This is a genomic window from Mycobacterium sp. C31M, from assembly GCF_053345865.1.
Genome location: NZ_JBKFAX010000030.1, coordinates 1 through 44230, shown reverse-complemented (window position 1 = coordinate 44230; position 44230 = coordinate 1). Strand labels below are relative to the sequence as shown.

The following is a 44230-nucleotide window of genomic DNA, read 5'->3' as shown; positions in this document are numbered from 1 at the left end:
CCGGACCGGCCCAGCCCGTCGCCGCGGGCAGCCCGGCCGTGCCGCCGGCCGCCGCCCCCGCGGGCGCACCCCTGCTCGGCGCCGCCACCACGACCGCCGCCGCCCCCCGCCCCGTCTCGGTACCGCTGTCCCCGAACCCCGCCGGCACCATCCGCGACTACCTGGCCTCGCAGAGCGTCGCGATGGAAGCGCAGACCCCCGCCGGATTCACCGCGCTGAACATCGTGCTGCCGCGCCCCACCGGCTGGACCCAGGTTCCCGACCCCAATGTGCCCGACGCCTTCGCCGTCATCGCCGACCGCGTCGGCGGGGACGGCCTGTACACCAACAACGCCCAGGTCGTGGTCTACAAGCTGGTCGGCGCCTTCGACCATCGCGAGGCGATCCGGCACGGCTTCGTCGACAGCCAGCAACTGACCGCGTGGCGCGCCACGGGCGGTTCGATCGCCGAGGTCAACGGCGTGCCGACCTCGATCATCGAGGGCACCTACCGCGAGAACAACATGACCCTGAACACCTCTCGCCGCCATATCATCGCGACCTCGGGCACCGACCGGTACCTGGTCTCACTGTCGGTGACCACGGCGGAGTCACAGTCGGTGGCCGCCGCCGATGCGACCGACGCGATCGTCAACGGCTTCCGGGTCTCCGCACCCGCACCGGTGGCCCCGGCTCCGGCTCCGGTGGCCGCGCCGGCACCGGCCGCCGCCGCTCCCGCACCCGCCGCACCCGCCGCTGTCCCGGTGAGCGTCGGGCTCCCCGGCTGACATCTACGGCCGCTGAGTCCGTATCCTGAACGGCATGCTTGTCGCCGCCGTCCTGTGCCTGTTGGTGGCCGTCGCCACGACCGGTGCGGCGATCTGGTCGCTGAAGCAGCCCTATGCCGAGGATCCGGTGCGGCAGGTGTTGCGTGCGGTGGCCCCGACGCAGTTCGCCGCGGCCGCGATGCTGGCCGCCGGTGGTGCCGTCGCCTTCGCCGCCCCCGCCCAGATGGGGCTGGTCGTGTTGATCGTCTGCATCATCGGCGCCATCGGAACGGTGGCCGCGGGCTGTTGGCAGGGCGCCAAGATGGTGGCCCACAAGGAAGCTGTCCAGGCTGCCGCACGCGAGTCCGGCGGCGGAGGCTGCGCCGGTTCCTGCGCCTCGTGCACGCTCTCGTGCTAGTTGCGGCTCACGTCGATCGGGTGGGTCGCCAGCATCGCCAGCGGTAGCGGTTGACGCCGCAGCACCCGAGACCACAGATCGATCCGTGGTTCGGCCAACACGTCCGACGGCAGCGCGGACAACACGATCCAGTCGTCGCGCTCGATCTCGCCCTCGAGCTGCCCGAGCGTCCAGCCCGAGTACCCCGCGAAGATCCGCACGCCCTCGACCACCGGGGCGAGCGTCTCCGGGTCGGAATCCAGATCGACCATGCACACCCGGCCCTGCACGTGCCGCAACCCCGGCACCCCGGTGATGTCGACACCGACCCGCACGGTCGCCAGACACAACGCCGAATCCCGCTTCACCGGACCGCCGATGAACATCGTCTTCGGCTTGATCGCGAGCTTGGCCCATTGCGGCAACACGTTGTAGACGGCGGTCTCGCTCGGCCGGTTCAAGACGACACCGAGGGTGCCGCCCTCGTTGTGTTCGACGATGTAGATGACGGTGCGCCGGAACGTCGGCTCGAACAGGTCCGTCTCGGCCAGCAGCAACGTGCCCGCCCGCACCCGCGGTGCCGTTCCCGCCGCGTAGTCCTCCGGTTCGTCCTGCCCTGCCACCGGTCCATCATGTCACCAGCGACCCGCGCCGGGCGCCATTGCGCTCCGGCCCGCCGGGATATTTGTAGGGTGGATTCGGGTCCGAATCGCCGGCCCGGACAGGACCCCATCTGATGACTGACACCGGAACCCCCGGGGGCACATGGCAATCGGTGCGCCGACTGCCCGAGTTCCGGCGACTGCTCGAACTACGCGCGGTCAGCCAGTTCAGTGACGGGCTGTTCCAGGCCGGGCTGGCCGGCGCGCTGTTGTTCAATCCCGAGCGCGCGGTTGATCCGTGGGAGATCGCGATCGCGTTCGCCGTCCTGTACCTGCCCTACTCAGCCATGGGTCCGTTCGCCGGTGCGTTGTTGGATCGCTGGGATCGCCGCAAGGTGCTGATCGGTGCCAACGCGGGGCGTTTGGTGCTGATGCTCGCCGTCGGTGCCGCGCTGGCGGTCAGCGCGCACAACCTGGTGCTGTTGTTCGGCGCTCTGGTCGTCAACGGATTCACGCGCTTCGTATCCTCCGGATTGTCCGCGGCCCTGCCCCACGTTGTGCCTCGACAGCAGCTACTGACCATGAACTCGGTGGCCACCGGGACCTCCGCCGTGGCCACCTCGGCAGGCGCCGGCTTCATGCTGGTACTGCGCTGGCTGATCGGAGCCGACGATTTCGGTGGTGCCGTCGTGATCCTCCTGGCCGCGGCGGGGGTGGCGGTCGCGCTGGTGCTGTCGGTGCGGTTCTCCCCGCATGTGCTCGGTCCCGACGACAGCGCCCGCGGCGTGCACGGGTCGGTGGCGTATGTGGTCTCCACCGGATGGGTGCACGGCGTCCGGACGGCGGCCTCGGTGCGGTCGGTTGCCGCGACGCTGAGCGGGCTGGCCGCACACCGGATGGTGTTCGGCATCAACACGCTGCTGGTGCTGGTGATAGTCCGTCATCACGGCGACCAGGAGGTCGCCGGGCTGGGGTTGGGCACCGCGGCGCTGTTCGTGTTGATCACCGGCATCGGCATCTTCGGAGCCATCGTGTGTACGCCCGCCATCGTCGCGCGCTGGGGGAGATATCGGACCGCCAACGGCGCGCTGGTGGTGTCGGCCGTGGTGCAGTCCTGCGCGGCATGGCTACACATGCCGGTGATGATCGGCTGTGGCTTCGTGCTCGGCGCCGCCGGGCAGGTGGTCAAGCTGTGCGTCGACAACGCCATGCAGGTCGATGTCGACGATGCCCTGCGTGGCCACGTGTTCACGGTTCAGGATGCGGTGTTCTGGTTCGCTTTCGTCGCGGCCGTTGCGGGTGCGGCGGCGGTCATCCCAGTGGACGGCCGGTCGGTGCCGCTCGTGCTCGCCGGTTCGGTGCTGTATCTGGCTGGGCTGGCCGCACACGCCCGGCTCGGCCGGCCGGATTAGAGTTCTGCCATGGCCGGTGCCGGGCCCATGGTGGCTGATCTGCGGGCGGAGAGCGACGATCTTGATGCGTTGATCGCGGCGTTACCCGACGAGGGTTGGCGCGCGGTCACCCCGGCGCCCGGCTGGACCATCGCACATCAGATCGCACACCTGTGGTGGACGGATCGGGTGGCGCTGCTGTCGGCGACCGACGAGGCTGGTTTCACGCGGGTGCTCGGCGAGGCCGCCCAGGATCCGCTGGGCTTCGTCGACGCCGCCGCCGAGGAACTGGCGCCGACCCCTCCCGCCCAGCTGTTGGCGCAGTGGCGGGCCGACCGCGCCCGGTTGCATGACGCGCTGCTCACCGTCGACGAGGGCCGCAAGCTCCCGTGGTTCGGACCGCCGATGAGCGCGCCCTCGATGGCCACCGCCCGGCTGATGGAGACCTGGGCCCACGGCCTGGATGTCGCCGACGCGCTGGGGGTGCGCCGGCCCGCAACCGGTCGGCTGCGATCGATCGCCCACATCGGGGTGCGCACCCGGGATTTCGCGTTCACCGTGCACGGCCTGACCCCGCCGAGCGAACCGTTTCACGTGAAACTACATGCGCCCGATGGTGATTCATGGTCATGGGGACCCGAGAACGCCGCCCAGACGGTAACCGGGTCCGCCGAGGATTTCTGCATGCTGGTGACCCAGCGGCGCGCACCTCGCGATCTCGACGTGGTGGCCGTCGGCGCAGATGCCCAACACTGGCTGACCATCGCACAGGCCTTCGCCGGCCCGCCCGGCCAGGGCCGCTGACAGGTACCCTGACATCGGGCACGCAGGATGCCCGACGTCCGCTCGAAGAGGCTCAGCCTCCCTGCCGCAGTTGCCGATCGATGACCTCTTCTCGGCCCGGTTCGCGGACGACGGGCTTTTCGAGAGGAGGCCGTCATGGCCAGTTCCCTGCCCGAAAATCCATCCCTCGCGCGCCTGCGTGACCTCGCCCGGACACTGCAGCGCGGTGTCCTTGCCGCCGATCCGGACGCCGTCGAGCTCGTCAGGCATCACCACCCGAAACCCGATACCGCATTGTCCGGTCCCCGTTTCGCCTTACACGACGCCCAGCTGGTCACGGCCCGCCGGTACGGATTCAGCGGCTGGCCAACGCTGGTGCACCACATCGAGGACACCGCGGCACTGTGTGTGGACCCGTCCCGGGTGGAGGATGCCACGCTCGGCACCGCCGATCGATTCTGTGCCCTGGCCTGCCTGCGTTACGACGACAGCGACGCGCCGCCCCGGTGGGCGGCCGCCGCCGCGGTCCGCGGCGAGCATCCCGGGCTGACCGACGGGCACGTCTGGGCCGCCGCCGCAGCCGCCGATGTGCCGGCACTACGCAGGCTGCTTGGAGATGATCCGCGGTCGGCCTCGGCGATCGGCGGACCGTACGGCTGGCCACCGCTGCTGTACCTGGCCTACTCCCGGGTCCCGGGCAGCCACGACGGGGCCGTCGCCGCGGCGACCCTGCTGCTCGACGCCGGCGCCGATCCGGATGCCGGCTATCTGTGGCGCGGCATGGCGACACCGTTCACGGTGCTGACCGGGGTGTTCGGCGAGGGCGAGCAGGGTCCGCGCCGGCAGCCGCGGCACCCGCACGCCGGGGCGTTGGCCGCACTACTGTTGGGTCGCGGCGCGCACCCCGCCGATCAGCAGACGCTCTACAACCGGATGTTCACCCCGGATGACACACACCTGGACCTGCTGTTCGCGCACGGTCTGGCCGAGGCCGGCCCGAGTCCGTGGGAGCGGCGCCTCGGCGAGGCGATGGAGACCCGCGCCCAGATGTGGCAGCGCCAACTCGACTGGGCCGGCGAGCACGGTTTCACCGATCGGCTGGCCTTGCTGCAGCGGCACGGGATCGACACCTCCGGTGTGCGGACCACGACGCCGCGGATGCCCTCTGATCCGAACGAGATCGACGACGAGGGCGCCACCGCGCTGCATCACGCCGCATGGGCCGGCGACCTCGAGCTGATCGGTCGGCTGCTCGCCGCCGGCGCCGACCCGACGATCACCGATCGCCGGTTCGGGGCGACCCCACTGGGCTGGGCCGAGCATGCCTATCAGACCGAGGCGGCCGAGCTGCTCCGGCTCAACTCAGCTCGGTAGCCGAATCCGCGGTGCCGTCACCATCGGTATCGGTGAACCGGACATCCCAGCGGCCGTCGGCATCCCGGTCGGCATAAGCCTCGGCGCCGGCGAGCACCCGGTCGGCCACCCCGTCGGCGTCGGTATCGAGCAGTCGCTCCCCCGCCGTCCCGTCACCGTCGAAATCGACCATCGGACCGCCGACCGACTCGACACCGTCCAGGCCGAACCAACGCAGTTGCCCGGCCCGGTCGATGGCCACCGCCCAGGTGCCCGATCCGTCATCGGTGAAATACGCCGGCGCCGGGCCGTCGCGACCGTGCACCGCGTGATCGGCCAACCCGCTCCCGTCCAGATCGGCCAGGGCGTCGTCGGCGTGGCCGTCGACGTCGAGGTCGAGCGGGAAAGCGTCCAGCACACCGTCATCGTCGATATCGAGGGTCGGCTCGGCCGACCAGATGTCCGCGCCGCCGGCGCCGTCGGACAGGCAGTAATCCATACCTGTTCAGACGCATCAGGACGGCTGCGCGTTCCACCAATTTTTGAGTTCGGCGACGGCCTCGTCATGCTCGAGCGGCCCGCGCTCCAGCCGGAGGTCCTTGAGGAATTGCCACGCCTTGCCGACCTGCGGCCCGGCCGGGATTCCCAGGATCGCCATGATCTCGTTGCCGTCCAGATCGGGCCGGACCCGCTGCAGATCCTCCTTGGCGGCGATCTCGGCGATCCGGTTTTCCAGATCGTCGTAGTTGCCCCGCAGCCGTGCCGCACGACGCTTGTTGCGGGTCGTGCAGTCGGCGCGGACCAGCTTGTGCAGCCGCTCCAACAGTGGGCCGGCGTCGGTGACGTACCGGCGCACCGCCGAGTCGGTCCACCGACCGTCGCCGTATCCGTGGAATCGCAGGTGCAGGTACACCAGCTGCGAGACGTCATCGATCATCTGCTTGGAGTACTTGAGCGCGCGCATCCGCTTCCGCACCATCTTGGCGCCGACCACCTCGTGGTGGTGGAAGCTCACCCCGCCGTCGGCCTCGTGTTTACGGGTCGCCGGCTTGCCGATGTCGTGCAGCAGCGCCGCCCAGCGCAGCACCAGATCCGGGCCTTCGGGTTCGAGATCGATGGCCTGCTGCAGCACCGTCAGCGAATGCCAGTACACATCCTTGTGCTGATGGTGCTCGTCGATCGCCATCCGCATCTCGCCGACCTCGGGCAACACCACATCGCCCAGGCCGGTCTGCACCATCAGGTCGATCCCGGCGACCGGGTCGGCTCCCAGGATCAGCTTGTCCAACTCGGCGGCGACCCGCTCCACGGTGATCCGGCCCAGCTGCGGTGCCATCTCGATGAGCGCCTCGGTCACCCGCGGCGCCACCGCGAACCGCAGTTGCGACACGAAACGCGCCGCCCGCAACATCCGCAGCGGATCGTCACCGAAGGAGATCTGGGGTTCGGTCGGGGTGTCGAGCACCCGGTCGCGCAGCGCAGTCAGGCCACCCAGCGGGTCGAGGAACTCGGCGGGCCCGGACCCGGTGATCCGCACCGCCATCGCGTTGACGGTGAAATCCCGGCGCACCAGGTCATCTTCCAGCCGATCCCCGAAGCGCACCTCCGGATTGCGGGACACCTGGTCGTAGGTGTCGGCCCGGAACGTGGTGATCTCCAGGCGGTGCCCGTCCTTGCCGACGCCGAGCGTGCCGAATTCGATCCCGGTGTCCCACAGGGCGTCGGCCCATCCGCGCAACAGCTTCTGCATCTGCGCCGGCCGGGCATCGGTGGTGAAGTCCAGATCGGTGCCGAGGCGCCCCAGCAGGGCGTCCCGCACACTGCCGCCGACCAGGTAGAGCTCGTGACCAGCCGCGGCGAAGACCGCGCCCAGGTCGGAAAGCACCGAACCGTAACGGCTGAGCGCCACCCAAGCACCCGCCAGCAGTTCGGCGTCGGCGGCGTCGGGGGTCAGGTCGTACGGCACGTTCGGGAAGTCTAATGAGGTCCCGCCGGGGCTCCCAGCGCGGTAACGACCCGGCGTCAGCCCGGCCACGACCGGCGCGTGTGGCGATCAGGTAAACCCGCGGCAACTATTATCGCTTGGGTGTCGGACGGCGAGCAGGCCAAACCGCGACGGCGCCGAGGGCGCCGCCGCGGTCGCCGGGCTGCCGGTCCGCCCGCAGCCGACGCCCAGAACGGCACGTCGGCATCCGGTGACGCCACCACCTCCCCCGCCGCCGAGGGCGGCCAGCAGGCCAAGCCCGGCCAGAACCGCAAACCCCGCCAGGACCGCCGCAACCCCGACCGGTTGCGCACCGTGCACGAGACCTCGGCCGGCGGGCTGGTCATCGACGGGATCGACGGGCCCAAGGAAACTCAGGTCGCCGCGCTGATCGGCCGGGTGGACCGACGCGGCCGGATGCTGTGGTCGCTGCCCAAGGGACATATCGAGGTCGGTGAGACGGCCGAACAGACCGCTGTGCGCGAGGTCGCCGAGGAGACCGGCGTCCAGGGCAGCGTGCTCGCCGCACTCGGCAGCATCGACTACTGGTTCGTGACCGAGGGACGCCGTGTCCACAAGACCGTGCACCATTACCTGATGCGGTTTCTCGGCGGTGACCTCTCGGATGAGGACATGGAGGTCACCGAGGTGGCCTGGGTCCCGTTGCGTGATCTGCCTGCCCGGCTGGCCTACGCCGACGAGCGCCGGCTCGCCGTCGTCGCCGGTGAGCTGATCGACAAGCTGCACACCGACGGCCCCGGCGCGCTGCCGCCGCTACCGCACAGCTCGCCACGGCGACGCCCACAGACGCATTCGCACACCCGCAACCGTCGCCCGGAGGAGTCGCCGCCCCGGCGGGCGAATGGCTGCGGGCAAGGCCCGTGAAGTCGGCCGCGATACCCGTGCGATCGCTTTTCCGACTGCTGACCGTCATCGCGCTGCTGTTGTTGTTCACGACCCCGCTGCCGCATCCTGCGGCGGCCGAACCGGGCACGACCACGTTCCTGAAGCTGCGCATCGACCGGGTCACCCCGGACATCGTCACCACCACCAGCGGCTCGGTGGTGAGCATCGCCGGCACCGTCATCAATATCGGCGACCGGCCGGTGCGCGATGTGGTGGTCCGACTCGAACATGCCCCCGCCGTCACCGGATCGGCCGGGCTGCGCACCAACCTGGCCGGAAACCTCGATCAGTACACCGCCGTCGCCCCGTTCATCACGGTCTCCGGCGATCTGCAGCGCGGTCAGGAGGTGCCCTTCACGCTGGCCTACCCGTTGCGCGGCGGGGAGGAGCCGACCCTGCAGATCGACGAACCGGGGGTCTACCCGCTGCTGGTCAACGTCAATGGGACACCCGACTACGGGGCGCCCGCCCGCCTCGACGACGCCCGCTTCCTGTTGCCCGTTCTCGGGGTGCCCGCGGACCCGGCCACCGGCGATGCGGAGGGCCTGTCGGCGGTGGTGGCCCCGGACACCTCCGGGCCGGTCGCGACGACGATGCTGTGGCCGTTGGCCGACCGGCCGCGGCTGGCCGCCGGGATCCCGGGCGGCACAACACCGGTGCGGTTGCTCGACGATGATCTGGCCACCTCGCTGGCCGCCGGCGGCCGGTTGGACACCTTGCTGTCGGCGGCCGAATTCGCCACCGGACCCACCGTCGACAACGACGGCGCGATGCGTGCCACGCTGTGCCTGGCCGTCGACCCCGACCTGCTGATCACCGTCAACGCCATGACGGGCGGTTACGTGGTGAGCAACGATCCCGGCGGCGGACTGAATGCGCCCACCCGGCCGGGCACCGGCCAGGAGGCGGCGATCAACTGGCTGAGCCGGCTCAAGACACTCTCGCAGCGCCTCTGCGTGACACCGACGGTGTACGCACAGGCCGACCTGGACGCGCTGCGTCGAGTGGGCGACGCCGGACTCAACGCGGTCGCCACCGGTGCGGCCGCCGATATCGTCGACCAGATCCTGGGGGCGCGGTCGGTGCGCGGCGCCACCCTGATCGGCGACGGGCCGTTGACCGAGGCCGCGGTGGCGCTGCTGGCCGGGCAGGCCCCCACGGTCGCCGTCGCCGCCGCACCGCTGACGGCCACCGACTCCGAGGCCGCCGACGTGGCACCGCAGCGCTATGCACCGCAGGTGGTCAGCGCGCCGTTCGATCCCGCCCTGGGCGCCGCCCTGGCCGGGCTGGGCGCGGCCCCGAGCACACCGACCTACCTGGCCACCGACCTGCATATCCCGGTGCAGCAGGACTCCCGGGTGGCCCGCCTGCAGGACGCCATCGGCTCACTGCTGTGGCGGGGCCTGCAGCCCGACACCGAGCCGCGGACCCAGCTGGTCCTGCCGCCGCTGACCTGGGACCTCAATCCCGACGAGGCGCAGACCGTGCTGACCACCGTGGCCACCGCGATCCGGGCCGGTCTCGCGACACCCCGGCCGTTCCCCGTCGCCGTCGCGCAGACCGCACCGGCCGCTCCACCGGAGGCCGCCACTCCCCCACCCCCGCCGGGTGACCCGGCGGCCCGTTTCGACAGCGGGGTGACATCGGGCATCGGCGCCATCACCGGCCGGTTGTGGGGTCTGACGGCGGCCCTGACCACCGATGAGCGCACCGGTCTGACCGGAACCCAGTACACCGCGCCGCTGCGCGAGGACATGCTGCGCGCGCTGAGCCAGTCGATCCCGGCCCAGTCACGCAACGGGGCCGCCCAGCAACGGCTTTCGACGGTCAGCCGGACCGTTGCCGATCTGTTCGGTGCGGTCACGGTGGTCAACCCGGGCGGCTCGTACACACTGGCCACCGAGCGCAGCCCGCTGCCGCTGGCCCTGCGCAACGATCTGCCGGTGCCCATCCGGGTGCGGCTGCACATCGACGCGCCACCGGGCATGAAGGTCGAAGACCCCGGCATCATCGAACTCCCCCCGGGGTTCCTGCCGGTGCGCGTGCCCATCGAGGTGCACTTCACCCAGCGGTTCGCCGTCGACGTCGCACTGTCCACCGCCGACGGGATGGCCATCGGCGACCCGGTGCGGTTGTCGGTGCATTCCAACGCCTACGGCAAGGTGCTGTTCTTCATCAGCCTGACCGGCGGTCTCATCCTGGCACTGCTGGTCGGCCGACGGCTGTGGCACCGGTTCCGCGGTCAGCCCGACCGGGCCGATCTGGTGCCGCCCACCCGGGAACCGCACCGGCCGGATCCGTTGGACACCGCGTTGGCGCACACCGGCGACGAGCCACCTGGGGGTTCCCGATGAGCGCCGTGCGCGGACGCGCCGAACTGTCCGATTCGGCGGTGGTGTCCCGGTCTTGGGCAATGGCCCTGGCGACACTGATCAGCCGACTCACCGGATTCGCCCGAATGGTGCTGCTGGCCATCATCCTGGGCGGTCCGCTGCTCAGCGCCTTCTCGGTGGCCAACCAGCTGCCCAACCTGATCGCCGCACTGGTGCTGGAAGCGACGTTCACGGCGATCTTCGTACCGGTGCTGGCCCGCGCCGAACGTGAGGACGCCGACGGTGGCGCCGCGTTCATCCGCAAGCTGCTGACGCTGGCCACCGTGCTGCTGTTACTCGCGACCATCGCCTCGACGGTGGCCGCCCCGCTGTTGACCGATCTGATGCTCGGATCGGATCCGCTGGTCAACCGGTCACTGACCACGGCGTTCGCGTATCTGCTGCTGCCGCAGATCATCTTCTACGGACTGTCCTCGGTGTTCATGGCAATCCTGAACACCCGTAACATCTTCGGTCCGCCTGCCTGGGCGCCGGTGGTCAACAACGTGGTCGCGATCGCCACCATCGGTCTGTATCTGATTGTCCCCGGCGAACTGTCGGTGAACCCGGTCGAGATGGGCAATGCCAAACTGCTGGTCCTGGGTATCGGCACCACCCTCGGTGTCATCGCCCAGGCGGCGGTGGTGTTCGTCGCACTGCGCGCCGAGCGGGTGAGCATGAAACCGCTGTGGGGCATCGACGACCGCATCAAGACCTTCGGCATGATGGCAATGGCGATGGTGCTGTATGTGCTGATCAGCCAGGTCGGGCTGATCGTCGGCAACCAGATCGCCAGCGCCGCATCGGCATCCGGACCGGCCATCTACAACTACACCTGGCTGGTGCTGCAGCTGCCGTTCGGCATCATCGGCGTGACGGTGCTGACCGTGGTGATGCCGCGACTGTCGCGGAATGCCGCCGCAGATGACGGCCCGGCCGTACTGGCCGACCTGAACCTGGCCACCAGACTGACCATGCTGACATTGATCCCGGTGGTGGCCGTGATGACGGTCGGCGGCCCGGCGATCGGCAGCGCGCTGTTCTCCTACGGCAACTTCGGTGACACCGATGCGCGCTACCTCGGGATGGCGATCACCCTTTCGGCGTTCACCCTGATCCCGTACTCGCTCGTGCTGCTGCAATTACGGGTGTTCTACGCGCGCCAGCAACCGTGGACACCGATCGTGCTCATCCTGGTGATCACCGCGGTCAAGATCGCCGCATCGGTGGCGGTACCGCATCTGGTCTCCGACCCCGGCATGGTGGCCGGTTATCTGGGACTGGCCAACGGCCTGGGATTCCTGGCCGGCGCGACCGTCGGGTACATCGTGCTGCGATCCACCCTGCTGCCCCGCGGCGGACCCGACACATCCCCGTCGCTGCGTTCGCCCCGCCGCGGCGGCCGGATGATCAGCGTCGACGTGGTGCACGCCGTACTGGTCACCATCGCCGCGTCGATGGTCGCCGGGCTGGCCGCGCACATCGTCGACCAGCTGATCGGGCTGGAGGCCCTCACCGAACACGGCGGCGGCGCCGGTTCGCTGCTGCGGTTGTTCGTCATCGGCGTGATCATGGCCCCCATCATCGGTGCCGTGCTGTGGTTCGCGAAGGTCCCCGACGCGGTCTCGGCGGTCACCGCGGTGCGCCGCCGGCTGGGCCGCGGCCGGACCGCCGCACCCGGTCCGCAGGCGGCCCGGACCACTGCCGACTCACGCCGGCCCGCGCGGCCGGTCACGTACCCTGATCACAGCAATTCGCATCCGATGCGACCCCCACGTCGCCCGGCGGCCCGCCGGTACGCACCGCAGGCAGGGATTGCCGGCAGTCACCCTCGGAAAGGACCATCGGTGAGCGATACACCCGGGAGCGGGTCGACTCCGGAACCCGGTAAGGGCCCCGAGTCCGACTCGGGCGCGACCACCCGGATTCCGTTGCCCGGCAACGCCGAACCCGATGCGCAGCCCACCGCGGAAGCCGATTCGCGGTTCACCGCAGAAGCCGATTCGCAAGGCACCACCGAGCTCGACGCGGGGCTGGATTCGCGGCTCGCCGCGGCAGACTTCCAGCCCGACACCGGTGGCTTCACCAATCGCCCCCCCGCCGACTACGGAGGTGACCCGACGCGCGAACCGTTGGCCTTCGATCCACCGCGAGAAGGTCCCGCCGAGGCGGCGCTCGGCGACGACCTGCACCTGATCCCCGGCGCCACCATTTCCGGCGGCCGCTACCGACTGCTGGTATCGCACGGCGGCCAGGGCACACTGCGCTTCTGGCATGCCCTGGACACCGCGCTCGACCGGCAGGTCGCACTGACGTTCGTCGACCCCGACGGTGTGCTGCCCGACGGCGAGTTGAAGGACATCCTGGCCCGGACCCAGCGGCTGTCCAAGATCGACAGTCCCGGCCTGGCCCGCATCCTCGACGTCACTCGCACGGGCAAGGGCGGCCTGGTGGTCTCGGAGTGGATCCGCGGCGGCTCCCTGGCCGAGGTTGCCGAGACCTCGCCCTCGCCGATCGGCGGCGCCCGGGCCATCCAGTCGCTGGCCGGGGCCGCCGAGATCGCGCATCGCTCCGGGGTCGCGCTGTCCGTCGACGACCCCAGCCGCATCCGGGTCAGCATCGAAGGCGATGTCGCCCTGGCGTTCCCCGCCACGCTGCCCGACGCCACCCCCGAGGACGACATCCGCGGGGTCGGTGCCGCGCTGTATGCCCTGCTGATCAACCGCTGGCCGCTGCCGGGTGCCGGCGCCGGTCTGGAGCCTGCCGCCCTGGACGCCGCCGGTCAGCCGGTCGAGCCCCAGTCGGTCGACCCCCAGATCCCATTCCAGATCTCCGCTGCGGCCGCACGCGCCGTGCAGGAGGGTGGCGGCATCCGCAGCGCACCCACCCTGCTCAACCTCCTGCAGCAGGCCACCGCCGTCGCCGACCGCACCGAGTACATCGCCCCGCTGGACGAGTCGCCCGTCGCATCGCCGGCCCGCCCCCGCGGCGATGCCGACCCCGAGGCGACCGCTCGGCGCCGCAAGGGCCTCATCATCGGCCTCAGCATCGGCGCCGTCGTGGTCGTGGTCGCCTTCATCGTGCTGGCCAACGTCCTGAGCCGCATCTTCGGTGATGTCGGCGGCGGACTTGACCGTGATCAGCTGGGTCTGAACAACCCGACCAGCACCGAGGCCCAGGCCGGCGGCGGCACGGTCAAACCGGTGCGGGCCACCGTCTACTCCCCCGAGGGTGAGGCCGACGCGCCCGCCGATGCCGGGCTGGCGATCGACGGCAACCCCGCCACCGTGTGGCCGACGGACACCTACTCCGACCCGGCGCCGTTCCCCGGTTTCAAGAACGGTGTCGGCCTGATGCTGCAGTTGCCGCGACCCACCGAGCTGGGCTCGGTGACCCTCAACGTCTCCAGCGTCGGCACCTCGGTGCAGATCCGCGGCGCCGACACCGCCAACCCGGCCTCCCTGGAGGACACCACCGAGTTGACCCCACCCACCCCGCTCAGGACCGGCTCCAACACCATCAACATTCCCGAGGCACAGTCGACGTCCTATGTGTTGGTGTGGATCTCGACGCTGGGCACGGTGGACGGCAAGAGCCGCTCCGATATCTCCGAGATCACCCTCAAGACCCGGTCCTGACGAAGTTATCCCCAGGCTCACCGCTGGATCAGCGCAGCTCAGCACGTCGGGAGCAAAGAGGTGCCGAAGGTGGCCCGCCGCCGTCCTTAGTGTTCGGCTGTGGGGGATTTCGACGCACCGCGACGCACCGATGAGCAGCTGTTGAGTGCGCATGTCGCCGGTGACCCGGTCGCCTTCGCAGAGCTGTTCGGCCGCTATCGACCCCAGCTGTTCCGGCTGGCCCGGTCCAGGACCAACTGCTCCGACGACGCCCACGACGTCCTGCAGGACGCCATGCTGTCGGCGCACTGCGGCGCCGCGCAGTTCCGCCATGACTGCTCGGTCCGCAGCTGGCTGTACCGCATCGTGCTGAATGCCTGCCGCGACCGGTTGCGCCGCCACCGGGCACACCCGACTTTGCCACTGGACCCGTCCGCGCCGGTGCACACCGGGGACCCGACACCGCGCATCGACACCGCGATCGTGGTGGAGCGCGCCCTCATGCGACTGCCACTGGACCAACGGGCCGCCGTGGTAGCCGTCGACATGCAGGGCTTCTCGGTGGCCGAGGCCGCCGAGCTGCTGGGGGTCCCCGAGGGCACGGTCAAGAGCCGGCGGGCCCGTGCCCGCAGCAAGCTGGCCGGCCCGCTGGGCTCACTGTGGTGCCCGTCCGCGTCGGCAGGCCGCGTTGCCCGCACGCGATGATGGAGCGGTGCCCGAACCGCCCGGAGATGCCGGCCCTTCCCACCGTGTGCTGCCGGTCGCCGGTGCACGCGACCGGCACGCCGCCCGGCCACAGCCCGGTCGCCGGGTCGCCGCGATCATCGGGGCCGTCGCAGCGCTCGTCGCGGCGGGGCTGGGGGCGTTCGCGTGGACCGGGCAGCCACCGGCCGCGACGCCGACGTGGCGCACCGACGGCCCGACCGCGGCCCACATCACCGTGCCCGGTTCCGAGCTGCCACTGCCGGTCCCGGCCATCCACGCACTGCTTATCCGGCCACCCGACTTCGGCTCACTGGGCAATCCTCCGGGCTGCCTGACCAGCCTGGACTACCCGGCCGACAGCGAAGTCCTGGGCGCACAACCGGTGCCCGACGGCGTGTTGTTGGTCCTGCCCGGGCCGGATGCCGACACGTTGTCCGCTGTGGTGGTCCCCACACCGTGTCCGGGCGCCGGCCCGGCGATACTGGCACGCACGGTGCTACCCCGCCCCTAAGACGTCGGCCGGGAACAGCCCGGCCTACCCTGATGTTTGAACTCACGCCGCCTTTGCGGCAGAAAGGCTGGGATATCCACGATGTCCACCACTTCAGAGGACACGTCCCCCATCCACGACGTGATCATCATCGGTTCCGGCCCGGCCGGGTACACCGCCGCGGTGTACACCGCGCGGGCACAGCTCAAGCCGCTGGTGTTCGAAGGTATCTCCTTCGGTGGTGCGCTGATGACCACCACCGAGGTCGAGAACTACCCGGGCTTCCGCGAGGGCATCACCGGTCCCAGTCTGATGGAGGAGATGCGCGAGCAGGCGTTGCGCTTCGGTGCCGACCTGCGCATGGAAGACGTCGACTCGGTCGACCTGTCCGGCCCGATCAAGACCGTCACCGTCGGTGACGAGACGCACCGCGCCAAGGCCGTCATCCTCGCCATGGGTGCCGCCGCCCGCCAACTCGGCGCGCCCGGGGAGATGGAGCGCATCGGCATGGGTGTGAGCACCTGCGCCACCTGTGACGGGTTCTTCTTCCGCGAGCAGGACATCGCGGTGATCGGCGGCGGCGACTCCGCGATGGAGGAGGCCATCTTCCTGACCAAGTTCGCGCGCAGCGTCACGCTGATCCACCGCCGCGAGGAGTTCCGCGCCTCCAAGATCATGCTGGAACGTGCACAGGCCAACGAGAAGATCACCATCCTGACCAACACCGCCGTCACCGAGATCGAAGGTGATCCCAAGGTCACCGGAATTCGCCTGCGCAACACCGTAACCGGGGAAGAGTCCAAGCTCGAGGTCACCGGTGTGTTCGTCGCCATCGGCCACATCCCACGCTCGGATCTGGTCAAGGGCCAGATCGAACTCGACGACGAGGGCTACGTGCAGGTGATCGGTCGCAGCACCGCCACCGGTGTCGAAGGTGTCTTTGCCGCAGGCGATCTGGTGGACCACACCTACCGGCAGGCCATCACCGCCGCCGGGTCCGGCTGTTCGGCGGCCATCGACGCCGAGCGCTGGCTCTCCGAAAACTAATCTCCCCCAACAAGATAGGAAGATCATGGCTGAGAATTCCGCTACCGTAGCCGTCACCGACGACTCGTTCAACCAGGATGTGCTGTCCAGCTCCACCCCGGTGCTGGTCGATTTCTGGGCCACCTGGTGCGGTCCGTGCAAGATGGTCGCCCCGGTGCTGGAGGAGATCGCCACCGAGAAGGCCGGCGATCTGAAGGTGGCCAAGATCGACGTCGACGCCAATCCGGGAACGGCCCGGGACTTCCAGGTGGTGTCGATTCCGACGTTGATCCTGTTCAAGGACGGTCAGCCGGTCAAGCGCATCGTCGGCGCCAAGGGCAAGGCCGCCCTGCTGCGTGAGATCGCCGACGATCTCGCCTGATCGCACCTGTTCGGGGCCGTTACACGCCCGAGCACACGCCGGAGTTTTCCGGAATCTCGCCCGCATCTGAGACAATGCTGTCTGTGCGGACCGTGCATGCTGCCGTCCGGGCGGGGGTGCAATGTGTCTGAAAGGCCAGGTATGTCGATTCTGCGTCGCGGCGACCGCGGAAGTGCGGTCGTCGAGATCAGGGCCGCATTGGCTGGTCTGGGCATGATCAACAGCCCCGACGCCGACCCGACCACCGGCCGGCACGTCGCTCTCGACGTGTTCGACGATGAGCTCGACCACGCCGTCCGTGCCTTCCAGCAGCACCGGGGGCTGCTGGTGGACGGCATGGTCGGTGAGGCGACGGCTCGGGCACTGCGCGAGGCCTCCTATCAGCTCGGCGCGCGCACATTGTCGCACCAGTTCGGCGCGCCGATGTACGGCGACGATGTGGCGACGCTGCAGGCCCGACTGCAGGACCTCGGTTTCTATACCGGCCTGGTGGACGGACACTTCGGGCTGCAGACCCACAACGGGTTGATGTTCTTCCAACGCGAGTACGGGCTGTTCCCGGACGGCATCTGCGGTCCGGAGACCCTGCGCTCGCTGTATTTCCTGGGTTCACGCGTCACCGGTGGGTCACCGCATGCCATCCGTGAGGAGGAGCTGGTCCGCCGCTCCGGCCCGCGGCTGTCGGGTAAGCGGGTCATCATCGATCCGGGCCGCGGCGGGGAGGATCTGGGCGCCATCATCACCGGCCCCGAAGGTCCGCTCAGCGAAGCAGACATCCTGTGGGACTTGGCGAGTCGGCTGGAAGGCCGGATGACGGCCATCGGCATGGACACCTTCCTGTCGCGTCCGGTGAACCGCAGCCCGTCGGATGCCGAGCGCGCGGCGACCGCGAACACCGTCGGTGCCGATCTGATGATCAGCCTGCGCTGCACCAGCCATGTCAGCCCCACCGCCAGCGGTGTCGCGTCCTTTCACTTCGGCAACTCGCACGGGTCGGTGTCCACCATCGGACGTAACCTCGCCGATTTCATCCAGCGAGAATTGGTCGCCCGCACCGGATCCCGTGATTGCCGGGTCCACGGCCGTACCTGGGATCTGCTGCGGCTGACCCGAATGCCCACGGTCCAAGTCGATTTGGGTTATATCACCAACCAGGCAGATCGCGGTCTGCTCGCCACGGCGGCATCGCGTGATGCAATCGCCGAGGGCATGCTGGCCGCGGTCAAGCGGCTGTACCTGCTCGGTAAGAACGACCGCCCCACCGGCACATTCACCTTCGCCGAATTGCTTGCCCACGAACTGTCGGTCGAACAGGCCGGCCGGGTGTCGCCCAGCTAGTTGTTCACCCCGGGTCGTTCACCCCGGTGGTTCAGCCCAGTGCCACGGCGCCGACCGGTGCCTGCAGTCGGGCACTTTCCAGCAGTCGCTCCAGCGCTGCCTCGACATCGGCCTTCCAGCCCAGTCCCTGTTCCAGCTCGAGACGCAGTCGCGGGAAATACGGGTGCGCGGCCACAACCTCGAATCCCATCTCGCCGAGGAACTCGGCCGACACCATGCACTGTCCGGCTGAGCAATCTCCCAACGCCTCGATGACCATCTCGATCTCGGCGGTCGAGGTCTCGGCACACAGATCGTCAACCAGTGCGGTTCGTCCGAAGGCCTCCAGGGCACGCACGCCGCGTCGCACCAGATCCCCCACCACGGCGGTGATCAATCCGTGCGACAGTCGGTCGCTGTCGTCGGCGGCGTCAACACCGAGCGAGGTCAACAACACGGCATCGGCACTGACGGGCCCGGTCGGGAATCGGCGGGCCCGTGGCACCGCACCGGGCGGCGCGTAGAACGCGTACCCGAGACACGGCGCATCGCTGAAAACCTCGGGCCGATCCGGATCCTGTTCGCCCGGAGCGGCAGCCTCGTGCAGTGCGACCTGGGCGCACGAACCCCATTCGAGCATGACCATGGACAGCCACGCTTCCTTCTCGAATTCGGGGTCGGCGAGATGGTCCTCCCCCTGCACGATCGTGGGGTCGACTTCCCAGAACACACATCGCCGCGCGTGCTTCGGCAACTGCTCGAAGGCTTCAAGCCGAAGCGGGCTGATTCGCGCTGACACTTACGATTCCTCAACCTTCAGATCCGGAACGCACCGACCTCCAGGATAGGAGACCGGCCGCGGAACGGCCCTACCCGGCATGCTGAGTCCACCGATTCGGCGTCCGAGGCCAAACATGTTGTTACACATGCCATCTCCGATATCCATCGCCGATCATCCGGTTCATCGTCGCCCAAGTGTCACAGTGACGTAATTCCCCCGTGTCGTCGGTCATGGAAAAACACGGAGAATCGGCGCCATTCATGGCGTGGTGGAGTTCATCAACTCGACGATGCGCTGCAGATCGTCCACGGAGCCGAACTCGACGACGATCTTGCCCTTGCGCTTGCCCAGGCTCACGGTCACCTTGGTGTCGAAGGCCGTCGACAGTTGTTCGGCGACATCTTGCAGCCCCGGCATCTGAATCGGCTTGCGCCGTGGCGCCGGTGGCTCTGCCGGTCCGGCCCGATTGGCCAGGGTGACGGCTTCCTCGGTGGCCCGCACCGACAGTCCCTCGGCAACGATCCGTGCCGCGAGCTCTTCCTGCTTTTCCGGACCGCCCTCCAGCGACAGCAAGGCACGGGCGTGACCCGCCGACAGCACCCCGGCGGCCACCCGTCGCTGTACCGCAATGGGCAGCCGGAGCAGCCGGATCATGTTCGAGATCAGTGGCCGCGACCGTCCGATACGCGATGCCAGTTCATCGTGGGTGACCCCGAACTCGTCGAGCAGCTGCTGATAGGCGGCCGCCTCTTCCAGGGGATTCAGCTGTGCGCGGTGAATGTTCTCCAACAGTGCGTCGCGCAGCATGCTGTCATCGGCCGTTTCCCGGACGATGGCCGGGAGAGCGGTCAGGCCGGCCTCCTGCGAAGCACGCCATCGCCGCTCCCCCATCACCAGCTGATAGCGGGTCGCACCGTCGTCGGCGGGCATCGCACGCACGACGATCGGCTGCATCACGCCGAATTCCTTGATGGAGTGCACCAGCTCGGACAGCGCCTCTTCGTCGAACACCTGGCGCGGCTGGCGCGGATTCGGGTCGATCAGCGATGGGTCGATCTCCCGGTACACCGCACCGAACTCCGCGACGGCGGCGCTCTCGGCCGCAGATGGTTGCACCGGTTTCGGCGCCCCACCCATCAGCACATCGGCCGCGCTGTCCCCGATCCGCGGTGCTCCGAGCGCCTCACCCTCGGCCGGCCCGGTCGGGATCAACGACGCCAACCCGCGGCCGAGTCCGCTGCGCTTCTTCGCTTGGCTCATCGCCCGCTCCTCCTGATGTGCTGCTGTCCTACTCGTATCACTTGGCCTGCTGTCCGCGTTCGGCGATCTCACGACTGGCATCCAGGTAGCTCATCGCCCCACGCGATCCGGGGTCGTAATCCAGTATCGTCATGCCGTAGCCGGGTGCCTCGGAGACCTTCACACTGCGTGGGATGACGGTCCGCAGGACCTTGCTCCCGAAGTGGGCGCGGACATCCTCGGCCACCTGATCCGCCAGTCTGGTGCGGCCGTCGTACATGGTGAGGACGACGGTGGTGACGTCGAGTTCGGGATTGAGATGCGACTTGACCATCTCGATATTGCGGAGCAACTGACCCACACCCTCCAACGCGTAGTACTCGCACTGGATCGGGATGAGCACCTCCGGCGCGGCGACGAGTGCGTTGATGGTCAGTAGCCCGAGCGAGGGTGGGCAGTCGATGAAGACGTAGTCGAAGTTGTGCTCCCGCAGTCCCGCCAATGCCGTGCGCAACCGACCCTCCCGGGCGACCATGCTCACCAACTCGATCTCAGCACCGGCCAGGTCGATGGTGGCCGGCACACAGTACAGCCGGTCGTTGTGCGGGCTGCGCTGCAACGCCTCGGCCAACGGGATCTCGCCGATCAGTACCTCGTACGAAGATGGGGTTCCCTGTCGGTGTTCGATGCCCAATGCCGTACTCGCATTACCCTGTGGGTCCAGATCGATCACCAGCACCTGCAGCCCCTGGCGCGCGAGCGCCGCCGCGACATTCACCGCCGTCGTGGTTTTGCCGACGCCACCCTTCTGGTTGGCAATGGTGAAGACCCGCTGGCGCGCCGGGCGAGGCAGACCGCCCGTCCGATTGTGCAGCAGCCTGCTGGCCCGTTCCGCCTCCGCAGCGATCGGGGTATCGGCGCCCCTCCAACCGTCGCTCTCGGGCGTCCATGTTTCACGTGAAACATCGCGCTGCCCGGTCATCGCTTCCTCCTGCCGGGTCGCCCCGTCCGATTGTCCACCGCTCCGCGCCGTGCGACGACCACGGTGGCGGGCGGATTCAAAAACTCCACGCCACATCTCACCACCCTCACCTCTGTCACACCAAGCGAAGCCAACGTTCGCCGATGTTCCTCGACCTCATCCACGGCTCGCTCCCCCTTCAGAGCCAGCATCCGACCCCCCGTCCGCAGCAGCGGGATACTCCAACGCGACAATTTGTCCAATGGCGCAACGGCCCGCGACACCACAGCATCCATCTCCCCCGCCTCCGCCCGGACGGAACGGTCCTCGGCACGACCGCGTATCACCGCGACATCCAGTCCGAGTTCCTCGATCGTCTCGCGAAGGAACTCACTGCGTCGTAACAGTGGTTCGATCAACGTCACCCGAAGCTCGGGTCGTGCCATCGCCAACGGTATGCCCGGCAGGCCGGCGCCACTACCAATATCGGCGACCCGCTCGTCCGACTCGAACAACTCAGCCATCGCGGCACTGTTCAGGATGTGACGCTCCCAGAGCCGGTCGACCTCCGAGGGCCCGATCAGCCCGCGCTCGATCCCAGCCCCGGCGAGAATCTCGCCGTACCTCTGTGCGACTGACACCCTGTCGCCAAAGCAAAGGGCCGCCGCCTGGGGCGCCGGACTCAAGTTGCCATGTTTCACGTGAAACATCCTCCGGTTGCGCTCCAGGCCGACGGCCCTGAACTTTTCTAGCTTGAACTACATACGTGTAACTCGCTTACGCCGGGAGCACCACAACACGGCGGGATGGCTCGGCGCCCTCACTCTCGCTGCGCACACCGTCGATCGCAGCCACCGCATCGTGGACGATCTTGCGCTCGAACGGGGTCATCGGTGAGAGCTCCTCGCGCTCGCCGGACTCCAGCACCTTGCGGGCGATCTTGTCGCCCAACGCCGCCAGCTCGTCCCGACGACGACGACGCCAGCGCGCGATGTCCAGCATCAGGCGGCTGCGTTCACCGGTCTTCTGGTGCACGGCCAGCCGGGTCAACTCCTGCAGCGCGTCGAGTACCTCACCCTTGCGACCGACCAACTTGTTCAGGTCGTTGCCGCCATCGATGCTCACCACCGCACGGTCACCTTCGACATCCAGGTCGATGTCTCCGTCGAAATCGAGAAGATCCAACAGCTCCTCGAGGTAGTCACCGGCGATCTCGCCCTCGGCGACCAGACGGTCCTCCAGATCCTCCTCGCCGGCCTCGGAACCGGCCTGGTCCTCCAGCTCGGCATCCCCGGGCGCCGCGTCGGTGCGATCGGTGATTTCGGCGTCAGTCATATCGGTGTTCTCCTTACTTCGCCACGTCCGCCCCCGGTCTGGTGCCGGGTCGATCGGCTCTCGGCTTGGCTTCTAACGCTTGCGTTTGTTCGGACGACTGCCCGGCCGCGGGGTGTTGCCCGGGGCGCGCTGAGCGTTCTGATTCTTGGCGGCACTCTGGCTCTTGCCCGTGCCCTGACTCTTACCCGTGCTCGAGGACTCCTCGGCGGTCTCGGGTTCGGTGAGTTCCTTGGCCGAGGACTCCGTACCGTCGGAGGACCTGTCGCCAGTGGAATCCTTCGCAGGCCGGCGAGCCTTGTTGGGCTTCTTGCCCGGCGCCGGCGCATTGGCCGACCGGCGCTCCAACGCTTCGGCCTTCTTGGCCTCTTCTTCTTTTTCGATCTTGCCGAAGACGATGTGCTGCTGACCGAAGGTCCAGATGTTGTTCGCGAACCAGTACAGAATCACGGCGAGCGGCAGGAACGGTCCACCGACCACAACACCCAGCGGGAACACGTAGAGCGCGAGCTTGTTCATGATCGCGGTCTGCGGATTGGCGGCGGCCTCGGGACTCTGCCGAGCGATCGAGGCGCGGCTGTTGAAGTAGGTCGCGATACCGGCCAGGATCATGATCGGAACGCCCACGGCAATGACCGAAACTCGGCTGAATTCGGTGAAGGCGTCCAGACCGGTGGTCTGGATCATGGTGGCGCCCAGCGGTGCACCGAACAGGTTCGCGTCCAGAAAGTGGGCCACGTCGGTCGGGCTGAAGAAGTAGTTACCGGTGGTGCGGTTCTGCTCTACCGACAGCTGGATCTGGCCGAAGCCGCCCTGGGTGCGGTTGAACGACCGCAACACGTGGAACAGACCGATGAACACCGGCACCTGCGCCAGCATGGGCAGGCAACCGAGGATCGGATTGAACCCGTGTTCCTTCTGCAGCTTCTGCATCTCCAGCGCCATCCGCTGGCGATCCTTGCCGTACTTCTTCTGCAGTGCCTTGATCTGGGGCTGCAGCTCCTGCATCTGTCGGGTGGTGCGGATCTGCTTGACGAACGGCTTGTACAGAATCGCGCGAAGCGTGAACACCAGGAACATCACCGACAGCGCCCAGGCGAAGAAGTTCGACGGGCCCAGCAGGAAGGCGAATGCCTTGTACCAAACCCACATGATGCCCGACACCGGGTAGTAGATGATGTCCAGGCTGAACCAGTTAAACAACAGAATCGCTCCTGACGACTTCTTCCGAAGTCAACTCGCCGGCCTTCTCGCCGCGCTCGGGTATCGGGTCCCATCCTCCGCGATGCCACGGACCACACTTCACGAGCCGGACCACAGCCAGCCAGCCTCCGCGGATCAGACCCCACTCGGTCAAGGCATCGACCGCATACTCACTGCAGGTCGGGGTGAACCGGCACGACGGCAGCCGAAGAGGCGAGATCATCGTGCGGTACAGATTGATCAGAAAGATCACGCACCGGGCGGGCAGGCCGGTCACGACCGGTCCTGCCGTAACACGCGGGTGCGTTTGAGCGCCGAACGCAGTTCGGATTCCAGTCGCGCCGAGACGGCATCACGACTGCTGGGAAGGGCACGGATCACCACCCGGTCGGACGGTTCCAGACCGGAGGTGCCATCGCAGAGCAGGTGATAGGCGGCATGGCGCAATCGGCGCGCGACGCGGTGCCGCTGCACCGCTGTCCCCACCGATTTGGACACCACCAGACCAATCTTCGGACCGTCGACGTCACCGTCGCCGGCCGCGTCGCGCCAGGCATGCACAACCAGATCAGGTTGAGATGCCCGTACGCCTTGCCGCACCGTGAGACCGAAATCAGTAGACCGTGTCATCCGGTACTGGGCCGGAAGCACCGCCGCAGACCCCGCGTCGAATCACGCAGTGAGCGAGCTGCGACCCTTGCCGCGACGTGCCGACACGATCGCGCGACCCGCACGCGTGCGCATCCGCAACCGGAAACCGTGCACACGGGCCCGGCGGCGGTTGTTCGGCTGAAAAGTCCGCTTGCCCTTGGCCACGGCTGTCTCTCCTCGTTCGGTCTGGCACCAACACCTTCAACCACCATGCATGTCATGGCAGACGAAGACGCAGACGCCGTTGATAAGCTCATCCATCTTGCGTACTTAGCCGGCGCAGCTCCCCCAAGTGCTTCGGGGACCGGAACCCGGCCGTATCGCCACGTGTGGGCGACTGCTCGAGGGTACTGACGAGAATTGTCTGGGTCAAACCTGGCCAGACCGGTCACGACCGCCCCCGAATCGCACACCATCGGACACAAAAGTCACATACGCCACCCACCATCGGTCATCCGCGAAAAACCTGCTCGCGATGTTGCAGAACGGTTGGCACTCCGAGAGAAAACTGTTAGCTTCTGGCAATGCCGTTTTGCACCTGAAACGGCGCCGGACACCAGAGCGGGGACGATACCGGCGACGAGCCCACGGAAATGTGCTGAGCTCCGACGCATCGAATCCACGCCACCAGATAACGCGACGACAACTACTGACCGCTGTCCACAGGCTGTGGATAACTATGTGGACAGTTTGTTACTGTCGCCCCCGGGACATCCCGAGGAAGCCATAAGGGGGTAGGCGTCATTGACCGCGGACCCAGATTCCTCGTTCGTCACGGTCTGGAACAACGTCGTCGCCGAACTCAACGGTGAGACGCCTTTCGGCGAGACGGTAAACGGCGCCCCGCGCGAGACCACCCTCACCGCGCAGCAACGGGCCTGGCTGAAACTCGTCAAGCCGTTGGTGATCACCGAGGGTTTCGCGCTGCTGTCGGTTCCGACCGCGTTCGTGCAGAACGAAATCGAACGTGGACTGCGTGAGCCGATCATCGCCGCGCTCAGCCGCCAACTCGGACAACGTGTCGAACTCGGTGTGCGGATCGCGACACCCGAACCCGATCACGATCTCGAAACCGACGCACCCACCGATTCCTCGGATGCCTCCGATACCGAGGAGGTCGACGACGATCTCGAGGCGCTCGCCAGCGCTGAGGCCAGCTGGCCCAGTTACTTCAACCGGTCACAGAACACCGCCCCGGAAGCCGACAACTCGGTCACCCTCAACCGGCGCTATACCTTCGAGACCTTTGTCATCGGTTCCTCCAACCGATTCGCCCACGCCGCCACGCTGGCCATCTCCGAGGCGCCGGCTCGTGCGTACAACCCGCTGTTCATCTGGGGCGAGTCCGGCCTCGGCAAGACCCATCTGTTGCATGCCGCCGGCAATTACGCACAGCGACTGTTCCCGGGTATGCGGGTGAAGTATGTCTCCACCGAGGAATTCACCAACGACTTCATCAACTCGCTGCGCGACGACCGCAAGGCATCGTTCAAACGCAGCTACCGCGATGTCGACATCCTGCTCGTCGATGACATTCAGTTCATCGAGGGCAAGGACGGTATCCAGGAAGAGTTCTTCCACACCTTCAACACCCTGCACAACGCGAACAAGCAGATCGTCATCTCCTCGGACCGCTCCCCCAAGCAGCTGGCCACCCTCGAGGACCGGCTGCGCACCAGGTTCGAGTGGGGTCTGATCACCGATGTCCAGCCGCCCGAGCTGGAGACCCGCATCGCGATCCTGCGCAAGAAGGCTCAGATGGATCGCCTCGATGTGCCCGATGACGTCCTGGAACTCATCGCCAGCCGCATCGAGCGCAACATCCGTGAGCTCGAGGGTGCCCTCATCCGGGTCACGGCCTTCGCCTCGTTGAGCAAGACCACCATCGACAAATCGCTGGCCGAAATCGTGCTCCGCGACCTCATCGCCGATGCCGGCACCATGCAGATCAGCACGGCCACGATCATGGCGGCCACGGCCGAGTACTTCGAGACGACGGTGGAGGAGCTGCGTGGGCCGGGTAAGACCCGTGCCCTGGCCCAGGCCCGCCAGATCGCCATGTACCTGTGCCGGGAGCTCACCGAACTGTCGTTGCCCCGGATCGGTGAGGCATTCGGCCGGGACCACACGACGGTCATGTACGCCGAGCGCAAGATTCGCGACGGGATGGCCGAACGACGCGAGATCTTCGATCACGTCAAGGAACTCACCACCCGGATCAAGCAGCGCTCCAAGCGCTGACATTCTCCTCCCGCGCGCCGCTCGAGCCGGCGTCCCGATGATTCCGCACATCAAAATGCCAAAAATCTTTGGTCACCTTGGCACCATTCGTCACACAAAGCCGGTGTGGATGCACTTGTGCACAACCTGCGCGAAACCCCGTGTCAACCAGTTGTGCACTGCACAGCGCCGACGTTGTCCACAGCCCGGACCGATCCATTCCTGGATCTTCCACAGGCTGCGCACACCCCGCCGACCGCGCTCACCTGCATCGGAACCTGTCCATCCACAGAATGCACAGCCCCTATTACTGTTGCTTTTATCTCTAGAGAGTTCATCTTTCAAAAGCAGGCACTTGGGGACAGCGCATCCGCGGTGCCGTCGGCACCCGCTACGCCCGGTCCCCGGAGGAGAGCGAATAGCTTTCAAGTTCGCCTTCGACGCTCTACGGTGGTGATTCGATACGCCGGTGCGGTCGTCGTCCTGATCACGACTACGCTCGGTGAGTACACGGGGAATCCGCTGCTTATGCTCATTTGACGCGGTAGATCGAAGGGACGTTATGGACGTGGTGACGACGAATGTTGGTCTCACCGATTTGAAGTTCCGTCTGGTACGCGAGGATTTTGCCGACGCTGTCGCCTGGGTGGCCCGCAGCCTGCCCAGCCGACCGACCGTTCCCGTCCTCGCCGGTGTGCTGCTCACCGGGTCCGATGACGGCCTGACGATCTCCGGATATGACTACGAGACCTCCGCCGAGGTTCGGGTTGCGGCCGAAATCGCTTCTCCGGGAAGTGTTTTGGTATCCGGTCGACTGCTCTCGGACATCACCCGGTCATTGCCGGCCAAGCCCGTCGACGTATCGGTCGACGGCACCCGGGTATCCCTGAGCTGCGGCAGCGCCCGTTTCTCGTTGCCGACCATGGCTGTCGAGGACTATCCGTCACTGCCAGCGTTGCCTGACGAGACCGGGGTCGTCTCGGCAGATCTGTTCGGTCAGGCGATCGGTCAGGTCGCCGTCGCGGCCGGCCGTGATGACACGTTGCCGATGCTGACCGGCATTCGCGTCGAGATTTCCGGTGACAAGGTCGTTTTGGCAGCCACCGACCGGTTCCGCCTGGCAGTCCGTGAACTGACCTGGTCGACGGACTCGGCCGGAGTCGAGGCCGCGGTGCTGGTTCCGGCGAAGACGCTGTCGGAGGCCGCGAAGACCGGGACCGACGGCACCGAGGTGCACTTGGCGCTCGGTGCCGGTCCTGCGGTCGGCAAGGAAGGCCTGCTCGGTATCCGCAGCAATGGCAAGCGCACCACCACTCGACTGCTCGATGCCGAGTTCCCGAAGTTTCGCCAGCTGCTGCCCGCCGAGCACACCGCGATCGCCACGGTCGGCGTCGCCGAACTGACCGAGGCCATCAAGCGTGTGGCACTGGTCGCCGATCGTGGCGCACAGGTTCGGATGGAGTTCAGCAGCGATGGCGTCCGGTTGTCGGCGGGCGCCGACGATGTCGGTCGTGCCGAGGAGGATCTGCAGGTCGACTTCGCCGGCGAACCGTTGACCATCGCGTTCAACCCGACCTACCTCACCGATGGCCTGGGTTCGCTGCATTCCGAGCGTGTGACGTTCGGCTTCACGACACCGAGCCGTCCCGCAGTGTTGCGCCCGGCGGGGGACAATGACGGTGATGTCGGCGCATCCGGTCCATTCCCGGCCGCACAGACCGACTACGTCTATTTGTTGATGCCGGTGCGGCTCCCGGGCTGATCGGCTCCCGTCACGGAGGGACGCACTATGCAGTTGGGTTTGGTCGGCCTGGGCAAAATGGGCTTCAACATGCGGGAACGCCTGCGTGAAGGTGGCCATGAGGTGGTCGGATACGACCCCCGTCCGGAAGTCTCCGATGTGCCGTCGCTGGCTGGACTCGCCGAGGCACTGACCGCACCCCGGGTGGTGTGGGTGATGGTTCCCTCGGGTGACATCACGCACCAGACCATCGTCGAACTCGCCGGTGTGCTCGAGGCCGGTGACCTGGTCATCGACGGTGGCAACTCCCGCTATACCGAAGATGGACCGCACGCGAAGTTGTTGGGCGACAAAGGTATTGCCTTCATCGACGCCGGTGTTTCGGGTGGAATCTGGGGCCTGACCGAGGGTTACGGCCTGATGGTGGGTGGCAGTGACGAGGACATCGCGCGGGCCATGCCGGTCTTCGACACCCTGCGCCCGCCCGGCGAACTGGGCGACGGTTTTGTGCACGCGGGACCGGTCGGTGCCGGGCATTTCACCAAGATGGTGCACAACGGCGTGGAGTACGCACTGATGACCGCTTATGCCGAGGGTTACGAAATGTTGGCGGCCGAGCCGCTGGTCAAGGATCCGGCTGCGGTCTACCAGGCGTGGTCCAACGGCACCGTGGTGCGTTCCTGGTTGCAGGAGTTGCTGGCCAAGGCGCTCAAGGAGGATCCGGGTCTGGCCAATATCACCGGATACACCGATGATTCGGGTGAGGGTCGCTGGACGGTGGAGGAAGCGATTCGGCTGCGCGTGCCGGTCCCGGGTATCGCGGCGTCGCTGTTCGCCAGATTCCTTTCCCGGCAGGACGATTCGCCGACGATGAAAGCCGTTGCCGCACTGCGTAATCAGTTCGGCGGTCACGCGGTGCAGCGAATCTCCGAGTCCGGCTGACAGCCGGCTCCGCAGGGACGCACCTTTGTACGTACGCCATCTGGGTTTGACCGACTTCCGGTCCTGGCCACGAGTTGACCTCGAGCTGGGACCGGGTCAGACGGTGTTTGTCGCGCCCAATGGCTACGGCAAGACGAATCTGGTTGAAGCGCTCTGGTATTCGGCGACCCTGGGGTCACATCGGGTGGCATCTGACGCGCCGCTGATCCGGGCCCGCGCCGAACGCGCGGTGGTGTCCACGGTCGTCGTCAACGACGGCCGGGAGCTGGCCGTTGATCTGGAGATCACCACGGGCCGGGCCAACAAGGCGAGGTTGAACCGGTCCCCGGTCCGTAGCCCGCGCGAGGTGCTCGGTGTGCTGCGCGCCGTGCTGTTCGCTCCCGAGGACCTGGCGTTGGTGCGGGGTGATCCGGCCGAGCGCCGTCGCTTCCTGGACGAGGTCGCCACCTCGCGGCGGCCCCGCATCGCCGCGGTACGCGCCGACTACGACAAGGTGCTCAAGCAGCGGACCGCGCTGCTGAAGACGGCCGGACCGGCCCGTCACCGCGGCGACAGCAGCGTGCTGGATACCCTGGAAGTCTGGGATGGACATCTGGCTTCCCATGGAGCGCAACTGATTTCGGCGCGAGTCGACCTGGTCAACCAGCTCGCTCCGGAGGTCGAGAAGGCCTATCAACTGTTGGCGCCGGCCTCGCGTCCGGCGGCCATCCGGTACCGCAGCAGCGTCGATGAAGTCGAGTACGAGGCAGGTAACGCCAGCGTCGATGCCTCGGTGTACGAAGCGGCGTTGCTCGAGGAATGCGCACGTAAACGCGGCGCAGAACTGGAACGGGGCGTCTCCCTGGTCGGGCCGCACCGCGATGATCTCGAGCTCAGACTCGGCGACCAACCGGCGAAAGGCTTTGCCAGTCACGGTGAATCGTGGTCGATGGCTTTAGGGCTGCGGTTGGCCGCTTACGAGCTGCTGCGAACCGAAGGGACCGATCCGGTGCTGCTGCTCGACGATGTGTTCGCCGAACTGGACAGTGCGCGCCGTCAGGCGCTGGCCCGGGTCGCAGCCTCGGCGGAGCAGGTGCTGATCACCGCGGCGGTACCAGAGGACCTGCCCGGGGATTGGGATGTGCGGCGCATCGAGGTCACCATGCGTGATGATGACGAAGGGCGGATCTCGGAGGTGGTGTCATGAGCTCTCAGGACGACTGCGTCAGACCGCCGGAACATCTCGAGGGTCTGCCAGGTATGGATATGGTGCGCCGCGCACTCGAGGAAGCTCGCGGTGCCGCCCGCAACCAGGGCAAGGATGTCGGCCGAGGTCGGTCGGCGCCGGCTGCCCGCCCGCCCGCCGGTGCCGGTCGCCGGCGGTGGTCCGGTCCGGGTCCTGACGTCCGCGACCCACAGACCTTCAGTGCGGCGACGCGGGATCTGGCGCGATCACGTGGCTGGAGCAAGCAGGTGGCCGAAGGTGCCGTGCTCGGTCAGTGGACCACCGTGGTCGGTGATCAGATCGCGGATCATGCGGTCCCGACCGGGCTGCGCGACGGTGTGCTGACAGTGTCCGCGGAGTCCACCGCCTGGGCGACCCAACTCCGGATGGTGCAGGCCCAGCTGCTCGCCAAGATCGCCGCCGCCGTCGGCGATGGTGTGGTGACGTCGCTGAAGATCCAGGGACCGACGGCGCCGTCCTGGCGTAAGGGCAGGCTCAACGTTCCCGGTCGCGGGCCCCGCGACACCTATGGATAACGCCTCATCGCCTGGCGACCGTGCTTGTCTGCGGGCGGACTGAGGGCGACGAGACGCCGGAATTCACGCTTCTGGAGCGTCCTGACTTTCGGATACCTCGGAAATTCCGCGCACGGCGCAGTTAGATAGGTGGAAACGCCGCCGCAGCATAAGTCCTGACGGTTCCTAGCGGTAGACTGTTGGGAGCTTTTGTAGACGGTGACAGAACCGCCTCAACGCAACCCCAAGGAGACGCGTCCAACGTGGCTGCCCAAGACAAGAACGCTCCGGCCGAGTACGGCGCCGATTCCATCAAGGTACTCGAAGGTCTGGAAGCGGTCCGCAAGCGACCCGGCATGTACATCGGCTCCACCGGAGAGCGGGGTCTGCACCACCTGATCTGGGAGGTCGTGGACAACGCGGTCGACGAGGCGATGGCGGGTTTCGCCACCAAGGTCGACGTCCGGATCCTCGAGGACGGTGGTGTCCAGGTCACCGATGACGGTCGCGGTATCCCCGTCGCCATGCACGCCACCGGTATCCCGACCGTCGACGTCGTGATGACCGTGTTGCACGCCGGCGGCAAGTTCGAAGAGGGCGCCTACCAGGTGTCCGGCGGTCTGCACGGTGTCGGCGTCTCCGTGGTGAATGCGCTGTCCACCCGGCTCGAGGCCGATATCCACAAGGACGGTTTCGAATGGCACCAGACCTATGACAAGTCGGTGCCGGGAACGCTGCGTCAGGGCGAGCCCTCCAAGAAGACCGGGACCACCATCCGGTTCTGGGCGGACCCGGACATCTTCGAGACCACCACCTATGACTTCGAGACGATCGCGCGGCGGCTCCAGGAGATGGCCTTCCTCAACAAGGGCCTCACCATCGAGCTGACCGACGAGCGGGTGACACCCGAGCAGGTCGTCGACGAAATCGTCAGCGACCACGCCGAGGCCCCCAAGTCGGCCGAGGAGAAGGCCGCCGATGCCGCAGCTCCGCAGAAGGTGAAACACCGGACATTCCACTACCCCGGCGGCCTGGTCGATTTTGTCAAGCACATCAACCGCACCAAGACCGCGATTCAGCCCAGCGTGATCGACTTCGAGGGTAAGGGCCCCGGTCACGAGGTCGAGATCGCGATGCAGTGGAACGCCGGTTATTCGGAGTCGGTGCATACCTTCGCCAACACCATCAACACCCACGAGGGCGGCACCCACGAAGAGGGTTTCCGTGCGGCGTTGACCACCGTGGTCAACAAGTACGCCAAGGACAAGAAGCTGCTCAAGGAGAAGGACCCCAACCTCACCGGGGACGACATCCGTGAGGGACTGGCCGCTGTCATCTCGGTGAAGGTGTCCCAGCCGCAGTTCGAGGGTCAGACCAAGACCAAGCTGGGTAACACCGAGGTCAAGTCCTTCGTGCAGAAGATCTGCAACGAGGAACTGCAGCACTGGTTCGACGCCAACCCCGCCGAAGCGAAGACCGTTGTGAACAAGGCGGTTTCGTCGGCGCAGGCCCGCATCGCCGCGCGCAAGGCGCGCGAGTTGGTGCGCCGCAAGAGCGCCACCGATATCGGCGGGCTGCCGGGTAAGCTGGCCGACTGCCGCTCGACAGATCCGAGCAAGTCCGAACTGTATGTGGTGGAGGGCGATTCGGCCGGTGGTTCGGCCAAGAGCGGCCGCGACTCGATGTTCCAGGCGATCCTGCCGCTGCGCGGCAAGATCATCAACGTCGAGAAGGCGCGTATCGATCGGGTGCTGAAGAACACCGAAGTCCAGGCCATCATCACCGCGCTGGGCACCGGTATCCACGACGAGTTCGACATCGAGAAGCTGCGCTATCACAAGATCGTGCTGATGGCCGACGCCGATGTCGACGGCCAGCACATCTCCACGCTGCTGCTGACCCTGCTGTTCCGGTTCATGAAACCGCTTGTGGAGAACGGACATATCTTCCTGGCGCAGCCACCGCTGTACAAGCTGAAGTGGCAGCGCAGCGAGCCCGAATTCGCCTACTCCGACCGCGAGCGTGACGGTCTGCTCGAGACGGGCCGAGCCGCAGGCAAGCGGATCAACCCCGAGGACGGTATCCAGCGCTACAAGGGTCTCGGTGAGATGGACGCCAAGGAACTGTGGGAGACCACCATGGATCCCAGCGTGCGGGTGCTGCGTCAGGTGACCCTCGATGATGCCGCCGCTGCCGACGAGCTGTTCTCCATCCTGATGGGCGAGGACGTCGAAGCGCGCCGCAGCTTCATCACTCGTAATGCCAAAGATGTTCGCTTCCTTGATGTTTAACGGCTAAGGAAAAATTTCTCAATGACTGACACCACCCTGCCGCCGGGCGACGAAGCCGGCGACCGCATCGAACCTGTCGACATTCAGCAGGAGATGCAGCGCAGCTACATCGATTACGCCATGAGCGTCATCGTCGGCCGTGCGCTGCCGGAGGTGCGCGACGGTCTCAAGCCGGTGCACCGACGCGTGCTCTACGCGATGTTCGACTCCGGGTTCCGGCCCGACCGCGGACACGCGAAATCGGCGCGTTCGGTCGCCGAGACCATGGGTAACTATCACCCGCACGGTGATTCGTCGATCTATGACACCTTGGTCCGGATGGCCCAGCCGTGGTCGCTGCGCTACCCGCTGGTCGACGGCCAGGGTAACTTCGGCTCGCCGGGTAACGATCCTCCGGCCGCCATGCGCTACACCGAGGCTCGGCTGACGCCGCTGGCCATGGAGATGCTGCGTGAAATCGACGAGGAGACAGTCGATTTCATCCCGAACTATGACGGCCGGGTGCAGGAACCGACCGTGCTGCCCAGTCGGTTCCCCAACCTGCTGGCCAACGGCTCGGGCGGTATCGCCGTCGGAATGGCAACCAACATCCCGCCGCACAACCTGCGTGAGCTGGCCGAGGCGGTCTACTGGTGCCTGGAGAACCATGAGGCCGACGAGGAAGCCACCCTGGCGGCGTGCTGCGAACGGGTCAAGGGTCCGGACTTCCCCACCTCGGGTCTGATCGTGGGGTCCCAGGGCATCCACGACACCTACACCACCGGTCGCGGATCCATCCGGATGCGCGGTGTAGTCGAGATCGAAGAGGATTCGCGCGGGCGTACCTCGATCGTCATCACCGAGTTGCCCTACCAGGTCAACCACGACAACTTCATCACCTCGATCGCCGAGCAGGTGCGCGACGCCAAACTGACCGGGATCTCGAATATCGAGGACCAGTCCAGCGATCGTGTGGGTCTGCGAATTGTGGTGGAGCTCAAGCGCGATGCCGTCGCGAAGGTGGTGCTGAACAACCTCTACAAGCACACCCAGCTGCAGACCAGCTTCGGCGCCAACATGCTGTCCATCGTCGACGGGGTGCCGCGCACCCTGCGCCTGGACCAGATGATCCGCTACTACGTCGAGCACCAACTCGACGTGATCAACAGGCGTACCCGGTACCGGCTGCGCAAGGCCAATGAGCGGGCCCACATCCTGCGTGGTCTGGTCAAGGCGCTCGACGCCCTCGATGAGGTCATCGCCCTGATCCGGGCCTCCGCCAACGCCGATATCGCCCGGCAGGGCCTGATCGACCTGCTCGACGTCGATGAGATCCAGGCCCAGGCCATCCTCGACATGCAGCTGCGTCGCCTGGCCGCCCTGGAACGGCAGCGCATCGTCGATGATCTGGCCAAGATCGAGGCCGAGATCGCCGACCTCGAGGACATCCTGGCCAAGCCGGAACGGCAGCGCGCCATCGTCCGCGACGAGCTCAAGGAGATCGCGGACAAGTACGGCGATGACCGACGGTCGCGCATCGTGCCCGCCGACGGTGAGGTCAGCGACGAGGATCTGATCGCCCGCGAGGACGTGGTCGTCACGATCACCGAGACCGGCTACGCCAAGCGCACCAAGACCGACCTCTACCGCAGCCAGAAGCGCGGCGGTAAGGGCGTGCAGGGTGCCGGGCTGAAGCAGGACGACATCGTCAACCACTTCTTCGTGTGCTCCACGCACGACTGGATCCTGTTCTTCACCACGCAGGGTCGGGTGTACCGGGCGAAGGCCTACGAACTCCCGGAGGCATCCCGCACCGCACGCGGCCAGCATGTCGCCAATCTGCTGGCCTTCCAGCCGGAGGAGCGCATCGCCCAGGTCATCCAGCTACAGACCTATGAGGACGCTCCGTACCTGGTGCTGGCCACGCGCAACGGTCTGGTCAAGAAGTCCAAGCTGTCCGACTTCGACTCCAACCGCTCCGGCGGCATCGTCGCGGTGAACCTGCGTGACGGTGACGAACTGGTCGGCGCCGTGCTGTGCTCGGCCGAGGACGACCTGCTACTGGTCAGCGCGAAGGGGCAGTCGATCCGCTTCTCGGCCACCGACGAGGCGCTGCGGCCGATGGGTCGCGCCACCTCGGGTGTGCAGGGGATGAGGTTCAAGGAGGACGACCGCCTGCTGTCGCTCAACGTCGTGGAAACCGACAAGTACCTGCTGGTCGCGACGGCGGGTGGCTACGCCAAGCGCACCGCCATCGACGAGTACACGGCGCAGGGCCGCGGCGGCAAGGGCATCCTCACCATCCAGTACGACCCCAAGCGTGGCAGTCTGGTGGGAGCGCTGATCGTCGACGACGAGACAGAGCTGTACGCCATCACCTCGGGCGGGGGCGTCATCCGGACCGCGGCACGACAGGTCCGGAAGGCGGGTCGCCAGACCAAGGGGGTCCGCTTGATGAACCTTGGTGAGGGCGACACACTGATTGCGATTGCGAGGAACGCCGAGGCCGGCGACGAGTCGGACTCGGAGGTTTCAGAGGCCGAGGCCGAGTCCGAGACCGCCGGTGGCGAGGCCGACGCAACGTGATGGCGCAGCCCGCCCAGGGCGTGAGACAAGGAGTCGCAAGGTGACCTCACCGAACGAGCCCGGCCACCCGGCACCCGCCGGGTCACCGGGTGCGTCACAGCCCGACGGCGGCGCGCCCGCCCGCCGGGCGCAGGGCGCCGAGAACAGCGATGTCCCGCCCTGGCAGCGGGGTCAGGCCAACCGCGCCAACAACCCGCCCCGCCAAGGTGAGCCGCCCCGGCCGCCGGCCCGCTCCCCCGGTGCCGACGCCAGGGTCGGGCAGTTCCTGTCCGGGACCGCGGTGACCCCGCCTCGTGAGACCCGCGAAACCGAGGTCGTCCCGACCAGGACCGTGGAACAACGGCCCGAGAATTACGCCAGCGAGCTGCCGGATCTGTCCGCGCAGGCGCCCCGCCAGGGACGCCCGCCGGCCCCGGCCGCCTCTGATCCGCGTCCGTCGGCCCCGGCCGGGCGGGTGCAGGTCGCCAAGAAGCATCAGGGTCCGGTGCGGGCCAGCATGCAGATCCGTCGTATCGATCCGTGGAGCACCCTGAAGGTCTCGCTGGTGCTCTCCGGTGTCATGTTCTTCGTCTGGATGATCGCGGTGGCGTTTCTGTACCTGGTGCTCGGCGGCATGGGTGTCTGGACGAAGCTGAACAGCAATGTCGGTGATCTGCTGACCAGTGACAGCGGTACCGGCGGTGAACTCATCTCCAGTGGAACGATTTTCGGTGGCGCGACCCTGATCGGTCTGGTCAACATCGTGCTGCTGACGGCGATGGCGACCGCGGGTGCGTTCATCTACAACCTGATCACGGATCTGGTCGGCGGCGTCGAGGTCACGCTGGCAGATCGGGACTAGATGCTCGCGGTTTGGGCGATGGGCAGTGCTTACGGTAATCTCGTCGCTCGGCCCCAGTGGTCGTACGGGCCTATAGCTCAGGCGGTTAGAGCGCTTCGCTGATAACGAAGAGGTCGGAGGTTCGAGTCCTCCTAGGCCCACAGAAGGGTTGGCACCATGAAGTTGGTGATCGTGGCGGTGATCGCAGCGATCACCGTGGTGGTCTACCGGTCCCGACACGGCGTCGAGGTCTGGCACACCATCGACGAACAGCCCTCCTAACCCCGTAAAGGGGCCTTAGCTCAGTTGGTAGAGCGCTGCCTTTGCAAGGCAGATGTCAGGAGTTCGAATCTCCTAGGCTCCACAATTCACTTCTATGCCGACAATCCCGACACCTGACGGCCGCCGACTCGACTACCGCGAGTACGGCCCCGCTGACGGGACACCGCTGAGCTTTCTCCCGGGCGTCGGGTGCGGACGGTTGATGCGGTTCGGCAGTGACGCACTGCTCGAGGACCGTGGGGTTCGGAGCATCTCCGTCGACCGGCCGGGCCTGGGTGCCTCGACCGCCGACCCGCACGAGACCCTGGCCTCGGTGGGTTTCTCACAACGGAGCCCGTCGCGGTGGTCGCCAACTCGCAAGGCGCCCCGTTCGGACCGGCACTCGCCCGCCACGAGGAGGTGCGTGCGCTGATCCTGGTCTCCCCCACCGACGATCTCGGCCATTCCCCAACGACCGCACTCCTGGGCACACTGCACCGGGCCTTCGTCGAAGACGTCGCCGCCGACCCGGTCGCCGCGGAGCGCCAGCTGAGTGATTTCACCGCCGAAGATCTATACAGAATGATTCTGAGCGGCTACCCGGACTCGGACACCCCGGTCTATGCCCAGCCCGACTTTCAGGCCAGGCTCCCGGCCACCCTGCGTGACGGCTTCGCTTCCGGCGCTGCGGGTTACGCGCGGGACACGGTGCTGGCGACGTGTGCGTGGCCGGCCGAACTGTTCGATCAGCGTGCGCCGGTGACGACCCTGTACGGGCGCGACGTCGACGCGCACTGCCCTGACCACGCGGTCACCTTGGCGGCGCGGATCGGCGCGCAACTCAAGCCGCTCGAGGGGTGTCGGCGGGTCGCTGCCGTGGAAGCACCGGGAGCGGGTCCTCGACTTGGTGCATCCCGGGCCTGATCCGCGGGCTTAGGCTCGGACGATGGGGAAACTTCGGGTCGCCGTCGCATTGTCGAGCCTCGCGATATGCACTGCCTGCAGTTCCACGGACGGCCAACCGATCGCTGCCGAGCCCACCGGGTCGAGCGCCACAGCACAACCGACGTCACGCCCCGCGACGCCCTCGGAGCAGCCGACTCCGACGGGCCCGCAGATCGGCACCGCGACCATGCAGGTGCGCGGCGGCACCGGCCCGGTCACCCTCACTTACCGCATCAACGGGGAACCGGAGGTGACCGAGACGAACGTGACCTTGCCGTGGGAAAAGCAGTACCCGGTCTACGACAAGATCGAGACCTCGGTCACCGCCGACGGCGGGGACACCGAACTCATCTGCGCCATCATGATGGACGGCAATCTGGTCTCGTTCAAGACCGAGCCGCGGCCCACCTGCGGCTTCGCCCATTACGGTTGATATAGATCGAGTTGGTCCTTCTCAAATGCCTCCGGAGGTGTCAGGAAGGGATCTGTAACTGATTCCTGGGGTCCGCGTGTTGTCGCACGAGGGAGTTCCTGACACCCCGGAGGTGTTCTGTGTCTGTGCCATGTGCTCCAGTCACGTCGTCCACGATCGTCGTTGCTGTTGATGTCGGCAAGACCTCGGCGTTGTTCTCAGTGACTGATGCTGCGCGTCATCTGCTGGTCAGTCCGACAGAGTTCACGATGAACGGCTCGGGCCTGGGTGACGCGGCGGCGAGTGTGATGGCGGCGGTTCCGGTGTCGGGGCAGGTCAATCCCGCCCATGTCGCCGACACCACAGCATCCCCAACGCGGATGCCGATCCACCACGCCCATCCCAGGCCTTGACACCACCTACAGCCAGTGGGGCTGGCCCCGTTTTCAGCTGTCCTTGACGGGCAATTGACCGGAAGCGAGCGCGGAACCGCCCACCGACAGGGTTGTCCGGCAGCCCGCACGGCTGTAAGCCGTTGCGCCGAAGGGAATTTAGTACGTCTCAGCATGAGAGGCAGGCCAGACCGAACTCGGTCTGGCCTATTTCTGTGTTGGAAGGGTCCGTGAGAAGTCGATCGTCACCAGCGGCACCGGTCGGTGGATCGTCTGCTGGAACTCCGCGAGCAACGGATTGTGCTGCCGGACCCAATCGGCGAACTCGTCATACTCGGCACCGGTCAGTGGGCGCGCCAGAGCGGGGCGCACCTGATCACCGACCTCGACAATGACGGCGGGGTTCGCGCGGATGTTGTGAAACCAGTCCGGATCTCGGTCCTCCCGGAACGAGCTCAGGTACAGGGTTCCGTCGCGATAGTTCGGCGCCAGCGGTACCACGCGGGCCGCGCCGCTGCGGGCTCCGGTCGTGGTCAACAGGATCAGCGGAACGCTGTCGTAATCACCGCCGACATGTCCCGCGTTGGCGCGAAACTCGGCTATGACATCGCTGTTCCAGCTCGCCGGATCCCGGTGGGGTTCCTGATTCCACGGGGCGTCCGGATCGTGGTAGCCCATCTCGCCGTTGCTCACTGCTGCGCGTCGCAGACTCTGGGCAGTGCCGCGAGCAGTGTGTTGTGGACGTAGGACAGTTCCGGGGTCGGCTCCCACCCTGGCGACGCGTCGACGCTCTCGGTCCAACCGGTATCGGTGTCGGCTCCGCCGTATTGGTAGACCCACCACAGGTTGCGCCATGGATCGAGGAAGCGGGACAGCACATCGCCGAAGAAGTCGGTAGGGCGGGTGATGATCTCCGCGCCGGCCGCGACCGCGCGGCCCAGCACGACATCGACATCGTCGACGTAAATCTGGAGCAGCACTGGGGTGAACGGCCACCCGGGCTTTCGTTCGGCGAACATCACGGTCGTGCCGCCGATCTGAAGCTCGGCGTGGAGCAGTAGTCCGTCGTCGTCGATGGTGCGGGCGTCGAGGCGCTCGACGCCGTCGAATACCGTCGTCAGGAATCGGATCAGGCCGTCTGCGTCACGAGTGACGATGAATGGGTTGATGGTGGCGAAGCCGGGCGGTGTGGCGGGAACTACTGGCACGGGGCTGTCCTTTCGTCCAGGCCAGTTGATCGCGGCACGCGGGTGAACTTCTTGAACGAGAACGACACATTCCCACCCGGATCAGTCCTGGCGTCGACGCTGGGCGGCAATTATCGCGGCCGGCGTCTGACCTCGGATCAACCGCAGGGCGCGCGTCAGGTGGGGCTGATCGGCGAAACCCGCACCGGCGGCAGCCTCGGCAGGTGTGTGCCCGCTCTGCAACAGCAGGTAGCCGAGTTGGGCGCGATGAAGCTGTTCGACCTGCCCAGCGGTCAACCCGACCGTACGACGATAGCGGCGCTGCCAGGTGCGTGCCGAAGCGCCGATCCGGTCACCGTCGAGCGCCTTGCGGACCTCTTCGTCGACCAGGAGCCCGCCGTGCTCGGCCAGGTGATTCACCCAGTCCTCGAGTTCGGTGTAGTCCGGTATCGGCCATCGGTGCTCGCCGAGGGTGACGTGCTCCTTCGAGATCGGCAGGTTCACCGTCTCGCCGAGGAGGGCGCGTTTGGGGACGCCGGGAACTGCCACGTACGCGGCGAGCTCAACACCCCAATACCGTTCGCCAAGGTGCCCGTCGACCGTCCGGCCACGCAGGCTCGGACCGTCCAGTTCGGCGGCCGGCGTACCGTCCTGGCGCCGGATGAAGGACAGGCCCCAGTACTCGGACCCGGTCACGGGGTAGCGCCCGGGACGGTCCACCTGCGCACGCCAGAGTGTACGGACCAGAGCGGACCGTCCTGGCTGTTCTTCCCACACCCGCAGAACATACCGACCGACGACCCCGGCCGGAACAGTGCCGTCCGACGATCTACCGGGATACCTTGCTGTGCTGCGGCTTTCGGCTGACCGACGCCGCTCAGCTGTACGTGACGTGCACCTGCCGGATCTGCCCCTCGGACGGGAACGGTGCGCGCTCCCGGTAATCCAACGACACGGGTGATCCGAGGCACGTCCCGATGTCCAGGCAGTCGTTCGCGGTGAACAGCAGCGGTGCCGATACCGGCACCTGGCCTGCGGCCACCTCGGTTCCATCCACGGACAACGTCATGTCCAGCGGACCGCCCGGCCGCACCTCGGCGTACCGGGTGTCCACGACGATGGTGTGTCTGCCTGGCGAAACGGGTTGCGTCGACCGAATCTTGGTGCGCATCAGGATGAACAGGTTGTACTCGTAGCAGAGGAACCCGTCGTCCAGATAACAGGTCAGCCCGCCCGCCGCGGCGCCGAGGGCATACAACACCCCACTGCCGGCCGCCGGGACATCCACATCGATGGTCACGGTGTTGTCCTTGTTCCCCAGTGCGGGCGCGCAGAATTCGGGCATCCGCACCATGTCCCCGGCGAACGTCCACTCCCGGTATGGCGGCGCGATCCGCAGTTCCGGGTGGTACACCGGTACCCAGAGTCCACCACCAACGGGCAGCACGGCGTTGCGGGCGGCCTCGATGGCGAACAACTCGCGCAGTTGGGCCAACTTATCGGGTTCGTCAGCGGACACGTCATTGGCCTGCGACCAGTCGGTGTCCAAGTGGTACAGCTCCCAGCGGTCCTGATCCGGCGTCCAGGTCGCGATGCCTTCCGGCGCGCCCGGAACCCACGGCAGCCGCGGCCCTCGCGCACAGGCCAACCAACCGTCATCGTAGATGGCCCGGCTGCCCATGATCTCGAAGTACTGAGTCTTCCTGCCGCCCAGTGCATCTCGGTCGACAAGCGTACGGGCGAAGCTGGCGCCGGCGATCGGGATCTGCTGCTCCCCGGCCACGGTCCGAGGCGGCTCGATGCCCACCACGTCGTAGATGGTCGGGACGATGTCGTTGCAGTGCAGGAAGACGTCACGGGGTACCGGATCCGCGGTGACCCGCGCCGGCCAACGCACCGCCAACGGATTGCGGGTCCCGCCCAGATGCGAGGCCAGCAGCTTCATGCCCTTGTACGGCGTGCTGCCCGCCCACGCCCAGCCGGCGTGGTACTGGTTGTCCACCAACGGTGAGCCCAACACGTCGAGGCCGCCCAGCTCGTCCAGGGCGTCGATATGCTGACGCACGGTCGTGGGAATTCCGTTCTGCGCCAACAGTTCCGCAATCGTCCCGTTCTGTCCCTCACCGGATGAACCGTTGTCACCCCAGATGTAGAAGAACAGGGTGTTGTCGCCGTAGCCGAGCTCGTCGAGCTCATCGGAGATCCGCCCGACCTGAACGTCCACATGCTCGGCGTAACCGGCGGCGACCTCCATCAGCCGCCGCTGGAAGGGCTTCTCGTCCTCGGGAATGTCATCCCACGCGGCCAGGGTCTCATCCCGGGCGGTCAGCGCACAGTCCTGCGGAATCCATCCCTTGTCCTTGGCACGGGCAAAGACACGCTCCCGGTACGCATCCCAGCCGTCGTCGAACTTGCCGGCGTACTTGTCCGCCCATTCCTTCATGATGTGGTGCGGTCCGTGCAGGCAGCCACTGGCCCAATACATGAAGAAGGGTTTGTCGGCATTGAAGGCCTTGTGCCGGCGCAACCAACCGATGGCGTCATCGGCCAGATCCTCCGACAGGTGATACCCCTCCTCGGGTGTCTTTGACGGTGCGACGACGGTGGTGTTGCGCACCAGGTGCGGCTCGTACTGCGACGCCTCACCCGCCAGGAACCCGTAGAAGTACTCGAAACCCAGTCCGGTGGGCCAATTCTCGAACGGACCGGCTGCGGTGGTCTCCTCGGCCGGGGTGTTGTGCCATTTGCCGAACGCCGACGTCGCGTAACCGTACTGCTTGAGTACCTCGGCGACGGTGGCGGCTGACCGCGGGATCTTGCCCGAGTAGCCGTCCCAGTCGTTGGCCAGCTCGGCGATCTGTCCGTTGCCGATCTCATGGTGATTGCGGCCGGTCAGCAGTGAGGCCCGGGTCGGGGAGCACATGGCCGTAGTGTGAAAACGGTTGTAGGACACGCCTTCCGTACAGAAGCGGTCCAGCGTCGCGGTGTTGATCTCGCCGCCGAATGCGGTGGGCAGCCCGGGCCCGGCATCGTCGATCAGCACGATCACGATGTTGGGGGTGCCCTCGTGCAACCGGCGCGGGACCTCACGTTGCGCGTAGCTGGACTCACCCAAGGTCCGGCCGGCCACACTGGCCGACGGAACCGGCGGGAACGGCAGGACGCCGCCGTCCGGAAGCTTCGGTGCCACGACGTCTGCGGTCATCCCGGGATCCTCTCAGCGCACGAAATGTCCCATAAGTGATACACCGCGCGCCGCCCGGCCGCGTCAGGGTTTGGGTGTGATCTCCACACTCGGCGGCAGCGTCGAGGGCTCCGGCCGCATGGAGCGGCGCACGATGGAGAACGTCACCGCGCCGACGGCCAGCACACCGGCACCGGCGAGCACCAGGACCACCGGCCGTGGGCGCCGCTTGGGACGGCGGGCGTTCTGCAGTGCCTGCGGCAGGCTGGTGATGACCTCCTGGGCCGCCGCGAGCTCGGTGGCCACGACCTCCTGGGCGTTCTCCAGATCCGCACGCAGCTTGCCGCTGCGGTACCGGTCGCGTAACCAGCCGGCCGAGGAGCCCACGGTCTGCGCGGTGATACCGACCGCTCCCCTGGTCATGTCGACCGGCCCCACCGTCGAATACTTCAGGCCGCGGCTGAACCGCTCGGCAGGAGTCAGTTGTACGGCGGTCGTCTTCGCGCTCATGGCCGCAAGCCTATTCGTGCGGGGGCGGCGTCGGTCGCCGAACTGTGAATGGCAGACTGAAATCCGTGACGAGCCCAATTCAGACAGCGACCGCGACGCTGCACACCAACCGTGGCGACATCAAGATCGCCCTGTTCGGCAACCACGCCCCCAAGACGGTGTCCAACTTCACCGGCCTGGCGCAGGGGACCAAGGACTACAGCACCGAGAACGCCACCGGCGGTTCTTCGGGACCGTTCTACGACGGCGCCATCTTCCACCGCGTCATCGACGGCTTCATGATCCAGGGTGGCGACCCGACCGGTACCGGTCGCGGTGGCCCGGGTTACCAATTCGCCGACGAGTTCCACCCGGAACTGCAGTTCGACAAGCCCTACCTGCTGGCCATGGCCAACGCCGGACCGGGCACCAACGGGTCGCAGTTCTTCATCACCGTCGGCAAGACCCCGCACCTGAACCGTCGGCACACCATCTTCGGTGAGGTCGTCGATCCGGAGTCGCAGAAGGTCGTCGACGCCATCGCCACCACCGCGACCGATCGCGGCGACCGGCCCACCGAGCCGGTGGTCATCGAGTCGATCACCATTTCCTGACTTTTCCCTCAGAGCGCACGTTCGCCGGGCAGCCGGCGAACGTGCGTTTTCTTTGTGGTGGGGTCGGTGTGTCGGGTGCAGACCCGCACGCTCGCCAGAAGGGGGGGCAGGGCTAGCTGGCTGTAGGTCGAGTCAAGGGGTGTGGAGGCCGTAGTGGGTCGACGCCCCAAGGCCGGGCGTGTTTTCGTGCGGTCGGTGGTGCTGCTGGGT

40 protein-coding genes, 2 tRNA genes and 2 pseudogenes are annotated in these 44230 nt (G+C 67.0%); 27 read left to right on the top strand and 17 right to left on the bottom strand.

From position 1 onward, the window contains the following. On the top strand, positions 1 to 767 hold a 767-nt coding region (locus tag ACLBYA_RS30515; protein ID WP_447713214.1), incomplete at its 5' end, for an LpqN/LpqT family lipoprotein. 34 nt (positions 768 to 801) lie between these two features. Then, positions 802 to 1164: a hypothetical protein gene (locus tag ACLBYA_RS30510; protein WP_447713213.1), complete on the top strand. Its 363-nt coding sequence runs from the start codon at positions 802 to 804 to the stop codon at positions 1162 to 1164. On the opposite strand, the gene ACLBYA_RS30505 is transcribed toward ACLBYA_RS30510, so the two are convergent. After that, positions 1161 to 1766, bottom strand: a complete 606-nt coding sequence (locus ACLBYA_RS30505) for a YqgE/AlgH family protein (protein WP_447713212.1) — start codon at positions 1764 to 1766, stop codon at positions 1161 to 1163. The genes ACLBYA_RS30510 and ACLBYA_RS30505 overlap by 4 nt on opposite strands. A gap of 113 nt (positions 1767 to 1879) precedes the next feature. On the opposite strand from ACLBYA_RS30505, the gene ACLBYA_RS30500 reads away from it, so the two are divergent. From ACLBYA_RS30500 to ACLBYA_RS30490, 3 genes are all read left to right on the top strand, one after another. Then, positions 1880 to 3157 (top strand): MFS transporter, encoded by a 1278-nt coding sequence (locus ACLBYA_RS30500; RefSeq protein ID WP_447713211.1) that lies wholly within the window; start codon positions 1880 to 1882, stop codon positions 3155 to 3157. Between the two features lie 9 nt (positions 3158 to 3166). Continuing rightward, positions 3167 to 3940 carry a TIGR03084 family metal-binding protein gene (locus tag ACLBYA_RS30495; RefSeq protein WP_447713210.1) on the top strand — a complete coding sequence of 258 codons (774 nt, stop codon included), beginning with the start codon at positions 3167 to 3169 and terminating at the stop codon, positions 3938 to 3940. A gap of 135 nt (positions 3941 to 4075) precedes the next feature. Next, positions 4076 to 5293, top strand: coding sequence for an ankyrin repeat domain-containing protein (locus ACLBYA_RS30490; protein ID WP_447713209.1), 1218 nt, complete (start codon positions 4076 to 4078; stop codon positions 5291 to 5293). On the opposite strand, the gene ACLBYA_RS30485 is transcribed toward ACLBYA_RS30490, so the two are convergent. Next, positions 5277 to 5771, bottom strand: a complete 495-nt coding sequence (locus ACLBYA_RS30485) for a pullulanase (protein WP_447713208.1) — start codon at positions 5769 to 5771, stop codon at positions 5277 to 5279. The genes ACLBYA_RS30490 and ACLBYA_RS30485 overlap by 17 nt on opposite strands. Positions 5772 to 5786: 15 nt before the next feature. Next, entirely contained in the window at positions 5787 to 7226 is a 1440-nt protein-coding gene (locus ACLBYA_RS30480) for a CCA tRNA nucleotidyltransferase (protein ID WP_447713218.1), read from the bottom strand. 132 nt (positions 7227 to 7358) lie between these two features. Between ACLBYA_RS30480 and ACLBYA_RS30475 the strand changes: the two genes are divergently transcribed. From ACLBYA_RS30475 to ACLBYA_RS30440, 8 genes are all read left to right on the top strand, one after another. Beyond that, a complete protein-coding gene (locus tag ACLBYA_RS30475; protein ID WP_447713207.1) occupies positions 7359 to 8141 on the top strand; it encodes an NUDIX hydrolase in 783 nt (260 codons plus the stop codon). A 17-nt stretch (positions 8142 to 8158) separates the two neighbouring features. Next, positions 8159 to 10516, top strand: a complete 2358-nt coding sequence (locus tag ACLBYA_RS30470) for a hypothetical protein (RefSeq protein WP_447713206.1) — start codon at positions 8159 to 8161, stop codon at positions 10514 to 10516. Next, complete coding sequence (murJ, locus tag ACLBYA_RS30465) at positions 10513 to 14172, top strand: murein biosynthesis integral membrane protein MurJ (RefSeq protein ID WP_447713205.1); 3660 nt, start codon at positions 10513 to 10515, stop codon at positions 14170 to 14172. The genes ACLBYA_RS30470 and murJ overlap by 4 nt, the downstream gene beginning before the upstream one ends. 99 nt (positions 14173 to 14271) lie before the next feature. Further along, positions 14272 to 14856 carry an RNA polymerase sigma factor SigM gene (gene sigM / locus ACLBYA_RS30460; protein WP_447713204.1) on the top strand — a complete coding sequence of 195 codons (585 nt, stop codon included), beginning with the start codon at positions 14272 to 14274 and terminating at the stop codon, positions 14854 to 14856. 7 nt (positions 14857 to 14863) lie between these two features. Continuing rightward, positions 14864 to 15367, top strand: coding sequence for a hypothetical protein (locus ACLBYA_RS30455; protein ID WP_447713203.1), 504 nt, complete (start codon positions 14864 to 14866; stop codon positions 15365 to 15367). A gap of 81 nt (positions 15368 to 15448) precedes the next feature. Then, complete coding sequence (gene trxB, locus ACLBYA_RS30450; RefSeq protein WP_447713202.1) at positions 15449 to 16393, top strand: thioredoxin-disulfide reductase; 945 nt, start codon at positions 15449 to 15451, stop codon at positions 16391 to 16393. A gap of 25 nt (positions 16394 to 16418) precedes the next feature. Next, complete coding sequence (gene trxA, locus ACLBYA_RS30445; RefSeq protein WP_447713201.1) at positions 16419 to 16754, top strand: thioredoxin; 336 nt, start codon at positions 16419 to 16421, stop codon at positions 16752 to 16754. 141 nt (positions 16755 to 16895) lie between these two features. Continuing rightward, the gene (locus tag ACLBYA_RS30440) at positions 16896 to 18092 is read left to right on the top strand and encodes an N-acetylmuramoyl-L-alanine amidase (RefSeq protein ID WP_447713200.1); all 1197 of its coding nucleotides are present in this window, start codon (positions 16896 to 16898) and stop codon (positions 18090 to 18092) included. A gap of 31 nt (positions 18093 to 18123) precedes the next feature. On the opposite strand, the gene ACLBYA_RS30435 is transcribed toward ACLBYA_RS30440, so the two are convergent. The 9 genes from ACLBYA_RS30435 to rpmH form a co-directional block, all read right to left on the bottom strand. Next, a complete protein-coding gene (locus ACLBYA_RS30435) occupies positions 18124 to 18870 on the bottom strand; it encodes an acetyltransferase (protein ID WP_447713199.1) in 747 nt (248 codons plus the stop codon). A 240-nt stretch (positions 18871 to 19110) separates the two neighbouring features. Further along, entirely contained in the window at positions 19111 to 20112 is a 1002-nt protein-coding gene (locus tag ACLBYA_RS30430; RefSeq protein ID WP_447713198.1) for a ParB/RepB/Spo0J family partition protein, read from the bottom strand. Positions 20113 to 20149: 37 nt separating this feature from the next. Further along, complete coding sequence (locus ACLBYA_RS30425) at positions 20150 to 21073, bottom strand: ParA family protein (RefSeq protein ID WP_447713197.1); 924 nt, start codon at positions 21071 to 21073, stop codon at positions 20150 to 20152. After that, positions 21070 to 21753, bottom strand: coding sequence for a 16S rRNA (guanine(527)-N(7))-methyltransferase RsmG (gene rsmG, locus ACLBYA_RS30420; protein ID WP_447713196.1), 684 nt, complete (start codon positions 21751 to 21753; stop codon positions 21070 to 21072). The genes ACLBYA_RS30425 and rsmG overlap by 4 nt, the downstream gene beginning before the upstream one ends. Positions 21754 to 21829: 76 nt before the next feature. Beyond that, the gene (locus ACLBYA_RS30415) at positions 21830 to 22387 is read right to left on the bottom strand and encodes a Jag family protein (RefSeq protein WP_447713195.1); all 558 of its coding nucleotides are present in this window, start codon (positions 22385 to 22387) and stop codon (positions 21830 to 21832) included. 72 nt (positions 22388 to 22459) lie between these two features. Beyond that, positions 22460 to 23536 (bottom strand): membrane protein insertase YidC, encoded by a 1077-nt coding sequence (yidC, locus tag ACLBYA_RS30410; RefSeq protein WP_447713217.1) that lies wholly within the window; start codon positions 23534 to 23536, stop codon positions 22460 to 22462. 43 nt (positions 23537 to 23579) lie between these two features. After that, positions 23580 to 23810, bottom strand: coding sequence for a membrane protein insertion efficiency factor YidD (yidD, locus tag ACLBYA_RS30405; protein ID WP_447713216.1), 231 nt, complete (start codon positions 23808 to 23810; stop codon positions 23580 to 23582). A gap of 50 nt (positions 23811 to 23860) precedes the next feature. Continuing rightward, entirely contained in the window at positions 23861 to 24238 is a 378-nt protein-coding gene (gene rnpA / locus ACLBYA_RS30400; protein ID WP_447713194.1) for a ribonuclease P protein component, read from the bottom strand. 21 nt (positions 24239 to 24259) lie between these two features. Continuing rightward, complete coding sequence (gene rpmH / locus ACLBYA_RS30395) at positions 24260 to 24403, bottom strand: 50S ribosomal protein L34 (protein ID WP_447713193.1); 144 nt, start codon at positions 24401 to 24403, stop codon at positions 24260 to 24262. A 579-nt stretch (positions 24404 to 24982) separates the two neighbouring features. Here rpmH and dnaA point away from each other — a divergent pair. The 13 genes and pseudogenes from dnaA to ACLBYA_RS30330 form a co-directional block, all read left to right on the top strand. Continuing rightward, positions 24983 to 26479, top strand: a complete 1497-nt coding sequence (gene dnaA / locus ACLBYA_RS30390) for a chromosomal replication initiator protein DnaA (RefSeq protein WP_447713192.1) — start codon at positions 24983 to 24985, stop codon at positions 26477 to 26479. Positions 26480 to 27020: 541 nt separating this feature from the next. Further along, the gene (dnaN, locus tag ACLBYA_RS30385; protein ID WP_447713191.1) at positions 27021 to 28220 is read left to right on the top strand and encodes a DNA polymerase III subunit beta; all 1200 of its coding nucleotides are present in this window, start codon (positions 27021 to 27023) and stop codon (positions 28218 to 28220) included. Positions 28221 to 28244: 24 nt separating this feature from the next. After that, positions 28245 to 29141 (top strand): annotated as a pseudogene (gene gnd / locus ACLBYA_RS30380) (phosphogluconate dehydrogenase (NAD(+)-dependent, decarboxylating)); the annotation flags it as partial. Positions 29142 to 29166: 25 nt separating this feature from the next. Then, positions 29167 to 30327, top strand: a complete 1161-nt coding sequence (recF, locus tag ACLBYA_RS30375) for a DNA replication/repair protein RecF (RefSeq protein WP_447713190.1) — start codon at positions 29167 to 29169, stop codon at positions 30325 to 30327. Then, entirely contained in the window at positions 30324 to 30881 is a 558-nt protein-coding gene (locus ACLBYA_RS30370; protein WP_447713189.1) for a DUF721 family protein, read from the top strand. Before recF ends, ACLBYA_RS30370 begins: the two co-directional genes overlap by 4 nt. A gap of 242 nt (positions 30882 to 31123) precedes the next feature. After that, positions 31124 to 33151 (top strand): DNA topoisomerase (ATP-hydrolyzing) subunit B, encoded by a 2028-nt coding sequence (gene gyrB / locus ACLBYA_RS30365; RefSeq protein ID WP_447713188.1) that lies wholly within the window; start codon positions 31124 to 31126, stop codon positions 33149 to 33151. A gap of 21 nt (positions 33152 to 33172) precedes the next feature. After that, positions 33173 to 35716 carry a DNA gyrase subunit A gene (gene gyrA, locus ACLBYA_RS30360; RefSeq protein ID WP_447713187.1) on the top strand — a complete coding sequence of 848 codons (2544 nt, stop codon included), beginning with the start codon at positions 33173 to 33175 and terminating at the stop codon, positions 35714 to 35716. A gap of 40 nt (positions 35717 to 35756) precedes the next feature. Continuing rightward, positions 35757 to 36557 carry a DUF3566 domain-containing protein gene (locus tag ACLBYA_RS30355; protein WP_447713186.1) on the top strand — a complete coding sequence of 267 codons (801 nt, stop codon included), beginning with the start codon at positions 35757 to 35759 and terminating at the stop codon, positions 36555 to 36557. A gap of 66 nt (positions 36558 to 36623) precedes the next feature. Next, positions 36624 to 36697, top strand: a tRNA-Ile gene (locus tag ACLBYA_RS30350). 130 nt (positions 36698 to 36827) lie between these two features. Beyond that, positions 36828 to 36900, top strand: a tRNA-Ala gene (locus ACLBYA_RS30345). Between the two features lie 260 nt (positions 36901 to 37160). Beyond that, complete coding sequence (locus tag ACLBYA_RS30340; protein WP_447713185.1) at positions 37161 to 37721, top strand: hypothetical protein; 561 nt, start codon at positions 37161 to 37163, stop codon at positions 37719 to 37721. A 22-nt stretch (positions 37722 to 37743) separates the two neighbouring features. Then, entirely contained in the window at positions 37744 to 38175 is a 432-nt protein-coding gene (locus ACLBYA_RS30335; RefSeq protein ID WP_447713184.1) for a hypothetical protein, read from the top strand. Positions 38176 to 38294: 119 nt separating this feature from the next. After that, positions 38295 to 38501: pseudogene (locus tag ACLBYA_RS30330) on the top strand (IS110 family transposase); the annotation flags it as partial. 252 nt (positions 38502 to 38753) lie between these two features. Here the strand turns inward: ACLBYA_RS30330 and ACLBYA_RS30325 are convergent. From ACLBYA_RS30325 to cwsA, 5 genes are all read right to left on the bottom strand, one after another. Beyond that, entirely contained in the window at positions 38754 to 39239 is a 486-nt protein-coding gene (locus tag ACLBYA_RS30325) for a nitroreductase/quinone reductase family protein (protein ID WP_447713183.1), read from the bottom strand. Then, positions 39236 to 39754, bottom strand: coding sequence for a VOC family protein (locus ACLBYA_RS30320; RefSeq protein ID WP_447713182.1), 519 nt, complete (start codon positions 39752 to 39754; stop codon positions 39236 to 39238). Before ACLBYA_RS30320 ends, ACLBYA_RS30325 begins: the two co-directional genes overlap by 4 nt. Before the next feature lie 81 nt (positions 39755 to 39835). Further along, positions 39836 to 40453 (bottom strand): helix-turn-helix domain-containing protein, encoded by a 618-nt coding sequence (locus ACLBYA_RS30315; protein WP_447713181.1) that lies wholly within the window; start codon positions 40451 to 40453, stop codon positions 39836 to 39838. A gap of 157 nt (positions 40454 to 40610) precedes the next feature. Next, the gene (locus ACLBYA_RS30310; RefSeq protein ID WP_447713180.1) at positions 40611 to 42938 is read right to left on the bottom strand and encodes an arylsulfatase; all 2328 of its coding nucleotides are present in this window, start codon (positions 42936 to 42938) and stop codon (positions 40611 to 40613) included. A 63-nt stretch (positions 42939 to 43001) separates the two neighbouring features. After that, positions 43002 to 43427, bottom strand: a complete 426-nt coding sequence (gene cwsA, locus ACLBYA_RS30305; protein ID WP_447713179.1) for a cell wall synthesis protein CwsA — start codon at positions 43425 to 43427, stop codon at positions 43002 to 43004. Between the two features lie 56 nt (positions 43428 to 43483). Between cwsA and ACLBYA_RS30300 the strand changes: the two genes are divergently transcribed. Further along, entirely contained in the window at positions 43484 to 44020 is a 537-nt protein-coding gene (locus ACLBYA_RS30300; protein WP_447713215.1) for a peptidylprolyl isomerase, read from the top strand. Positions 44021 to 44230: the final 210 nt, after the last annotated feature.

Excerpts from the sequence above, each read along its gene's own strand:
- ACLBYA_RS30510 (WP_447713213.1), top strand. The coding sequence starts at position 802 with ATGCTTGTCGCCGCCGTCCTGTGCCTGTTGGTGGCCGTCGCCACGACC.
- ACLBYA_RS30500 (WP_447713211.1), top strand. The coding sequence starts at position 1,880 with ATGACTGACACCGGAACCCCCGGGGGCACATGGCAATCGGTGCGCCGA.
- ACLBYA_RS30495 (WP_447713210.1), top strand. The coding sequence starts at position 3,167 with ATGGCCGGTGCCGGGCCCATGGTGGCTGATCTGCGGGCGGAGAGCGAC.
- ACLBYA_RS30490 (WP_447713209.1), top strand. The coding sequence starts at position 4,076 with ATGGCCAGTTCCCTGCCCGAAAATCCATCCCTCGCGCGCCTGCGTGAC.
- ACLBYA_RS30485 (WP_447713208.1), bottom strand. The coding sequence starts at position 5,771 with ATGGATTACTGCCTGTCCGACGGCGCCGGCGGCGCGGACATCTGGTCG.
- murJ (WP_447713205.1), top strand. The coding sequence starts at position 10,513 with ATGAGCGCCGTGCGCGGACGCGCCGAACTGTCCGATTCGGCGGTGGTG.
- trxB (WP_447713202.1), top strand. The coding sequence starts at position 15,449 with ATGTCCACCACTTCAGAGGACACGTCCCCCATCCACGACGTGATCATC.
- trxA (WP_447713201.1), top strand. The coding sequence starts at position 16,419 with ATGGCTGAGAATTCCGCTACCGTAGCCGTCACCGACGACTCGTTCAAC.
- ACLBYA_RS30440 (WP_447713200.1), top strand. The coding sequence starts at position 16,896 with ATGTCGATTCTGCGTCGCGGCGACCGCGGAAGTGCGGTCGTCGAGATC.
- ACLBYA_RS30430 (WP_447713198.1), bottom strand. The coding sequence starts at position 20,112 with ATGAGCCAAGCGAAGAAGCGCAGCGGACTCGGCCGCGGGTTGGCGTCG.
- ACLBYA_RS30425 (WP_447713197.1), bottom strand. The coding sequence starts at position 21,073 with ATGACCGGGCAGCGCGATGTTTCACGTGAAACATGGACGCCCGAGAGC.
- ACLBYA_RS30415 (WP_447713195.1), bottom strand. The coding sequence starts at position 22,387 with ATGACTGACGCCGAAATCACCGATCGCACCGACGCGGCGCCCGGGGAT.
- yidC (WP_447713217.1), bottom strand. The coding sequence starts at position 23,536 with ATGTGGGTTTGGTACAAGGCATTCGCCTTCCTGCTGGGCCCGTCGAAC.
- yidD (WP_447713216.1), bottom strand. The coding sequence starts at position 23,810 with ATGATCTCGCCTCTTCGGCTGCCGTCGTGCCGGTTCACCCCGACCTGC.
- dnaN (WP_447713191.1), top strand. The coding sequence starts at position 27,021 with ATGGACGTGGTGACGACGAATGTTGGTCTCACCGATTTGAAGTTCCGT.
- ACLBYA_RS30370 (WP_447713189.1), top strand. The coding sequence starts at position 30,324 with ATGAGCTCTCAGGACGACTGCGTCAGACCGCCGGAACATCTCGAGGGT.
- gyrA (WP_447713187.1), top strand. The coding sequence starts at position 33,173 with ATGACTGACACCACCCTGCCGCCGGGCGACGAAGCCGGCGACCGCATC.
- ACLBYA_RS30335 (WP_447713184.1), top strand. The coding sequence starts at position 37,744 with ATGGGGAAACTTCGGGTCGCCGTCGCATTGTCGAGCCTCGCGATATGC.
- ACLBYA_RS30310 (WP_447713180.1), bottom strand. The coding sequence starts at position 42,938 with ATGACCGCAGACGTCGTGGCACCGAAGCTTCCGGACGGCGGCGTCCTG.
- cwsA (WP_447713179.1), bottom strand. The coding sequence starts at position 43,427 with ATGAGCGCGAAGACGACCGCCGTACAACTGACTCCTGCCGAGCGGTTC.